The organism is Bacteroides sp. D22, from assembly GCF_000163675.1.
Lineage (GTDB): Bacteria > Bacteroidota > Bacteroidia > Bacteroidales > Bacteroidaceae > Bacteroides > Bacteroides xylanisolvens.
Map to the genome: position 1 here is coordinate 105,973 of NZ_GG774797.1, position 57,671 is coordinate 163,643.

Sequence of the window (57,671 nt, forward strand, 5' to 3'; positions counted from 1 at the left end):
ACGGAATATCTCCGTTGGGCATCGGAGCATTTTCAGACGGTGTCCCTTGAGACATTGTAGCTGTTCTTTCAGCCATCCGGCGTTCCCGTTCCGTCTGTTCAGCTCGTTTCTCTGCTTGAGTTTCCCGTCTTTTGGCAACTTCCGATACCAACAGCTTATCTTCTACATGAAGTAGCTGTGCACATTCTTTGATATAGACATCTCTGACAATTGCTTCCGGGATAACAGAAATACTTTGCACCAGGTTACCAATCAGTTCCGCACGTTTGATGGGATCTTTTCCTGCATCCTCCAGCAGTAAGTTTGTTTTGAAGCGGATAAAGTCCGTTTCATGTTCAGAGATGAAAGCCTGGAATTCCGTTGAGTTATGTTTGCGGGCAAAAGAGTCCGGGTCGTCCCCATCGGGAAGAAGACAGACTTTGATATTCATACCTTCCTCCAATAACATGTCAATTCCCCGGATAGAGGCCTTGATACCCGCTGCGTCACCGTCGTAAAGCACAGTCATATTGTTGGTGAACCGGTGAATCATACGGATTTGTCCCGGTGTAAGGGCGGTTCCCGAAGAAGCAACCACATTCTCTATACCGGATTGATGCATGGAGATTACATCCGTGTAACCTTCAACCAAAAAACAACGGTCTTGTTTTACAATAGCCTGTTTGGCAAAATATATACCGTATAACTCGTTACTTTTATGATAGATTTCCGATTCGGGCGAATTGACATATTTAACTTTAACCCCTTTCGTTGCACTGGCAAGTACACGTCCGCCAAAAGCTACCACTTTACCGGAAAGCGTATGGACAGGGAAAATCACACGTCCCCAAAAACGATCCCGCAATCGGTGGTCATCCGTTTCGTAGCAAAGTCCGGTCTTTACCAGATACTCCTTCTTATATCCTTTTTGGATTGCCTCTTTGGCGAATGCATCGTGGCTTTCAGTACAGTAGCCTAATTGGAATTTCTCAATAATGTCGTCGCGAAAGCCACGGTTGCGGAAATAAGCCATACCGATGCTACGCCCGTCTATATGATTTTTTAGTATGTTTTGGAAATAATCGCGCGCAAAGTTATTGACGATAAACAGACTTTCACGTTCGCTTTGCACAAACTTCTCTTCATCGCTTAATTCCCGCTCCTTGATTTCAATATTGTATTTCTTGGCAAGATACTTCAGCGCTTCCGGATAAGACATCTGCTCGTGCTCCATAATGAAATGCACTGCGTTTCCACCTTTTCCACAAGCAAAACATTTGCATAATCCTTTGGCGGGAGAGACATAAAAAGAAGGAGTTTTATCACTGTGGAACGGACACAAACCGACGTAATTGACACCACGTTTGCGCAGGGTGACAAAATCCGAAACGACATCCATAATTTGTGCCGCGTCCAATATCCGGTCTATGGTAACTTGATCTATCATTCTTTCTCCTGTGAATCCGTTTTTGCGGATACAAAGGTACACATAAAAAAATCCCCTGCAAACAAAAAAGTATGCAGAGGATCGTTAAATCTTGCCTATATAAGGGATGGTTCTGTAACCGGAGAGGCACACGGAAGATTATTATTTCCCTTGATCCCTCTCTATATAATAGATAATGGATTATTTAATCTTCTCCCGAATCTTAGTCAGATACTTTTTCATTCCTTCCGCATCTTTGTTCTCGATAATTTCGAGAAGATTCTTCAACTCCGTGCGGATATTGGCTACCTGTCCCGGAGTGCGTGGGTTGAACAGGATTTCCTGAAGCAGATAGTCGTCTTCGCTTAATAGGCCTTTGGCAATTGCCATGTGCTTCTTGAACGTAGTTCCCGGAGCTTCCTGATGTTTCATTACGGCAGCAAATACAAAAGTCGATACGAACGGAATAGAAAGCGAGTAAGCTACTGTTTCGTCGTGTTCGTCGAACGTATATTCGAAGATGTTCAAACGCAATGTCTGATAGAGATCTTTGAAGAATATTTTTCCCAGATGGTCTCCTTCACTGATGATGATGGCATTCTCGCTGCTTAGATTACTAAGACTAGCAAAAGTAGGGCCAAACATCGGGTGGCTGGAGACATAACGGAAACCGCTTTCTTCATAAAACTTCTTCAGTCCTGTTTTTACAGAGGCAATGTCACTAATGATACAGTCTTTCGGTAACACAGGCAATACTTTATGAAAGGCATCCAGCGTGTACTTCACTGTAACGGCGTTAATAACCAGTTCCGGTTCAAAGTCCTTAATCTCCTCCAATGTGGTGAAACGATACGTGTTATAGACAAAACGCAACTGGTGCGGGTTGACGTCGAACACGGCCGTCTCATGTTGAAAGCTTAATATATCAGTAAAGAAAGAGCCCATTTTGCCGGCTCCAAGGATTAATATTCTCATAATGTTTATTTAAAAATCCTTTCCCTAACCCTCTCCCAAGGAGAACAGACTGAAAGTTACTCTTATCAATATGAACAGGAGGTTACTTTCTTTCCTCTCTTTGGAAGAGGGTTAGTGGAGAGACTGCTTTTTATTTATTAATAATTTCCATCTGTTGACGAACCGATTCTTCGTGGATGGCTTCGAAAATTTTCTTCATAAACTCGCTGTCCATACCACACTGTTCGCCCTGCGCGCCACGTTTTTCCAAGATTTCATTGTAACGTCCGGCTTGAAGAACGGTGATTCCATGCTCTTTTTTGTAAGTACCGATTTCGCGGGCTACGCGCATTCTTTTTGATAGTTCCTGAATGATATTGTCGTCACATTCGTCAATTTGTTTACGGAGTTGTGCCAGACTTTCGGTAGATTGCGTTTCAGTACGGATCACCAGCAGATTGAGGATATAGTCGAGTACGTCCGGAGTAACTTGTTGGGAAGCATCGCTCCAAGCGCAGTCAGGGTTACAGTGGCTTTCTACGATCAGACCGTCGAAGTTCAAGTCCATCGCCTGTTGGCAAAGCGGAGCTACTAATTCACGTTTTCCACCGATATGGCTCGGATCACAGAAAATCGGAAGATTAGGGATACGGCGGCGCAGTTCGATAGGAATATGCCATTGGGGAAGATTACGGTAGATTTTCTTGTCATAGCTGCTGAAACCACGATGGATAGCACCCAGACGTTTCAAACCAGCGTTGTTGATACGTTCCAGTGCTCCGATCCATAATTCGAGATCCGGGTTCACCGGGTTCTTAACCAATACAGGGATATCAACACCTTTCAGCGCATCAGCGATTTCCTGTACGGCGAAAGGATTGGCAGTGGTACGTGCGCCTACCCAAAGAATATCGATTCCCGCTTTCAGACATTCGTAAACATGTTTGGCTGTTGCTACTTCCGTAGAAACATACATTCCTGTTTCTTTCTTTACCTCTTTCAACCAGGCAAGACCTTCTACGCCGATACCTTCGAAACCTCCCGGTTTGGTACGTGGTTTCCAGATGCCGGCACGGTATATTTTCTGTCCTTTTGCTGCCAGTTGTTTGGCTGTATCCATTACTTGTTCTTCAGTTTCTGCGCTACAAGGGCCAGCAATGACAATCGGTCTTTTAGCTTCAATGCCCGGTAATAAAATTGATTCGAGTTCCATATTCTTATTTGTTTTTATTCTTTTAATAACTTGTTTTTGTTGAAATTATTCTGTCTCATTATGCTGCTGTTTTCTTCTCTTTTTCTTTGAAGAGAGAACAACAGAAACCTATATTCTTTTTATTCTTTCCAGTGCTTCCGCCAGTTTATTGTCTTTGCAACAAAGAGAGATACGAATATATCTTGCTCCGTTACTGCCGAAAATAAATCCCGGAGTGATAAACACTCTTGCTTCATGCAATACCTTTTCCGTCAGTTCCTCTACATCCTTGCAGGAAGCGGGAATCTTTCCCCAAAGGAACATTCCTACTTGTTTTTCGTCGTAGGTGCATCCCAATGTTTTCATAATTTCACCGGCGAGGTGACGACGGTTGCGATAGTTTTCGTTATTGCCTTCATACCAGTCTGCTTCTGCTTCAAGAGCAGTTGCTGCAGCCAGTTGCATGGCACGGAACATACCGCTGTCGATATTACTTTTCACTTTCAATATCCATTGTACGAATTCTGCGTTCGATGCCAACATACCGATACGCCAGCCGGGCATATTGTGACTCTTGCTCATAGAGTTGAACTCGATGCAACAGTCTTTGGCTCCCGGCACACTTAGAATACTGATAGGCTTATCGTTCAGGATAAAGCTGTACGGATTGTCGTTCACAATCACGATATTCTTTCGGCGGGCAAAATCAACAAGACGCTCATAGATTTCCGGAGTAGCATTGGCTCCTGTCGGCATATTCGGGTAGTTGGTCCACATCAGTTTTACACGACTAAGATCCATCTTTTCCAGTGCCTCAAAGTCGGGCATCCAACCGTCTTCTTCTTTCAGGTCATAGTTGATAACTTCCGCGCCAAGTATTTTACTTAAAGAAGTATAGGTGGGGTATCCCGGATTTGGGACTAACACCTGCTCACCCGGATTGACAAATGCCAGCGTAACATGGAGGATTCCTTCTTTCGAACCGATCAATGGTTGTATTTCCGTATTCGGATTCAGTTCCACTCCGTACCAGCGTTGATACCAATTGGCGAAACCTTTGCGCAGTTCGGGGATACCTACATACGGTTGATAACCGTGTCCGTTAGGATCATGAGCATTGTTGCACAATGTTTCGATGGTTTCCCTTGAAGGAGGCATATCGGGGCTTCCGATACCGAGGCTGATGACATCTTTTCCTTCAGCATTCATCTGTGCTACCTCTTTAAGTTTCTTTGAGAAGTAGTATTCGCTAACACTTGCCAATCTGTCGGCAGGAGCGATTTTATACGTTTGACTTTCCTTCTGCATATTCGCCTAATAATTTAAGTTCTTTGGTTAATGGAGTGATTGCGGCAATAGATTGCTTGTATCTTAGATAATCGTTGAAAGCCACATCTACGTAAAATTGGTATTCCCATTCCCGTCCGATGATTGGCAACGATTGGATTTTTGTCAGATTGATATTATAGAACGATAGAATAGACAAAACCTGCGACAGACTGCCTTCCGTGTGCGGAAGAGTGAATACCATACTTGCCTTGTTGGTTGCGTTGACATGATGTTGGCGGAGTTCGTCCACTTGCCAGGGATCGGCAACTACCAGAAAACGGGTGAAGTTGTGTTTGTTTGTTTCAATGCCTTCCTGAAGGATTTTCATGCCATAACGTTCGGCTGCTGCTTTGGAGCAGATAGCGGCATGACCTTTCAGGTTTTCATTCTTGATGATTTCCGCGCTACGGGCGGTATCTTCACCTTCCACTACTTTCAACTGTGGATGTTGGTTCAGAAATTCGCGACACTGCATCAGGGCGATAGGGTGGGAGTTGACTTCAGTCAGATCTTCCCAACTCTCATCAGGGAGACAGACGAAGCTGTGCGAGATACGCAGTTTGTATTCACCAATGATCTGTGTGCCGCTTTGTCGCAGCAACTCATTGTTGTGCAGCAAGCTTCCTGCAATCGTATTCTCGATGGCTAGCATTCCGATAACCTGGCTGTCTTTTCGTATCGAAGTAAACACGTCTTCGAAGTTGGCACAACAGATTAACTCTATTTCTTCTCCCTCGAAGTACTTGTGTGCGGCGATATCATGATATGAGCCGAGTGTTCCTTGAATTGCTATCTTTTTCATTGTTCTAATGTATTATATAAAAAAATCCCGCGTCCATATTGGAGCGGGATTCATATGATTGATTTCTCTATTCAGTCCTTAAGCATCACTGTCACTTGATACATACAAACTCCCGCTCTACTTTGTTGCTAAAGTAAAAGTAAAAAAAGAAGTAATATGCATAAGTAAATGATTTCATTCGAATCTTTGTTTTTTGCTTTGGTTTCTAATTCTGGAGCAAAAGTAATAATTTTCTGTTAGATGCAAACAAAAAACGATATTTTTTTTGTTTTTTCATCAAAAACAAATGAAAAGGTTATTCTGTTTTGAGCTTTACATGTCGTCTTTCTCTGGTTTGCGTGTAGCCTTTTCTTTCATTAAGGCTGAAAGCCTTCTATTATATAGCGTAGGGCATCGCCCTACGTAAAAGCATATACCTAACATAAGCCCTGAAAAGGCGGAACTGCTTGGATGTTTACGTCTTTCATAGTATGATTCTATATAAACTCTTCATTATATTCAACCTGATATTCTTTTAGAAACATTTTCAGTTCATCTTGGAAGGTCATTTTTTTGTGATGCTCTTTTTGTCCCAGAATATATCGAGTTACAGTCTCAACTTTTGATTGACTGACTGAGAAAGCTCCATATCCTTCTTGCCAGGAGAAATCATGATATGAGGGTCCTAAACTTTTTATCCATTTTGACGAACTACGTTTTACTTCTTCTACCATTTTGGATAATGCGATGTTTTTGTTGAGAATACATAGGATATGTATATGATTGGTAAATCCGCCTACTATGATAGGTGGGCAGTCTATGTTTTTCAGAATGCCGGAGATGTATTTGGATATTTCTGATAATTTATCCTCGTTTATACTGTCCTTCCTGTATTTAGTGCTGAAAGTCAGATGAATATAGTTCTTTGATAGGGATTGTGGCATATAGTTAGTTCATGTTCCGCCCTTTCAGGGCTTGTATTTGGGTTTTATAAATACGTAGGGCGATGCCCTACGCTATATAATGGAAGGCTTTCAGCCTTATCAAGCTGATATCAATCCGTCTTGATAGTTTCTACGCTATATAATGGAAGGCTTTCGGTCTTATTTTAAAAGATTCCCGGTAGCGCTTCTGACTTTGGTCCTAGATTCTTGAATTCTCCATTCAGACCAGCTTCCTCCTTCGGATTCAGTTCCAAAGATTTCTTCATGTCCTCTACAGAACCATCCTTATCACCATTCAGCAATTTAGCACGTCCGCGTTCTTTGTAGGCCTCTGCAAAGTTCGGATTCAGTTCGATGGCTTCATCAAACAGTCCGATGGCTTCCGTCAGCTTCTTCTGATTGATATAAAGTTGTCCTAAGTAAAGGTAAGCCTGTTCGTTGAACGGGTTTATTTCCGTCACCAGTTTGTAATCCTCTTCCGCTTCTTCGCCCTGACCGTTGGATTCTTTCACTTTTCCACGCAGGAGCATGGCAGTTTCTTCCTCTGGATTTTGAGCAAGTACAGCGTCTATATCCTCCATCATTTCTTTATACTGTTTCAGGTTCAGCAAAGCTTCTGCACGTAGCAGGCGGGCTTCGATGAAATCGTCTTTCAAAGTGATCGCTTTGGTGAGATGGGCAATGGTCATTAGGTCGTCGTTTTGTCCCTTACGGGCTTTTCCTAGCAGATAATGAGCTACGGCATTTCCTTCCTCAATGGCAATTGCTTTATTGGCAGCCTCTTCCATGGCCTGATAATCTTCCTGGATAAAGCATACATTTGCCAGTGTCAGGAAAGTACTCGTGAGATGAGGTTCCATGGCAGCCATTTTTTCCAACAGTTCGCGGGCTTTTGCCGTTTCTCCCATTTGAATGTAGAGTTGGCTAAGATAGCCCATTGTTTCAAACTCTTCCTGGATGGCAAGAGCTTCTGTAAAACATTTTACTGCATAATCCGGACGTCCCATGCGTTGCGCACGTAAACCGTCGTATTTAAAAATCTCGAAATTTTTCTGATCGTTTTTCTGTTTTTCACTTTCCGGAGTTTCCGACTTTCCGGAGAAGAAAGATTTAAAAAAGTTCGGCATGACTGTGTTATTTTTGAGTTACCTTGCAAAGGTAGTAACTTATTTTGAAATATGTATCATTCCATCCTGCATCTTCCACTCACCTTCTTCCAATAAATACTGGATGACTTCACTGACTCTCTCTTTCTCCGCTTCTATTTTCTCGGCTATTTCTGCCGGCGTATGCGGTTTTTGGGCAAGTAATTCTGTTATTTTCTTTTTCAGCTCTTCAAGAGACTTCCCGGTCAGCGTATCTGTTGCACGGTGACTAAGGCAAACATCACATTGTCCGCAGTTATGCTCGTTTTTCTCTCCGAAGTAGCGGAGCAGCATCCGGCTTCGGCACACATTCTCCGAAATGACATATTTTTCCATCGCCTTGATGCGAGCTTCATACCGAGCTTTACGCTCTTCGTAGACAGCAGGGGGGATGTGCACAAAACGAAGTTCCTGCCGTTCGCGCGTATATATAATATAAGGAGTCCTTTTGTGCGGAATATAATCCACGATGCGACGTTTGGTAAGCGTGACCAATATGTTATAAATCTGTTCACGGGTCAGTCCGGTACGTACGGACAGGGTGGCTTCGCTGATATAGGCATAATCGGTGAACACTCCGGTGTACGAACGGAGAATCATCTGTATCAGAGCTTCCGCTTCCGTTCCCATTTCCCGCAGTTTGTACAGTTCGTCCCGGCGAATCGTAAAAAGGATGCGTGAGGCGTTGTCCTGTTCGTCCGTATATTCCAGATAACCGGCTTGAGTCAGTATCTTCAGCGCACTGTCTACCGGAACCGGGAAGTATTTGAACTTCCGGCAAAACTCTTCCAGGTTAAATTCACGTACACATTGGAAACCGTCGCCCATTGCCATCTGATAGTAATATTGCAGATGCTCGTACACATTGAGGATATATTCTTTATCGGGAAAAGTATCCACTACACGCCTGTGTAACGTCGTTCTGTCCGTTTTAGTATATAAGATTACGGCATACGCTTTCTTACCGTCTCTTCCTGCACGTCCGGCTTCCTGAAAATAGGCTTCAGGAGAATCGGGGAGGTCGAGATGCAATACGATACGCACATCGGGCTTATCGATCCCCATTCCAAAGGCATTGGTAGCTACCATCACACGAACTTCTCCGCTTTGCCAACGTTTTTGACGTAGGTCCTTTACGGCATTATCCAGTCCGGCGTGATAAAAGTCGGCGGTGATATCTTCATTTACCAGTAATTCGGTGATTTCTTTGGTCCGTCGTCTGTTGCGGACATAGATAATGGCGCTGCCCGGTACCTTTCGTAAGATATGCAACAGTTCTTGAGTCTTGTTATCTGTTTGCCGCACCATATACGCCAGGTTTTTCCGCTCGAAACTCATGCGGAAAACATTCTCTTCACGGAAATCCAAGCGTGCTTGAATATCTTTCACCACTTCCGGAGTAGCGGTGGCGGTAAGTGCCAGTACCGGAATTCCCGGTAACAGCGCCCGTATCTCGGCAATTTTCAGGTAAGCGGGGCGGAAGTCATATCCCCATTGTGAGATACAGTGACTTTCGTCAACCGTAATCATAGAGACTTTCATCGACCGCAGTTTGGTGCGGAATATTTCCGTGTCCAGACGTTCCGGAGAAATATAAAGGAATTTGTAATCACCGAAGATGCAGTTTTCAAGTGCAGTGAGAATTTCCTGCCGCGTCATGCCGGAATATACGGCAAGAGCTTTGATACCGCGTTTGCGGAGGTTCTGCACCTGGTCCTTCATCAGGGCGATGAGCGGAGTAATGACAATGCAAATCCCTTCCTGGGCGAGAGCAGGCACTTGAAAGGTGATGGACTTACCGCCTCCGGTAGGCATGAGCCCCAGTGTATCTTTGCCTTCGCCGATACTGGTGATGATCTCCTCCTGCAAGTCGCGGAAGGACTCATATCCCCAATATTGTTTTAATATCTCCTGATACTTATTCAATCGGCTTTATATCCTCGATTTGAAGTTGAACTTCGCCACGCTTATGCGTGTTTTCTTCAATGGTGTAACAGATGTCGAACGAACGTTTTGTTTTGATATAGCGCACGTGCGAACTCTGTCCGAACGCGATACCGTTCATTACATTATTCGATTTATTATCAACCAGTTCGAGCTTGATATGTTCCTGGTCGCGTCCCACTACTTTACTCGTTCCATAATCATAGACGTGATGAGTGCAGAAAATGGGTTTCGTGTTGTCGGGGCCGAAAGGATTAAATTTCTTCAGGTCGTTGAAGAACTTGGACGAAATATCCCTGAAGTCGATTTCAGCATCAATTTCGATGACGGCACTGGTTTGTTCCGGCAGGATATGCCGTGAAACGTAGTCTTCGAACCGTTTGGTAAAAGCATCCACATTCTCCACTTTCATTGATAGTCCGGCGGCGTATGTATGTCCTCCGAAGTTCTCCAACAGGTCGCGGCAATGCTCGATTGCTTTATATACGTCGAAGCCGGAAACAGAACGTGCGGAACCTGTCGCCATGTCATCCGTTCGTGTCAATACCACGGCAGGGCGGTAATACACTTCCGTCAGACGGGAAGCTACGATGCCGATCACTCCTTTGTGCCATTCTTCGTTGTAGAGCACAATAGAGCGGCGGTCGGCTAATCCTTCCAGATTGGCAACGATGTTGTTTGCTTCCTCCGTCATACTCTTGTCGAGGTCTTTCCGGGTTTCGTTGTACTGGTTGATTTGTCCGGCTTTCTCAAGTGCCACCGAGAAGTCTTTTTCCGTCAGCAGGTCTACTGCTTCTTTTCCGTTCTGGATACGTCCCGACGCATTGATGCGCGGTCCGATTTTAAACACAATATCGCTGACAGTGATTTCTTTTTCAGAAAGTCCGCATACATCGATAATGGCCTTCATACCGATACTCGGGTTACTGTTCAGTTGTTTCAGACCGTGGTAGGCGAGAATACGGTTTTCACCCATAATCGGAACGATGTCCGATGCGATACTCACGGCTACGATGTCGAGCAACGGAATCAGATGATGGAATTCGATACCGTTACTAATGGCGAACGCCTGCATAAACTTGAAACCGACTCCACAACCGGAAAGGTGGGTGTACGGGTACGTGTTGTCCAAGCGTTTGGCGTTCAATATAGCTACGGCAGGCGGGAGAATATCATCCGGTACGTGATGGTCGCAGATGATAAAGTCAATCCCTTTTTCTTTGGCATACGTGATTTCCTCTACTGCTTTTATTCCGCAATCGAGTACAATAATCAGTCCCACACCGGTTTCAGCGGCGTAGTCCACTCCTTTTTTAGAAATGCCATACCCTTCGTTGTAGCGGTCGGGTATGTAATAATCAAGGTTCGAATAGAACTGTTGAATAAACTTGTAGACCAATGCCACGGCAGTAGTACCGTCTACGTCATAATCTCCATAAATTAGAATACGTTCTTTCTTTCCCATCGCCCTGTTCAGACGTTCTACTGCAATATCCATATCCTTCATCAGGAACGGATCGTGCAGGTCGGGCAACTGCGGGCGGAAAAACTTCTTGGCATCTGCTGCCTTCGTAATTCCCCGCTGTACCAAAAGTTGTCCAAGAATCGGGCTAATCCCTAATTCCTGGGCCAATGTCTGGCTTGTCTCTGCCTGTTCGGGTGTAATGGGTCGATAATTCCATTTGTGATTCATTTTATATATTGTTTTTTCTTTTTCTGTTCTCAAGGGTTGGAAAGGAACTTCTTCCCAACAAGGGGTAAAAGTACGAAAAAAAGCGGAAGTGAAAGGCAGATATTACGAAAATATTTCAGTGAAGTATGGATGAGGACTTTTTTGCAATAGAAATGTAGTGGCATCCGGACTTTTTTTTCTTTATGGTTTTACTTTTCTATACTGCTTTTTGGCAGCTAACTTCTTTTGGTTATCTTTGCTTCACCAACCAATATAAAAACTAGAAGAGAAATCCACAAAAATGGGAAGACTGGATGATACTATAAACACTGGAATGACATTTGATAATATCTATATGGAGTATTATCAACGCTGCTTCTTATTTGCTAAGTCTTATCTTCATGACGAAATGTTATCCAAAGATATAGCTTCCGAAGCCATGATAACTTTATGGACTACGATGAAAACCGAAGATGTGAAAAATATCCATGCTTTCCTGATGACCGTAGTAAAGAACCAGGCATTGAATCATATGCGAAATGAACATCTGCGAATGGAAGCCCGTGAAAGTATATTGGCTGATGAACTCTACGAACTTGATTTCCGCATCGCTTCTTTGGACTCTTCCGACCCGAACCGACTTTTCTCTGAAGAAATAACCGATATTGTGAACCGTACTTTGAACGGATTACCGGAAAAGACAAGAAAAGCATTTATGATGAGCCGGTATGAGAACAAATCGGTGAAGGAGATTGCCGAAGCGCTGAATGTCACAGTGAAAGGAGCCGATTATCATATCAGTAAAGCGCTGCAACAATTGAGAAAGAACCTGAAAGATTATCTTTATACCTTATTATTTTTCTAATAAAGTTATCCACCGGTGAAGCACTCCTTCGGCACCGAGGAACACACCTTCCGGTACCGGGGAACAAATAAACGGTTAATAACGCACTTTTTTTATTTTTTCCACTAGTGAACTTTGCAAGTGGCGTGTCTTATATATGTAAGCCCACAAAGAGTTTATATATAAACCTAAGAAAAGGTATGGACGCGAAACTATTGAATAAATATATTGCAGGTGACGCACTTCCCGAAGAAAAAAAGGAAGTGATACGCTGGATGAAGGAGAGCGAAGAAAATCGGGAACAGTTGATGCAGTTGCACCGTGTTTACAATGCCACTATATGGAATGGAAACTTACAGGCAGAAAAAACAGAGAACAAGAAACCTGTGATGCGTTACCTTTGGGCGTCTATAAAGATAGCGGCGGTCGTTGCCATGGTTGCTTTTATTATCCATAAGGAATATCAGGAATACCGGATAGAACATTCTGCCGAAATGCAAATTATGACCGTCCCGGCAGGACAAAGGGCTAGTCTGGTCTTGGCTGACGGAACAATTGTTTGGCTGAACTCCAACTCTACCTTGAAATATCCGGCAACCGGATTTCATTCCAAAGAGAGGAAAGTGATTCTGGAAGGAGAGGGATATTTCGAAGTGGCACATAACGAGAAGCATCCTTTCATTGTAGAAACGGAGAAATACGATATCAGAGTATTGGGAACCACCTTCAATGTCTCTGCCTACCCAAACTCCGGTTTATTCGAGACATCTTTGATTGAAGGTAAAGTTACCGTGTATCAGCCCGATACACAACATGAAATGACCTTGAAACCTCATGAAAAGGTAGAAGTTAAAGATGGCAAACTCTATAAGGAGACTTTCTCATCGGACAATGATTTCTTGTGGAGAATGGGTATCTATTCTTTCAAGGATGAACCGCTGGAAACTGTCTTCAGGAAATTGGAGCAATATTATGAAGTGAAGATTATTAATAAGAACGAGGAAATCGCTTCCCGCCCGTGTACCGGTAAGTTCCGTCAGAAAGAAGGAATCGAGCACGTGATGAAGGTATTGCAGAAGTACGTCAAATTCAACTATATACAGGACGATGAGAAAAATCAGATAATTATCTATTAAATCAACCCTAGTATTTAATCTAAAAAAGAAACACCCGGAATGAGAGCAAGAGAACCAGCCCTTTCAAAACAGAAATATCGGTAAATGCTGCAACACTTACCGATATGTGAGAAGTCAATAAAAAAGACTCGACATCTGTTACAAATCTTTATGTATTAACTTAATAACTCTAGGCAAAGATATGAAAAATAATCTTTGGTGTGGGCGTATTGTCCATAGAAAAACACACTGTACTCAAATTTTAAGAATTATGAGGTTAACTGTCTTTTTCCTGTTATTCATTATTCTTGAGACATATGCCCTGAACGGCTATTCGCAAAATCAGAAAGTTTCGATGAATAAAGGAACCGCAACATTGGCTGAAATCATCAGGCAGATTGAAAAGCAAACAGACTATTTGTTTATTTACAATGAACGTGAGGTTAGTCTGAAACGGAAAGTATCTATTTTCACTCAGAATGGGACAGTGGCAAGTCTGCTGCTGGATGCACTGAAGGGTACGGAGTTCTCCTATACAATGGAAGGGAAACACATCATCCTTACGAAAAAACAAGCTGAAGCGCTAAGTCCTGTGCAACACAAGAAAAGAATAACCGGTCTGGTGAAGGAATATTCGGGCGAAGCCATCGTAGGATGCAATGTGTCGGTTAAGGGCACTACCATCGGTACAATCACTGATATAAATGGCAAGTATAGCCTTGAAGTTCCCGATAATGCAACCTTGGTCTTTTCATTCCTCGGATATAAGAGTATGGAATATCCGGTGAAAGCACAGCAGACTATCAATGTGACCTTGGGCGAAGATTCAAAAGCACTTAATGAAGTGGTGGTTGTAGGATACGGCACACAACGTAAGGCGTTGGTGACTAATGCAATCAGTTCTTTTAAGCCCAGCGAATCGAATATGCGTCCGGTGTTGACTCCGAGCGAATTACTACAAGGACGAGTGGCGGGTGTTACGGTATCGACCGGCTCCGGCAATTTGGGAAGTTCCGAACGAATGAGTATCCGCGGTGCGGCTTCTTTGAGTGCCAGTAACGAACCTCTGTACGTGGTGGACGGAATTCCCATCCTTAACAGTAACGCTTCCTTATTCAATATGGGGGAAGATTTGAGCTCGATGGCAGTATTGAATCTGACGGACATCGAATCTATTGAAGTATTGAAAGATGCCGCTTCGGCAGCTATCTACGGTTCGCGGGCAACGAATGGCGTGGTGGTGATTACAACCAAATCCGGTAAGGAAGGCCGTTCGGATATTCGTTTGAATGTCAGTACGGGAATCTCCAAATTCGCCAATAAAGGACGCATTAAATATGCGGATTCTGACTTGTATGTGGAAACTTATAACGACGGAGTCGAACGTTATAACCGTCAGAATGGCTATACCGTAGGTTCTGCAGGGTATGTAGTGCCTATCTCCAACCCATTCCAGGGATTACCCGATACGGATTGGCTGGATTTGATTACTCAAGTGGGACATTCTTACAATGTAGACCTCTCCTTCTCCGGCGGAAGCAAGAAAACAAAATTCTATGTGGGAGCCAACTACAATTATCAGGAAGGTATAATCAAGACCAATGACATAACCAAAATCAATCTGAAAGCCAAGATTAGCCACGAAATGACTTCCTGGTTGGAAGTCGGCGCCAATGTCAGCGGTAATTATCTGAAAAACAACCGTGTTCCGGGAGCCAATATCGGTTCTACCATCGTAGCCCGTGCCGTTGAACAACGTCCTTTCGACCGTCCGTACAAACCGAACGGTGACTATTATTTAGGTGGAACCGACGAGTTGGCACGTCATAATCCACTTCAGATTCTGAATGAAGAAGTATCCTATATTGATACCTACCGTTATTTAGGAACGTTCAATGCAGACTTAAAATACAAGAAGTTCAGTCTGAAAAACTCTGTCAGCACCGACATCGGATATACGTATGACTATGTGTACTACAATGAGAATCATCCTTATGGAGCAGGCGGCGGACGTATTGTGGAGTACAACCGCCTGGTGAAGAACTTATTGATAGAGAATGTATTCAACTATAATGATAAGTTCGGTGATTTTGAAGCGGGTTTGATGCTAGGACATTCTTTCCAGAAGATGTCCACCCGTACATCTTCTATCGACGGACGCGGTTTTCCGTCTCCGGTATTCGATACGGTCGGCACGGCTTCCGAAATTTATAATGCTTCGGGCGGCATCTCCGAGTTTGCCATGGAGTCCTACTTCGGACGTATCAACCTGTCTTATTTAGACCGTTACATTCTGAATGTGACTATGCGTTCGGACGGTTCATCCCGTTTTGCCCCTTCCGACCGCTACGGATATTTCCCCTCTGTCTCTTTAGGTTGGAATGTTTCGAAAGAATCTTTCTGGAAATTCCCTCAGACAGACTTGAAGTTCCGCCTGAGTTATGGTAAGACCGGAAATCAGGATGGAATCGGCAATTATGCCTGGCAACCGTTAATGTCCGGCGGCATTAACTACGGCAATAATAGCGGTATGGCTGTCACCAGCATGGGAAACAACAAACTGACATGGGAAACTGCCGACCAGTATGACTTCGGCTTCGACCTGGGCTTTTGGAACGGCAAACTGAATATGATAGCCGATATTTATCTGAAGAATACGAACAACCTGCTTTATTCAATGCCCTTGCATGGAACAAGTGGTTTCACCAGTATCACCAGCAACATCGGTTCCATGCGGAACTACGGTGTGGAATTCTCCATCAACGGCCATTTGAATATAGGGAAAGTCAACTGGACTTCCTCTTTCAACATCTCCCACAACAAAAACAAATTGACTAAACTGCTGGGAGACGACTTGCTTCCGATAGGTTCTAACCGCGCCTTGAAAGTAGGTGAGGAACTGGGAGCTTTCTACCTGTTCCAGATGGACGGGCTCTACCAATATGACGGTGAAGTGCCGCAACCATTGTACGACCTGGGTGTACGTGCCGGTGACGTGAAATATCATGACGCGGATAATAATGGCATTATCAATGATAACGACCGTGTACTGACCGGTTCTTCCAATCCCGATTTCTTCGGTGGATGGAACAATACTTTCAAATACAAAGGTTTCCAACTGGATGTGTTCTTTACGTATATGTACGGAAATGATGTGTATGCCGAATGGGCGGTGACCGCTACCCGTCCCGGATACCGCATGGCCATTACGGAAGATGTCGCCAAGAATCGTTGGACGGCTCCGGGAAGTTCTGATAAATATCCGCGTGCGGTCAATACGCTGTGTGGGCATAACAGCAAGAACTCCACCCGTTTCCTTGAAGACGGCTCTTTCATTCGCTTGCGTTCTCTTACATTCAGTTATACATTCCCGCAAGTAATGTTACAAAAGATTTGTTTGAAAGGTCTGCGTCTCTATGTGCAAGGGGACAACCTGTTGCTGTTCTCCAAATACTCCGGCTGGGACCCTGAAGTGAGTAAGAACATGGACCCGCAGTACTTTGGCGTCGATTTGTATGGAGTGCCGCCTTCCCGTTCGGTCAATTTCGGAATAAACCTTAGTTTCTAATCATAAACGCTCACAATGATGAAAAAGATTATTACTATATTTCTGGGATGCCTGTTGCTGGCTTCATGCAGTGGCATGCTTGATATCGAATCCCACTCCGCCGTATCGCCGGGAAGTGTGACGCCCAAAGACTTATCGGCTTTACGCATGGGAATGTACAATAAGGTACAGAACTCTCCGGCGCGTGAGTCATATATTACATTCGATATATTGGGCGGAGACTTGACTCAAAGTACAGGGAATGCAAGGGACTTGATAAACTCTGTACTTTCCTCACTGAATTCGATCGTAGCCAACAGTTGGAACGGCTATTACAATGCTTTATATCAAGTAAATAATGTTATCTCCATTGTAGAAGACCTTCCCGAATCCGACCTGCGGAATCTGATTATCGGAGAAGCGCATTATTTCAGGGCATATATCTATCATTCACTGGTGACACGCTGGGGTGGTGTGCCTATCCAAAGAGTGAATACGATGGACAAGCCTTTCCGTGATTCGGAAGAAGCAGTGTGGGCATTTATTGAGGAAGAACTCGAAACAGCCCTTGCTTTCTTGGGGACTTCTTCCAGTTGTTACTATGTATCCCGCGATGCCGCCCTTGCACTGAAAGCCCGTGTGATGCTCGAACGTGGCAAAAAGACGGAAGCGGCTGCACTGGCGGAAGGTCTGATAAAGGATGGAAAATACAAACTGGATAGCTTCGACAAGATATTCCGTGGAAAGACCAACACGGAAGTTATCTTTTCCTTCCAATGTCTGGCGGAAGAATCGAATATCACCATTTCCACCTTATTCTATACATATGCTCATCCCAATCACGGCAGCTATGTGTATCGTCCCACGAACGACGTGATGAATATGTATGACGACAAGGATAAACGGAAAGAAGTTTCCATTATCAATGTAGGTGCCGAACCTTGTATCAATAAATATCCGAGCGGACAAACCGGTACCGACCCGGTAGTGATGAGCCGTCTGGCTGAAATGTACCTGATAAGTGCGGAAGCGCAAGGACTCTCCAAAGGTCTGGGACGGCTGAACGACTTGCGGAAAGAACGCGGGCTGGATGCCGTAAATCCGAAGGATGAAGACGAATTTATAGAATATATCCTGGACGAACGCCGGAAGGAACTGCTCGCCGAAGGTTTCAGATATTATGACCTCATACGTACGAATAAGGCAAAGACAATGCTTGGACTGAAAGATTACCAGTTGGTATTGCCTATACCGGGCAAGGAAATGATTTCGAATCCGAACCTGGAGCCGAATCCCGGATATTGATAATGATTGTATTTATACTTATTAAAGAGACAAAATGATGAAAAAACTGATATATGATTCCGCTCTTCTTCTTTTAGGGTGTCTGCTATGGACGGGATGCAATAATGATGAAGACCTGACCGTCTATTCCACCGAGGGCGCGAAAACGGAGTTGGGACAGAAGATAATTGTCGGAAGTGACGGATACGTCGGACAATATTTCTCGGACACTACTTACACGTTGGCTCCGGGTGTAAAGGCTTTGGAGATGGAAATCCTTTCTGCCACAGGTATGGCGGTAAAGATGTTTGTCCTGGAAGTCGATTTGAAAGACACGCATCTGACGATGAAGGCTTCGTCTCCCAAAGACGAAGGCAAGCTCAAGACGAAACAACAAATGACGTTGCAGGCATTGGCACACGACAAACAGGGCAGCCGTGTTCTGGCTGCCGTGAATGGTGATTTCTTTGCTACGGACGGAACACCGCAAGGCATTTACTACCGGAACGGGGTATGCTTGAAGAATACGATGACCGATAATGTATGTACTTTCTTTGCCGTCACGAAGGGTAAGAAGGCGGTGATTGGCTCGTATGACGAATATGATACTTATAAGGATGAGATTCAGGAAGCGGTGGGCGGTCGCGTGCGTTTGATGACGAACGGGAATGTGCTTCCTCAGACATCGACAGCACTGGAACCCCGGACGGCTATCGGCGTGACGGACAATAATGTCGTTTATATTTTGGTTGCCGACGGACGTAACTTTTGGTACTCCAATGGCATGAGGTATGCTGAAATGGGAGCTGTCATGAAAGCGTTGGGAGCGAAGGATGCTATCAATCTGGATGGCGGTGGTTCGTCTACGTTCATTATCCGCTCGAAGGCGGGATTTGAAGAGAACCGTTTTGCTATCCGCAATTGGCCTTATGATAATGGCGGTGTCGAAAGAGCAGTTGCCAACGGACTGTTGGTGGTGACCGATAATTAATAGTTTGAATCTTAATAGTTGAATCATTATGATACGAAATAATAGAATGTATAGTTGCTGGCAAGGTCTATGGGGAATCATCTGTTGTCTGTCCTTGCTGCTGGGTATGGCAAGCTGTCAGGACTTTACGGATGATACGGGACGCACAATGCCCGAACCGGATTTGAAGTTTGCGGACGGAACGCTGAATCTTCCGTTGGAAGAAAAGGAATATACGGTGGATATCGAATCCAATCTGCCTTGGCGTGTGAAGACTTCCGCCACTTGGATTGACTTGCTTTCATCGAACGGGATGGGTACGGGAAGTTTCAGAATATCGGTATCCAAGAATGCGAATGTAGCTCCCCGCGAAGCGGAAATTGCAGGCTGGATTATCGAAGGTGCCGAAACAAAGCTGAAAGTGGTACAGGAAGGAGTGGGCATCGCTTTAAAAAAACGTGCGGTGAAAGTAGGTGCGGAAGGCAGTGCGGAAGAGGTGATACCTTTTTCGACAATGGTTACTTACACATACGAACTATCCGAAGGATGCGACTGGATACACGTTACCGACGGGGCGGCAATTACTCCGGGCGTCATCAATGAATCGGAACTGAAATTGGCGATTGACCCTTATACGGATATAGACGAGGGACGTACCGCCTCATTGTACCTGAAAGGTTCGAATGGGATTACCGACGTACTGACAATAACGCAGGATAAGAAACCTTTGGGAGACATCGATTACCTGAGAATGTTCTACGAAAGTGCGAACGGAGATAACTGGACGAAGAAATGGAACTTTGACGCTCCACTGGAAACTAACCCGACAAACTGGTTCGGATTGAAGTTTGAGAATAAGAGGGTGGTTGAGATTGATATTCAGTCCCCGAATAATATCGAAGGAGATATTATCCCCTTATGCAACTTGTCGGAACTGAGAAGCATAAAGTTCAAACATCAGAAGTTAGCAGGTATTCCCGAGGAAATAGGACAACTGTCCCAATTGACCACTTTATGGATAATAGAATCTGCTGCAAGCGGAAACTTGCCGGAATCTTTGGGAGAATGTGAATTATTGACTAGCTTTAACATCTCAAATCATCCAACTTCCACTCCGGCCGGATTTAACAACACGTTTACTGGTAATCTGGATATGTTGATAAATATCCCCGGTATGGTGACAATAAAGGCATATTGTAATAATTTGAGCGGGCCGCTTCCGGTTATTCCGTTAGACGGAAACAATAAACCGACCACTTGGAAGAGCCTGAAAGAGTTTATGATTTATACCAACGGATTCAGTGGAAGTATCCCTTACGGATATGGAACGGTAATCGAGAAGAGTGGTTCGAGTGGTATATTCAGAGTGAATGATAATCAGTTGAGTGGACAGATACCTGCGGATATCAAGGCATGGTCGCAATATGCAACCCGGAAAGCTGCGTGGATATTGCAAGGGAATAGTCTTACTGAATAAGATAACTTAATTAATTTATTAACTTAACACATTTATCTGTCTGTTTACAATGAGAAAATACTTCGTTATCCTTGTCTTAGCTCTCTGTTCCGTCGGAACATTGAAAGGGCAGACCGCATCAGATTCTTTGGCAATCGTTTCTGCACAATGGGAGATAATACATGCTCAAAAGGGAATTATCCACAAGAGTGCGTCTATACCTCAGCTTTATCAGTGCCCCCAAGTTATCAACCTGATAGAGATTGACCCCGGCAAAGGGATGAAAGCGGGTATTGCCATATCGGACGGTATGAAAAAGACAAGCCGGATAGCTTCCGAACATCATGCGCTTGCGGCAATCAATGGTTCTTATTTTGATATGAAGCATGGGAATTCTGTCTGTTTCCTGAAAACAGACAGGCAAGTGATTGATACGACAACGATAAACGAGTTTAAACTACGTGTCACGGGAGCCGTTTACGAACGGAAAGGAAAGATGAAGCTGATTCCCTGGAACAGACAGATAGAAAAAAAATATAAGCGAAAGGTGGGTACAATATTGGCATCCGGACCGTTATTATTAAAAGACGGTCGGGTATGCGACTGGAGCTTGTGTGGAAAGGACTTTGTCCAGAATAAGCATCCCCGTAGTGCTGTTTGCATGACGAAGGATGGAAAAATACTGCTTGTCACGGTGAACGGACGTTTTCCGGGGCGTGCCGAAGGGGTGAATATCCCCGAACTGGCACACTTGCTTCGGATATTAGGCGGTAAGGATGCGTTGAACCTGGACGGTGGCGGTTCCACAACATTATGGCTGTCGGGGGCACCGGAGAATGGTGTCGTCAATTATCCTTGTGATAATAAACGTTTCGACCATGCCGGAGAACGCGGAGTGCCCAACATCATTTATGTTTATGAATAACCTTATTGTTTATCAGCTATCGCACGACTTGAAGTTGCGAATAAAATGGAAAATGAAATGAAGAAACTTTTAAGATGCTCCCTGTTGGGGCTATTATTATTGTGCAGTGTCGTTGTAAACGGAGCGCAAGTCCCCAAATATATCTTCTTGTTTATCGGTGACGGCATGGGATTCAACCATGTGGAAGCAACCCAAATTTATGCGGAGAAAGTAGGAACAGATACGGGCGAATGTTCACTGTTATTCCCCACTTTCCCTGTGATGACTCAAGTATGCACGCGCTCGGCTTCTCACTTGATTACGTGTTCATCCGCCGCAGCTACCGCTTTGGCTACCGGAGAAAAAACGACGAACTATGTAATCGGAATGGATGCGGAAAAGAATCACGGGTTAAAATCCCTGGCACGCCAACTGAAAGATAAAGGTTATAAAATAGGAATAATCACTTCTGCTTCTATCGACCACGCTACCCCCGGTGGATTTTATGCTTCACAACCCGACCGTTCTATGTATTACGAAATAGGAGTGGATGCCGCCAATTCCGGTTTCGATTTCTTCGGTGGGGCGGGATTGCTCGAACCTCGCAGCAAGCGTAACCTTTCGGCGCCTTGCCTTTATGACCTGTTCAATCAGAAAGGCTATACGATGTTTCGTGGAATGGACGCTTATAACCGTGCTGCTGCAAAGGATAAAATTCTCCTCTTCCCAACCGATACAGTGAGCAAAAGCCTGAAATATGCGATGGACCGTTCCGCCAAAGACTTGAGTTTGCCTGACTTGACAAAAGCCTGCCTTGCTAATTTTCAGGAAACCGCGAAGAAGGGTTTCTTTATGATGGTAGAAGGCGGAAAAATAGATTGGGCGGCCCATGCCCACGACGGTGGCGCTGTTGTGAAAGAAACCATTGACTTCGACCAATGTATCCGCTTGGCTTATGATTTCTACAAAAAGCATCCGAACGAGACATTGATATTAGTGACTGCCGACCACGAAACGGGCGGTCTTGGACTGGGCAACTCCGATATGAACCTGAATATCGACTTGCTTCAATATCAGAAGTGTTCACAAGAAGCCTTGACTGCTGCTATGCGTGAAATGAAAAGCGGAAAGATGATTCCTTCGTGGGAAGACATGAAAGCGTTTCTGAAAAAGAACCTGGGCTTTTGGGAACAAATTAAGATTACTCCGCGTGAAGAACTTGAATTATTGGTTTGCTACGAAGAGTCTTTCTTGAAGAAGAAGTCGAAAGATGTGGTCAGCCTTTACGCGAAAGATGAACCTTTAGCGGTGGCTGCTATTGCCTTGTTGGATAAGAAGGCGTCATTGGGATGGACAACTAAAACGCATACGGGAGCACCCGTGCCATTGTATGCGATAGGCAAGCAGGCTGTTCTTTATTCGGGCAGGAGAGACAATACGGATATGGCTAATGTTTTGCGGAAATTATTCCTTATCAAATAGGGAGAGGTTTATCAATCAAGAATGTGAGTCAGTATTTGAGTTAGAGGAATCCCGTATGAAAATGAACTAAGCCAATACTGAACATAAATATATGGCTGGATACTACATAATGTCGGCTCTATATGGCGATTTTGACGTTGATTTATTAATCGACAACTGGAGTCGGCCACTTAGCTGACTGAAGTCGGCTGCTTAGTCAACTGGAGTCGGCTATATAGCCGACTTTAGTCGACTGATACGATGTCGGCTGTTTCAATCCGGTATCCGGTCATATTCTTCTTACGTTCTTCCACATAAGAAAACACCTGAGTTTTTGTTTGAACTAGAGCTTCTTTTCTTAAAAGTGTGAACAGTGTGAAGGATGTGAGGAGTTTAAAAATGGGGTTGTGAAATCACAGCAAACATCTGTTATTCTACAGTTTATGAGACTGTGAAAAGCGTGAAAGATAAAAGATGAACTTTTATTATAAAGGGTATCTAAATTTATACTTTTGTCAGCTATCATTTTCTGTACTAGATATTTTATGCCTTATTAATTAAGGTACAAAAATAGGCAATTTCTGTTATATAGCGGACATGAATCAGAATAAAACTTTTTCCGGAGAATTGGTTTTGCTTGTTTTGTTTCTCATTCGTGAGGGGGCTTTTTCAAAAAAAAACTATCTATGCTTTTTGCAAGTCCCGTTCTTCATATTTGCAGATCGCCTCTATCCATTCTTCTGTCAGTGGCATGGATTCATGTCTTTCAAGATCGAAAGTAACCATAACAGACTTGCAGATACATTTTACTTCATTCGTTTCTGTGTCGATAACCCGCTGGATCAGGTGAAAGCTTTTGGTGCCTATCTTAGAAACAGCAGTCTGTACGGCGATATGATCGGATGCGAATATCTGTTTGACGAAATCCGCTTCGATGTGGACAACGACAATCCCGATCTTTTCCCAATCTACTCCGGGGCATACTGAAGCGAAGTATTCAGTCTTTCCTAAGTCGTAAAAGGAGAAGTAAACTGTGTTGTTGACGTGACCAAATTTGTCTACATCATTGAATCGCAATTGGATAGGTAATGTGTGATGAAATACGATTTCTTCCATTGTTTTCTCTTAAACGTTTTAAATTCGACACAAAAATGGCACTTTTGCTTTCTTGCTTGAAATTGAGGCAAAGATAGAGATTTCTAATGATTCTGCTTTCGGAGATAAGGAAGATTTTCGTTAATAATCGTTTAAAACGAAGTTTTGGGATGTTTGTTCTGTTAGGGAAACACGCTTGTAATAATGTAATAGTTAAATTGTTGTCTGCCAATAGTTGATTTTAAAGGGTGATTTAAAAACGTCAGGATAGATTTCACTAAATGGAATAAATGTGTTATTTTTGCGTCTTGTTCTTAACGGAAATTAATCAAGAAATGATAGAAGATATTAAAAAAGCCTGTCAGGTGATGAATGAAGGAGGAGTGATCCTTTATCCCACTGATACCGTATGGGGTATAGGCTGTGACGCGACTAATGAGGAGGCTGTACGCCGGGTGTATGAGATTAAGAAACGTGCTGATAGCAAAGCTATGTTGGTGTTGGTGGACTCTCCGGTTAAAGTGGATTTTTATGTACAGGATGTACCTGATGTAGCATGGGATTTGATTGAAGTTGCCGACAAGCCGTTGACGATTATTTATTCCGGAGCACGAAATTTAGCACCTAATCTGCTGGCCGAAGATGGCAGTGTCGGGATTCGTGTGACGAATGAAGATTTTTCCAGAAGACTCTGTCAGCAGTTCCGTAAAGCAATTGTTTCTACTTCGGCTAATGTCAGCGGGCAGTCGGGTGCTGCTAATTTTAGTGAAATTAGTGATGAAATCAAATCGGCGGTAGATTATATCGTTGGCTTTCGTCAGGATGATATGAATAAGCCGAAACCCTCAAGTATTATTAAGTTGGAAAAAGGTGGAGTGATAAAGATAATTCGCGAATAAATGAAAGGGGAAAAACTTAGTTTATTGCAGCGTTGTATCAAATGGCGGGAAGCGAACATAAAGGAAAAGCAATTTATCCTGATATTAAGTTTCCTGGTCGGAATCTTCACTGCGTTTGCTGCGTTAATATTGAAATTCTTTATCCATCAGATACAGAATTTCCTGACTAATAATTTCAATGCAACAGAAGCTAACTACCTGTATTTGGTATATCCGGTAGTCGGTATTTTCCTTGCAGGTTGGTTTGTGCGTAATATTGTAAAGGATGATATCAGTCATGGGGTCACCAAAATTCTATATGCCATCTCCCGTAGGCAGGGACGTATCAAGCGACACAATATCTGGTCGTCTACTATCGCCAGTGCCATAACCATCGGATTTGGTGGATCGGTCGGAGCAGAGGCGCCGATTGTACTGACAGGTTCGGCAATCGGTTCCAATCTCGGGAGCGTGTTTAAGATGGAGCATCGCACGTTGATGCTGCTCGTAGGTTGTGGTGCGGCAGGTGCCATTGCCGGTATTTTTAAAGCTCCGATTGCGGGACTGGTATTTACCTTGGAAGTGCTGATGATTGACTTAACCATGTCTTCTTTGCTTCCCCTGCTGATTTCTGCCGTGACAGCAGCAACTGTTTCGTACATAGTCACTGGTACGGAGGCTATGTTTAAGTTCCACCTCGATCAGGCATTCGAACTGGAGCGTATTCCTTTCGTTATCTTGCTGGGAATTTTTTGTGGGCTGATTTCGTTGTACTTCACACGTGCCATGAATTCGGTAGAAGGTGTATTTGGCAAACTCAATAACCCTTACAAGAAACTGGCTTTTGGTGGTGTGATGTTGAGTGTATTGATTTTCCTTTTCCCACCTCTTTATGGTGAAGGATATGACACGATTAATCTTTTGTTGAATGGAACGTCTGCCGAAGAGTGGGATACGGTCATGAACAACTCTATGTTTTATGGCTATGGCAATTTGTTGCTGGTTTATCTGATGCTGATTATCTTGTTGAAAGTATTTGCTTCCAGTGCAACAAACGGTGGCGGTGGTTGTGGTGGTATCTTTGCTCCTTCGCTTTATTTGGGATGTATTGCCGGTTTTGTTTTCTCTCATTTTAGCAATGACTTTGCTTTCTCCGCTTATTTGCCGGAGAAGAATTTCGCATTGATGGGAATGGCGGGAGTAATGAGTGGTGTCATGCATGCTCCATTGACAGGGGTGTTCCTGATAGCCGAGCTGACAGGTGGATATGATTTATTTCTTCCGTTGATGATTGTATCTGTAAGTTCATATCTGACAATTATTGCTTTCGAACCTCATAGTATCTATTCGATGCGTTTGGCTAAGAAGGGACAATTGCTGACACATCACAAGGATAAAGCTGTGTTGACGCTGATGAAAATGGAAAACGTGGTGGAGAAAGATTTCGTTGTCGTACACCCGGAAATGGACTTGGGCGAACTGGTGAAAGCAATTGCAGCTTCCCATCGAAATGTCTTTCCGGTGACAGATAAGAAAACGGGTGAATTGTTGGGAATTGTATTGCTCGACGATATTCGCAACATCATGTTCCGGCAAGAACTTTATCATCGTTTCACTGTTAATAAATTGATGATATCTGCTCCTGCCAAAATCTTCGATACGGATGGAATGGAGCAGGTTATGCAAACATTTGACGATACGAAAGCCTGGAATCTTCCGGTTGTAGATGAGGAAGGCCGCTATCAGGGATTTGTCTCTAAATCAAAGATATTTAATTCGTATCGGCAAGTGCTGGTACATTTTTCAGAAGACTAATCTGTGCCTAAGTAATGATAACAGATTTAAAATATGAAGAAAGAAAATTTAAGAATAGTATATATGGGAACTCCCGATTTTGCGGTAGAGGCCCTGCGCCAATTGGTAGAAGGCGGTTATAATGTAGTGGGTGTGATTACAATGCCCGATAAACCTGCCGGACGCGGACATAAGATTCAATATTCTCCTGTCAAACAATATGCGCTCGAACAGAATTTACCGTTGCTTCAACCGGAAAAGTTGAAAGATGAAGCTTTTGTGGAAGCGTTGCGTGAGTGGAAAGCGGATTTGCAGATTGTAGTTGCTTTCCGTATGTTGCCGGAAGTGGTATGGAATATGCCGCGACTGGGTACATTTAATCTTCATGCTTCTTTACTTCCTCAATATCGTGGAGCTGCTCCTATCAACTGGGCGGTTATCAACGGTGATACGGAAACCGGGATTACGACTTTCTTTTTGAAGCATGAGATAGATACCGGAGAGGTCATTCAACAGGTACGTGTGCCTATTGCAGATACGGATAATGTAGAAGTGGTACATGATAATTTGATGATGTTGGGAGGAAAACTGGTTCTTGAAACAGTAGATGCTATACTGAATGGAACGGTCAAACCAATTCCTCAAGAAGAAATGGCAGTTGTCGGTGAACTCCGTCCTGCTCCGAAGATATTTAAAGAAACTTGCCGGATTGACTGGAACCAGCCGGTGAAGAAGATCTACGATTTTATCCGTGGACTATCACCTTACCCCGCTGCCTGGAGTGAACTGATTGCTTCCGAAAAAGCAGAAAGTGTGGTCGTGAAAATATTTGAAAGTGAGAAAGTTTATGAATCACATCAATTGGCTGCCGGAACAATCGTAACTGATGGCAAGAAATTTATGAAAGTAGCTGTACCGGATGGATTTGTATCTATTCTTTCTTTACAATTACCCGGTAAAAAACGACTGAAAACAGATGAGTTGCTTCGTGGTTATCACCTGGAAGATGGGTGTAAGATGGAGTGATCTGACAATAAGATAGAATAAAAACCGTCCCGAACACGAGACAATTAGAACCTAAAATAAAAGAATTATGAAACCGATTATCGCTCCTTCTATTCTTTCTGCCGATTTTGGATATTTGGCAAAGGATATTGAAATGGTAAACCGCAGTGAAGCGGAGTGGGTACATATTGATATTATGGACGGAGTATTTGTTCCGAATATTTCATTTGGCTTTCCGGTACTGAAATATGTAGCGAAGTTAAGTAAGAAGCCGTTGGATGTGCATTTGATGATTGTGAATCCGGAGAAATTCATTCCGGAAGTAAAAGCATTGGGTGCTCATACGATGAATGTGCATTATGAAGCTTGTCCACATCTGCATCGGGTGATTCAACAAATCAGAGAAGCCGGGATGCAGCCTGCTGTAACGATCAATCCTGCTACTCCTGTAGCTCTTCTGCAAGATATTATCCGGGACGTGTATATGGTGCTTATCATGAGCGTGAATCCAGGATTTGGCGGGCAGAAGTTTATCGAACATTCGGTAGAAAAAGTTCGTGAACTGCGTGCCCTGATTGAACGGACAGGTTCGAAAGCCCTGATTGAAGTAGACGGTGGCGTGAACCTGGAAACAGGAGCCCGTCTGGTTGAGGCGGGAGCCGATGCGCTGGTGGCTGGAAATGCTGTCTTTGGTGCACAGGATCCGGTAGAAATGATTCGTCAGTTGCACGAACTGTAACTAATCTATTGAATTCCTTTTATATCCATCGATATCCATTTATACGCCTGCTTATCCCTTGGATAGCAGGCATTTTTTGTGGAGATCATTTTTTTGACCGTTCATGGGATCCCCTTTGTGGTATTCTCTTCTTTGGCTTTTTTGCTGTATTGTCTTTTGCTCTTTATTTTCTGAAACGCTATTCGCTGCGATGGTGTTTTGGGATAGCTATCTCCGCTCTTTGTTTTACGGGAGGATGGCTTGGGATGACTGGACAATTGCAACAGGCTGTCTGCTCTTTTCCGAAAGAAGAAACTGTGTACCGGGTTTTGATAACGGATGCAGCTCAACCAAAAGAACATACTTACCTCTGTCAGGCATTATTAAAAGAACGTCGTGATACTGCGGGCATATATCCGATAGGACATACTGCGGTTCTTTATCTACAGCAAGATTCGTCTGCCTCCCGTTTGAAGAGTGGAGATGAACTGCTGATTTCTGCCCGCATTTCTCCTCCTCTTAACAATCGAAACTTTGATGAATTTGATTATGCCCGCTTCCTGATGCGGAAAGGTATTAGCGGAACAGGATATGTTGCATCCGGGAAATGGATAAAATGCGACGGAATGAATAACTTTGACCTCAAAAGTGTAGCCAGCTCTTGTAGAAGAAACGTGGTTTCACTTTATCAGGAACTGGGATTCAACGGGGATGAACTGGCAGTACTTTCAGCACTAACAATAGGAGATAAGACAGAATTAAGTGATTCGGTTCGTGAAAGTTATTCGGTAGCAGGTGCAAGCCATATTCTTGCTTTATCCGGTTTGCATATCGGACTTTTATATACAATGCTTTTTTTCATTCTGAAACCTATTGCCCGAAGAGGAAATATAGGTAGATGTGTGCGTTCTGTTTTTCTTCTTGTCTTATTGTGGACCTTTGCTTTTTTTACAGGGCTTTCTCCGTCGGTAGTACGTTCGGTCAGTATGTTTTCGATTTTAGCTATGGCGGATATGGTTGGTCGTGAACCTTTATCTTTAAATACATTGGCAGTAGCTGCGTGGTTGATGTTATTCTGCAATCCTGCATGGCTGTTCGATGTTGGTTTTCAGCTCTCTTTCCTTGCTGTTGCTTCTATTTTGCTTATCCAAAAGCCGATCTACCATTTGATTACCGTGAAAAGTAGAATAGGAAAGCATGTTTGGGGACTGATGAGTGTATCTGTTGCCGCACAAATAGGAACAGCTCCGCTTGTTCTGTTTTATTTCTCCCGATTTTCCGTGCATTTTCTGTTGACGAATTTAGTTGTTATTCCTTTGATTACGATTATCTTATATGCTGCTGTCGTAATGCTTCTTCTGACTCCTTTCTCCTGGCTTCAGATAGGAGTGGCCGGAGGTGTTAAGAAGCTGTTGGAAGGACTTAATTTCTTTGTCCGATGGGTAGAACGGCTTCCTTGCGCTTCTATAGATGGAATTTGGCTTTATCAGTCAGAAGTGCTAGGTATCTATATTGTTATCGCTCTGCTAACCTATTATTTCATGAATCGCCGATACCGGAATCTGCAAATCTGTCTTTTTTCTATCTTGTTGATGGGGACTTATCATGCAACACTGTATTGGCTGGATTGTCCTCAAACGAGTTTAGTCTTTTACAATGTGCGTGGTTGTCCGGCAGTACATTGCATAAAAAGTGACGGGCAATCCTGGATAAACTATATGGATACTCTCTCCAATGAAAAACGTCTGAAACACATGACAGCTAACTATTGGAAGCGTCATCACCTTCTTCCTCCCCAAGAAATAACGGCTGATTGCCGGCACGCTGAACTTAACCGTCAACAGCAGATTATATCCTATCATGGTTGTCGTGTATGTGTCATAAACGATAACCGTTGGCGAAACAAATCCACCGTTTCTCCGTTATATATTCAGTATCTTTACTTATGCAAAGGATATGACGGTCATCTGGAAGAACTCGCCCAGGTCTTTTCTTTCTCTTACGTCATATTGGACGCGTCCCTCTCGGAATACCGCAAACACCTACTTGAAAGCGAATGCAAGAAATCCGGTCTGCGATTTATCTCTTTGTCCGACGAAGGTTCTGTCCGCTTTTTGCTCTAAGTACAAAGATTTATCGTACATTTGCACCTTGATAAAGTTTAAGAGTATGTTGACGAAAGTAATTGAACAAGCCAAAATAGACCATTTTACCAAATGGTTTGAACGAGCTGACAAAATAGTAATTGTATCCCATGTTTCTCCTGACGGCGACGCTATTGGTTCATCATTGGGATTATATCATTTCCTGGATTCACAGGAAAAAACAGTAAACGTAATTGTGCCGAATGCCTTTCCCGATTTCCTGCGATGGATGCCGGGCAGTAAGGATATTCTTTTGTATGACCGTTACAAAGATTTTGCCGATAAGTTGATAGCCGAAGCTGACGTAATCTGTTGTCTCGACTTCAATGCATTGAAGCGTATTGACGATATGGCAGACGCTGTGGCTGCATCTCCTGCGCGTAAAATCATGATCGATCATCACCTGTATCCCGAAGATTTCTGTAAGATTGTAATGTCCTATCCTAAGATTTCTTCTACTTCCGAATTGATATTCCGGCTGATTTGTCGTATGGGATATTTCAGTGATATCACGAAGGAAGGTGCAGAATGTATCTACACAGGCATGATGACAGATACAGGAGGATTCACTTATAATTCAAATAACCGGGAAATTTATTTTATCATCAGCGAGCTGCTTTCCAAAGGAATCGATAAGGATGATATTTACCGTAAGGTGTACAATACCTATTCGGAGAGCCGTTTGCGTTTGATGGGCTATGTATTGTCGAACATGACTGTTTATCCGGATTGTAATTCGGCATTAATCACATTGACAAAAGCCGAGCAAAGTAAGTTTAACTATATAAAAGGTGATAGCGAAGGCTTCGTAAACATCCCCCTTTCCATCAAGAATGTTTGTTTCTCCTGCTTCTTGCGGGAAGATACAGAGAAGCCGATGATTAAAATCTCCCTTCGTTCGGTAGGAATCTTTCCATGTAATCAGTTAGCCGCTGAATTTTTCAACGGTGGCGGACATTTGAACGCTTCGGGCGGTGAGTTTTTCGGAACGATGGAAGAGGCAAAAGCGGTCTTTGAGAAAGCGCTTGAGAAGTATAAACCTTTGCTAACAGCGAAAAGCTAAAGATGGAAGGTTAAAAGTGAATATGGAAAGGTTAAAAGATACGAACTTTCAACTTCGCCCTTTCAACTTTTAATGATTTTGAGATACATTTGTGCGGAATATAGCTAAATAACAGATAATGAAGAAACTTGTATTTTTATTTCTCTCTTTGTTAACCGCCGGAAGTCTGTTCCAGGCATGCGACAATTCGAAGACTTATGCAGAAATGCTGGAAGACGAGAAAAATGCGGTGAATAAGTTCATCAAAGATAATGATATTCGTGTCATTTCACTGGAAGAGTTCGAACGAGACACTGTTACGGCTTCAAAAGAAGCTGGGGATGGATATGACGAATATGTTGCTTTTTCCAATGGCGTATATATGCAGATCGTAGATCGTGGCGGGAAAGATGAAGATAAAAGTGAATTTGAGAATGCGGTAGACACTTTTGCTAATAATAATGTCATTTGTACTCGTTATGTAGAAAAGGATATGATGACAGGAGAGGTTACTTGCTTCAATGTACCTTTAGAAGAATGGATGGATGCTCCTGATTATTATAAGTTTCCATTAACATTCCGTTATGTACAAAACGCGTCTACTGTTTATGGGATCGTTTTATCCGGTAGTTTGGAATATGATTTATTATGGGTTAATCAAGGTTATGGAACTGCAATTCCATCCGGATGGTTGATTGCCTTACCTTATTTGCGTAATAATGCACATGTACGCCTGATTGTACCTTCTAAGATGGGGCATACAACTGCACAACAATATGTCAATCCTTATTTCTATGATATCTGGAAATTTGAGAAAGCAAAAAGCTAAAGCACTAACATTAGATAAATCTTTTAGTTAAAAACCTATGACTCTAATCAAATCTATCTCTGGAATCCGCGGAACCATCGGCGGAGGAGCGGGAGAAGGACTGAACCCGCTTGACATTGTAAAATTCACCTCGGCTTATGCTACTTTAATTCGTAAGACCTGCAAAGCGAAGAGCAACAAGATTGTTGTGGGACGCGATGCCCGTATCTCAGGTGAAATGGTAAAAAACGTAGTAGTCGGTACATTAATGGGAATGGGCTGGGATGTAGTAGATATTGATCTTGCTTCTACTCCGACCACAGAACTTGCTGTGACAATGGAAGGTGCCTGTGGCGGTATCATCCTGACGGCTTCTCATAACCCGAAACAGTGGAATGCACTGAAGTTACTGAATGAACATGGTGAATTTCTGAATGCAGCCGAAGGCAACGAAGTACTTCGTATTGCTGAAGCAGAAGAATTTGACTATGCCGACGTAGATCACTTGGGTTCTTACCGCAAAGACCTGACTTATAATCAGAAACATATCGACAGTGTATTGGCTCTCGACTTGGTAGATGTAGAAGCTATCAAAAAAGCTGATTTCCGGGTAGCTATTGACTGTGTAAACTCGGTAGGCGGTATTATTCTTCCCGAACTTCTTGAACGTTTAGGTGTGAAACATGTAGAAAAACTCTACTGTGAACCTACCGGAAACTTCCAGCACAACCCCGAACCGCTTGAAAAGAACCTCGGTGACATCATGAACTTAATGAAAGGTGGAAAGGCCGATGTAGCTTTTGTTGTAGACCCCGATGTTGACCGTCTGGCAATGATCTGCGAGAATGGCGTAATGTACGGTGAAGAATATACATTGGTTACTGTTGCCGACTATGTACTGAAACATACCCCCGGTAACACTGTTTCTAATTTAAGCTCTACCCGTGCTTTGCGTGATGTAACTCGCAAGTATGGAATGGAATACAGCGCTTCTGCCGTAGGCGAAGTAAATGTGGTAACGAAGATGAAAGCAACCAATGCCGTTATCGGCGGTGAGGGAAATGGTGGAGTAATTTATCCTGCCAGTCACTACGGACGTGATGCATTGGTAGGCATCGCATTATTCCTTAGCCATCTGGCTCACGAAGGAAAGAAGGTTAGCGAGCTCCGTGCTACTTATCCTCCTTACTTCATTGCTAAAAACCGTGTAGACTTGACTCCGGAAATCGATGTAGATGCTATCCTTGCAAAAGTAAAGGAAATCTATAAGAACGAAGAAATCAACGATATCGACGGTGTGAAAATTGACTTTGCTGACAAATGGGTACATTTGCGCAAGAGTAATACAGAACCGATCATCCGTGTGTATAGTGAAGCTTCTACTATGGAAGCTGCCGAGGAAATCGGTCAGAAGATAATGGATGTGATTAATGAATTAGCAAAATAATATCCTGCAAAATAGGATTTTATTTATAACATTTGAGTCTCGTATATCATAAAGATAACTGAATAAGTTGTCTCATTGATATACGAGACTTTTTATTAGGATGATATCCACTGAATGATAATAGTTACTCTTCTCCTTGAGTATTAACAATAAAGTTTCTTTTGATTAAGTCTAAACTTCCTTTCGTCTAATAGTAAACTTCTCTTTTGTTATTTACAAACTTAAAATGAAAGCTTCATTTTTATAAATGCAAGCTTTGTTTTTAAAAACGGAACCTTTGTTTTTATAAATGAAGATTGCATTTATAGATTGGAAGGGATGAAAAGCAACTTTACTGTTAATAAAAAGAAAGTTTGGACTTAATCAAGAGCAACTTTTCTATTAATAGATTACATGAGAAGTAAGCAGTGTTGAGAGAGAAGTAATCAACAAAGCTTACTTCTCTGCGTCGTTAGCATAGATACACCACAAGAATATCAATTGGTATACAACTTTATAGGTCTTATATCAATGATAAACACATGGCTTAAATATGCATATTGATAAACGTACGGCATGAAAATAAAACTGATTGCATTATTTATAATGATGAGATCATTGAAAAATGGAAGAGGCAGACTCTTAGATTGTGTGAACTTAGTAGTGAAGTAATTGTTGAAAAATAGAGGTACTTGATAAAATAGAGTTGCATTTTCCGTATAAAAACGTATCTTTGTGTAAAGAGAATCAAAGACATCGATTATTAATGGCTATTTTTTTCGCACTGCGAAACAAAACATATAAGCGATTGCCTGATATTTAATAGATGATATTAATGATTAACACAATGAAAATGCGCTTGATTTTTCCTTTTGTTCTATTGATTTATTCATTGATCTGTCAGGCAGATGGCGGTAAAGATTCATATATCTTCCGGAAAGTAGATTATCAGCAAGGATTATCTAATAGCGCTGTGCTTTGTCTTTTTCAAGACAATACAGGGTTGATGTGGTTCGGTACTTACGATGGCGTCAATTGTTATGACGGCAGAAGCATGGAAGTTTTCCGTTCCGATTTTTCAGCTCCCAAGGCTTTGAGTAACAACGTAATCCATTCTATTCAGCAGGCGGATAATAATTGTTTGTGGATTTCTACCCATTTGGGGATCAATCGTCTTTCACAGGATTCACGGCAAGTTGTCGGATATTATGACTTTACAGATGATTATTATCTACATTCCAATTCTAAAGGAAACACATGGGTGGTGAGTCATGGTGGAATTTTCTACTATAATACATCTTATAAACGATTTATACAGATTAAGAATCTGAAAGTACCCGTAGAGGATATGGATAAACGGGCGTTCGTCACGGATGATGGTGTTTTGTGGATTTTCACTCAACAAACAGGGGAGCTGTTACAGGTTTCGCAGGATGCTTTTGATTGTGACACATTATCAATTCATTCAACTGTTTCATCTACTAGTTTTCATGCGAAACCTATTGAAGATGTCTTTTATCAGAATGGCGTTCTTTGTTTTATCGATAGTGAGCATGATCTTTATGTTTATGATATTTCCCGACAATCTAAAATTTATATTCGTAACCTTTCTTCATTAGTGCAGAAGAATGGAACTATTGCAGGAATAGCCCTTTTCTATGAAGATATTATTATTGGTTTTCGAACGAATGGGTTAGTCCGTCTCCGTACTTCACAAAAATATAAAGAAGAAGTGGTCGACCGGAATGTACGTATATATAGTATTTATCGAGATCCTCATCAGAATGTCTTATGGGTTGCTTCAGACGGACAAGGAACGATTATGTATGCTAAGAAATATTCTATTGCCACCAATTTGATGCTCAATCAACTGTCATCTAACTTAAGCAGGCAGGTACGTTCTGTTATGACAGACAATAGTGGTGGGCTATGGTTCGGGACGAAGGGGGATGGACTGTTGCATATACCGGATTATCGTGAGAATGAGGAGGCTTCTGCCGTTACAGTTTACTCTCCTGAAGGTAAGCAAAATGTTGTGTCTTATATACGATGGAATAAAGAATTTCCTGTTTATAAATTGGTTCAAAGCCGTTATATGGATGGCTTTTGGATAGGATCTGGAGATCCGGGACTATTTTACTATTCTTTTGAAGACAAAGCTTTGCATTCTGTGGAGAATCTGCCGGCACAACCCACCGAGATACATGGCATTTATGAGGAAAATGATAGTGTACTTTATGTGGTGACAGCCGGTTCCGGTTTTCATAAATTAATACTTGAGAAGCAGGCAGGTACCATTCGTTTCAAGTCGCAGAAAAGTTATCATTTTTTTCACGGTCAGCGAGAAATTACGATGTTCTATCCAATGCTGCCCGAGGGGGATTCTATTTTGTGGCTTGGCAGTCGGGAGAAAGGACTCGTACGGTTTGATAAGCGGACTGAAGAATATAAAGTGATTTCTTTGAAAGAAATGCTTCATAAGTCGGTAGACGATGTGCTTAGCCTGTATCGGACCAAAGAAGGGTTGTTATATGTAGGGACAACATCAGGATTGGTATGTTTGAATTCTAATGGCAAACAGATGAAAGCTACCTATATCGGACGGGAGCAAGGTTTGCTCAATGATATGATTCATGGTGTACTTGAAGATGAGAACGGACTCTTATGGCTTGGTACGAATCGGGGGCTGATTAAATATAATCCGATAAATGGCTCATCACATGCCTACTTTTACAGTGCAGGTGTTCAAATCGGTGAGTTTAGTGATGATGCTTATTACATGTGTCCATATACACAGGAGCTTTTTTTCGGTGGGATTGACGGGTTGCTTTATTTGGATAAAGAGGTGCAGGCTGCTCCGGAATTTTATCCGGATATTTTGTTACGTAAGTTGACTGTTGGACATACGCAAGTGGTTCAGGGGGATGGAGATTACTATACAGACGATGGTAAGGCATTACAGTTGAAGGGGACGGAGGTTTCATTTGCACTTTCTTTTGTTGTTCCGGATTTTTTATCAGGAGAAGATATAGAATATTCTTACCAGTTGGAAGGATATGATAAGGATTGGACCTCTTTTAGTAGTATTAATGAAGCCTCATATACAGGAGTGCCGGCAGGTGATTATATCTTTAAGGTACGCTATAAGAGGGATGTATTTGATACAGAATATCGGCATTTTTCTATTCCGGTATATATCCTTTCTCCCTGGTATCGATCGGTGGCGGCTTATTTTGTTTATTTGATCATTTTTTTGTTGTTGTTAGGGTACGTGATATATTTGCTACGTAAAAACTACCTTCAGGAACGGATGATGAAAACACTGATGGGGACAGAAAGTTGCCGGAAATCCGAGACTGTATATACAAACCGTAGGATGCTTGAAGATTTTACTCTTATTTATAATTATTGTGACCAATTGCGTGCAGAGAATCTTTCTTATGAGCAATGTCTTGAGAAAGTGTCACTGATACGCGAAACTGTGATGAGCGCACTTCTTAATCCTGACGCTCTGTTTTTGGAAGAACTTAAACAATTCTTTCCGGATCGGTTTATTGTTTCTGCGCGTATGAGTATACAGGGAGTTTCTCAAGAGGTGTTGCGTACGTTGGAAGAACAAGGGATTGATCATTCTTCTATATCGTCAATGATTCCGGAACACTTAACATTTCCAGTTTACAAGAATGCGTTATACAGTATTCTTTATTGCTGCTATCTCCGGATTACTGAAATGAAGGGTACTCATGGCGTAATAGTAGAAATGTCAGAACAGGATGGTAAGATGCAGCTACATTTTTCTTCTAAAGATGCTACTGCGAAAGCGTTGTATGAATATCTTTCAGATAAAGCTTCTTCAGTGACGGAGAAAGATTCCGATCATGTGTTTGTTGTGCATTTACTTTTAGGTTTTGTACGGTCAGCTTTGGAACGTATTCATGCCGTTCTTCGTTATGATGATGATGAGAGTGGTAGTCGGTTGACGATTATCTTTGAACCGGCGGTCTTGACAGTAGCAGGTGAACAAGGGAAAAAAACTGTGCTTTTGTTGGAAGACAGAGATGAAATGACTTGGTTGATTAGTAATTTCCTGGCTGATGAATACGTGGTTCATCAAGTAAAGAGTGTGCAGCTTGCTTTTGACGAAATTCGTCGGTCGGCTCCGGCTCTATTATTAGTGGATATGACAATGTATGCCAATGCTGAAAGTACTTTTATGGAGTATGTTAGCCGGAATCGTACTCTGCTTTCAAAGACAGCTTTTATTCCATTGTTAACCTGGAAAGTTGGTTCGGCCATTCAGCGGGAACTGATCTTGTGGTCTGATTCTTATATTGTACTTCCTTATGATATATTATTCTTGCGGGAAGTTGTCCATAATGCTATTTATGGAAAGCGGGAAGCGAAGCAGATATATATGGAGGAACTGGGAGATTTGGCGGGACAGATTGTCTGTACAACTACCGAACAAGCTGATTTTATTCGTAAATTGTTAAAGGTGATTGAAGAAAACCTGGACAAGGAAGAACTGGGCTCAACGTTGATCGCTGATCGTATGGCAATGAGTTCCCGTCAGTTCTATCGTAAATTCAAGGAAATTTCCAATACTGCTCCCGGTGATTTAATAAAGAGTTACCGTATGGAAAAGGCAGCCCGCCTGTTACTTGATGAAGAACTTTCTATTCAAGATGTTATTATGGAGGTCGGTATTTCCAGCCGGTCTTATTTTTATAAAGAGTTTACCCGTCGGTTCGGGATGACACCGAAAGATTATCGGGAACAGCGAAAGGTATGCTGATTGTCAGGTTAAATTCTTTCGTATAGGTGATTAGTTGGGAAACATTATTATTTATTTGTTTGTCACAACCTTGTGCTCTAAATTCCTTTTGTCGATTTTATTGTATTGATTATTAGTGTGTTAATCTGTGCTCTAATTTACCATTCTGTGCTTTAGATATGTGTCTTTATTTTGCCGTTTTTTTGGCAAGGTAGAGCATTGGACTTTTATTCGAATAGCCTTTATTTGCAACAATCTTTTTAAAGGGAATTAACCTTATTACTAATCAAATTTAAAGGAATTATGAATGAAAAACTAAAGTATCTTACCTTATTTGTAATAGGTATGATGTTGAGTTTGGGCATGAATGCTCAATCTGTAAAATCAATCTCCGGTACGGTAACCGATGATCAGGGAGAGGCGGTTATCAGTGGTACGGTGAAAGTTAAAAACGGTAGTACAGGAACAATCACTGACATTAACGGTAAATACACTCTCTCTGTTCCTTCCAATGCCACCTTGGTGTTTTCGTATATTGGTTATATCACACAAGAATTTAAAGTCTCGGAATTAAAGAGTAATGTTCTGAACGTAGTTCTGCAATCGGATACGAAAGCACTGGACGAAGTAGTCGTTGTAGGTTATGGTACCATGCGCAAATCAGACTTGACGGGTTCCATTTCCACAGCCAAAGGTAAAGACATGCTGAAAGCACAATCATTCAATGCGCTTGACGGATTGAAGGGTAAAGTGGCCGGTGTGAATATCTTCTCTAATACCGGTCAGCCGGGTGGAGAATCGCGTGTCATCATTCGTGGTATTTCTACTATCAACGCGTCGGCATCACCGCTGTACGTAGTAGATGGAGTGGTGATGTCAAACTTCGAATTGCTTAATCCGAATGATATCGAATCTATCGAAGTATTGAAAGATGCTTCCTCTGCTGCCATCTATGGTGCCCGTGGTGCGAATGGTGTTATCATGGTGACTACCAAGCGCGGTAATGCAGGAAAAGGAGTCCATGTTTCCTATGATGGTTCATTGTCTATCGGTAAGATGGCTAGAAAAATAGATGTAATGGATGCTAACGAATGGATGTCTACCTTCAAGCAGGGATTGGAAAATGCCAACGAATTTCAAGGCAAGAACTTCACAACTGATCTGTCACAGATATTCACAGACGAACGTTTGTTCAATGCAGACGGTTCTCCGAAATATAATACCAACTGGCAGGATGAAGCATCCCGCACTGCCATCTCTCATAACCATCAGATCAGTATCCAACGTACAGGAGAAGGATCTTCTATCGGAGCATTCATCAATTATACCGATCAACAGGGTATTTTGTTGAATTCTTACTTCAAACGTATCAATGCAAAATTGGCGTATGATGACAAACCGACTGATTGGCTGTCTACTTCCGCTAATTTATTAGTAAATCATACTTGGGGTAATAGAACTTCTGATAACCCTTACGGACAAGGCGCATTGCGTACGATGATCGAACAGTTGCCTTTCTTACCGGTTAAGCTGGATGGTGAATATACGCAGACGAACATTATTAATACAAGCTCTATTCTCAATAATCAGACTGATCCTAATAGCGGAAAACAAGGATTCAGCCCGGAAGGTGTAGGTAATCCCGTTGAGTTGCTCGAACGGATGCAGGCTATGCAATATCGTACGCAGATTTTTGGTAATGCTGCTTTGACTTTCCATCTCATGAAAGGATTGGATTTGAAGACCCAGTTCGGTATCGACTACCACAATAATCGTGATGCTAACTATACGCCGTTCACTCCGCGTCCGATGATTAATCAAAGTTCCGAGGGAGCAGCTTCTGCAAATAACTCCAACTCTTTGTATTGGCAGGAAGAAACCTATTTGACTTATGTGAAAGATATAAACAAACATCACATTAATGCAATGGCGGGTATGTCTTGGCAAGAGTATAATTATACCAAATTCGAAGCTTCCGACAGTAAGTATATTGATGACTTCTACGGATATTATAATTTAGGTTCCGGAACGAACCGTCCTTCTGTAGGCAATGATTACGACAAGTGGGCGATGAACTCTTATTTCTTGCGTCTGGCATATTCTTATGACAACAAGTATATGGCTACCGTAACCGGTCGTTATGATGGCTCTTCCAAATTCGGACAGAACAATAAATATGCATTTTTCCCGTCAGTCGGCTTGGGTTGGATGATTTCTAATGAAGACTTTTTGAAAGATAACTCATTGATCAGCAAGCTGAAATTACATACTTCTTACGGTCTGACAGGTAATTCGGAAATTGGTACATATAAATCATTGGCTACGGTGAGCCAGTCGAATACGATCATTGGTGATGCTCTGCACGTAGTGTCTTATCTGGACAATATGCCTAATCCGGACCTGAAATGGGAAAAGACAGGACAGTGGGACTTAGGATTCGAGTTGGGTTTATTCAATAACAGACTGAATTTCGATATTTCCTATTATTATAAATATACTTCAGATTTGTTGCTCGACCGTCCGGTTCCTGAATCAACAGGCTACTCTTCCATTATGGATAATATTGGAGCCGTTTCCAATCGTGGTGTAGATATTCTGGTTACAGCATATCCTATTCAGACACATGATTTCCAGTGGACTTCCACTCTTAATTTAGGTTTCAACAAAAATCGTGTAGAGAAACTGGATGAAAGTGCATCTGTTGATCCTGTCACCGGTAAGCGTCAGATTACAACCGATGGTTTTGTGGGTTACGATATGTTGATTCGTGAAGGTGAAGAGCTTTCTTCTTTCTATGGTTATAAGCGCGCCGGTATTTACGATGGTATTCCGTCTAACTGGGATCCGGAGACAATGAACATACCTTCCACTATCGGTGAAAAGGTAACTTATAAGAAACGCGAAATTATTGGTAACGGATTGCCTGACTGGATGGGCTCATTTATCAATACCTTCAATTATAAAGGTTTCGATTTGACTTTAGACTTCCAGTTTACATGGGGGGTAGATGTGATGCAAGAATATTATCACTCTACTGTAGCCCGTTTCCTGACTAACGGTATAGACCGTCTTTATAAGGAAGCATGGCATCCAACTCTCAATCCGTCGGGTAAAGAACAGGCAATTCGTCTGAATAACTTTGGTCAGGGAGCTAATAACCAGGCAGATGATGACTGGGTTTGCAATGGTTCTTATTTGCGTTGTAACATGATTCAGCTCGGATATACCTTCAATCCAACATTGATTAAGAAGATCGGTCTGTCTTCATTGCGTTTGTATGCGAATGTGAATAACGCGTTCCTGATTACTTCTAAGGACTATAACGGATACGATCCGGATAACTCATCTCGTTTAGGTGACAACAAATGGGGGGCTAACCGCCAATTCTTCACCTATCCGCGTCCGAGAACGTTTACGTTCGGTCTTAATGTAGCATTTTAATTCACCGTTATAAAAACCATAAGAATTATGAAACTATTAAAAGTATATATATCTGTATTTTGTATGTGTTCACTTTCTGTGTTGCTGAATTCATGCGACGATTTCCTGAAAGAAGAACCATTGGATATGAAATCATCTGACCAATTCTGGAAGACGAAAGCTGATGCGGAGTCGGGTGTGAACGCATTGTATTTCGGTGGTGTACCTTATTTACACAACACTGATGTAGGCGGTGGCTGGACTCCTAAAGCGACAATGTGGGGTGGTATTGTGTCCGGATTGTACGTTGATAAGCGTAAGGATAGAACATTTACTACGGCATCCGAAGGGTGTAACTTCAATATTGAATCTTTTGATGATATTGCAATGAAATACTGGCATGAGTTTTATAAAGGTATTTCACGTGCCAACTTTGTTATAGCCAATATTCCGACAATGACCGGGGTGCTGGATGAAGCTACTATTAATAATTATGTGGCTCAAGGTAAATTCTTCCGTGCATACGGATATTTTTGGCTGGTCAAAGAATTTGGTGGTGTTCCTTATATTTCAGAACCTTACACATCTACAGAAGGTATGTACAAAGAACGTCTTTCTGCTGAAGAGGTTTATAAGAAAATTGAAGCCGACTTGCTGGATATTGTCAACGGGGATGCATTGCCGAATAAAACGTTCTATGAAAATGGCTGTTATGTTACCAGAGCAATGGCGCAGACTTTGCTGGCACAAGTTTATCTACAATGGGCTGGTGCACCGTTAAACGGGGGGGCAGACTATTATGGAAAAGCTGCACAGATGGCATTGAAAGTGATCAATGATAGTCCTCACGAACTTATTCATCCGAATGGAACGACTGATGATTTGAACTCTGCGTATAATGTGATTAAGACAACGAAAGAATCTGCTGAAATCATTTATGCTAAAGAATACAATTATAGTGATTATAGTGTAGGTAACTCTTATGCTTGTCGTTCTATTGGTACAGATGCTTTTCAGTGGGGAGTGTTCCATCCGGGAGGAGACGTGCTGTATAATGCATACCTTCCCTGTGATATGTTGCTTAACAGCTATGCCTCTAATGATATTCGAGGACATGAGAAACAGTTCTTCTTTAAGCAATATACCGATGCTGAAGGAAATACTCATACTTTGAATAATGCAGGCAACTGGGCATGGTTTGATGAAAATGCTTTGATTAGTGGTCACGATGGTGATTATAATATGCCGGTATTCCGTTTTGCGGAAGTCTTGCTGATTGCGGCCGAAGGTCTGGCACGTACAAATCATGAAGATAATGCTGTCGGTGGAGCTAAATATTATCTCAATCAAGTGCGTAAACGTGCTGGATTGGCAGATGAGACGGCTACAGGAAACGATTTAATACAATCGATTTTGACTGAACGTTTGCATGAGTTACCGTTGGAATTTAAGATTTGGGATGACATTCGTCGTACTCGTTTGTATCCGGAAGCATCTACCGAATCAGGAAAATTGAAATGGACTGCTCTTGCATCGGCTCAAATTCAAAACAAGCCCGATGGAAGCACAAGAGCCGGTGCCATTCCTGAATATGCTTTGTTATGGCCTATCCCGTTAGATGAAATTCAGGCTAATCCTGCGTTGGAAGGACATCAGAACCCGGGATGGAATTAATTAGGTAATAATAAATATTTGTTTCTGATAGAATTGGAGAGAGGGTAAAGGCAAATTATCCTCTCTCTATTGCTTAAACAGTTAGTCCTCCGGTTGTACTCTCGTGGTATGCACATAAATATTACATCCTGATTCTCACTTATTTAACTTGTACTCTCGTTGACGCTCGTATCCTTTGGTTGACCAAATGCTATTTTTTTCTTATTTTGGCGTATCAGAGGACTGATAATTACAGAAAGATGCTTTAATTTGTAACGTAAATAAAAAAGACTTGATAATCTAATTAATAGCTTAATTCGTAGACCATGAATAAAAAGAAACTACTATCTTTCGCAATAGCCCTGCTATTGGGAGCTTCTTCTACCTTTGCGCAAAAGCAACCGGTAGACTATGTGAATCCTTTAATGGGAACTGATTCGAAAATATCACTATCTAATGGGAATACATATCCTGCCATCGCGTTGCCTTGGGGAATGAACTTCTGGATGCCACAAACCGGAAAGATGGGTGACGGTTGGGCTTACACTTATGCATCCGACAAAATCAGAGGTTTCAAGCAAACGCATCAGCCCAGTCCGTGGATCAATGACTACGGTCAGTTCTCAATCATGCCGATGACTAAACAGTTGAAGATCGATCAGGATAGTCGTGCTTCCTGGTTCTCTCATAAGGCAGAGAAAGCCACTCCTTATTATTACAGTGTTTATTTGTCAGAGTATGACATGACAACTGAAATAGCTCCGACGGAACGTTGCGCATATTTCCGTTTCACTTTCCCTGAAACCTCTGATGCCTATGTGGTGGTAGATGCTTTCGACCGCGGTTCGTATGTGAAGGTAATTCCCGAAGAAAATAAAATAGTTGGTTATACGACACGCAATAGTGGCGGTGTTCCTCAAAACTTTAAGAATTACTTTGTGATAGAGTTCGACAAGCCTTTTACTTTCAATAAAGTATGGGCAGACTATCATTTGGTTGAAACACATCTCGAACTACAATCCAATCACGTGGGTGCTGCTATCGGATTTTCAACGAAGAAAGGAGAACAGGTACATGCAAAGGTGGCATCCTCATTCATCAGTCCTGAACAGGCTGAACTGAACTTGAAAGAAATTGGTAATAAGACCTTTGAACAGACAAAAGAGGCCGGTCGTAAGGCATGGAACAATGTCTTGGGGCGTATCAAGGTTGAAGACAGCGATGAGAACCGTATGCGTACGTTCTACTCTTGTTTGTATCGTTCGGTGTTGTTTCCTCGTATGTTTTACGAAGTAAACGGTAAGGGGGAAACTGTGCATTACAGCCCCTATAATGGTGAAATCCGTCCAGGATATATGTTTACCGACACTGGATTCTGGGATACTTTCCGTTGCTTGTTTCCATTTGTTAATTTGATATATCCTTCAATGGGTGAGAAGATGCAGGCAGGTCTGTTGAATACCTATCTTGAAAGTGGATTCTTTCCTGAATGGGCAAGCCCGGGCCATCGTGGTTGCATGGTTGGGAATAATTCTGCTTCTGTAGTGGCGGATGCCTTCATGAAGAATGTAACCAAAGCGGATGCAGAAAAAATGTACGAAGGCCTACTGAAAGGGGCCAATAGCGTACATCCGAAAGTTTCTACTACCGGACGCCGTGGATATGAATATTATAACAAACTGGGCTATGTGCCATACGATGTGAAAATTAATGAGAATGCGGCACGTACATTGGAATATGCATACGATGACTGGTGCATTTACCGTATGGGTGAAAAATTAGGCCGTCCGGCAGAAGAACTGGATGTTTATAAGAAAAGGAGTCAGAACTACCGTAATCTGTTCGATCCGGAAACTAAGTTGATGCGGGGAAAGAATTCCGACGGAACTTTCCAGACTCCTTTCAATCCTTTTAAATGGGGAGATGCCTTTACGGAAGGAAATAGTTGGCATTATACATGGTCGGTATTTCACGATGTACAAGGGCTGGTTGACCTGATGGGCGGCAAGAAGATGTTTGTCAGTATGCTTGATTCTGTGTTCAATCTTCCTCCTGTATTTGATGATAGCTATTATGGAGGAGTGATTCACGAGATTCGTGAAATGGAAATTGCTAACATGGGTAACTATGCACATGGTAACCAACCTATCCAGCACATGATCTACTTGTATAACTATGCCGGCGAACCGTGGAAAGCCCAATATTGGTTGCGTGAGACGATGAACCGCCTCTATCTTCCTACTCCGGACGGTTATTGTGGAGATGAAGATAACGGTCAGACTTCGGCTTGGTATGTATTTACTGCATTGGGATTTTATCCGGTATGTCCCGGCAGCAATGAATATGTAATGGGAGCTCCTTACTTCAAGAAAGCAACGATTACACTGGAGAACGGTAAGAAACTGGAAATCTCCGCCCCGAAGAATAACGATGATAATCGTTATATTCGTTCATTGAATTATAATGGCAAGAATTATACAAAGAATTATCTGAACCATTTCGACCTGTTGAAAGGCGGGAGTCTGGTGTTTGATATGGATAACAAGCCGAATAAGGGAAGAGGTGTCAACGAATCTGACTTCCCGTATTCATTCTCTCGTGACGCAAAGTAAGCTGATATGAATAATTTGAGAAAGAAAGTATTGATGATGACTATGGCGGCAGTAACTTTGTCCGCCATAGCTCAACAGCCGGTAGACTATGTGAATCCGATTATCGGGACCAATGGGATGGGGCACACTTTTCCCGGTGCTTGTACTCCTTTCGGATGGGTACAGTTGAGTCCGGACACAGACACAATTCCGCATAATGTAAATGGAGCTTATCAGAAAAATGCCTACGAGTATTGTGCCGGTTACCAATATAGGGACAAGACCATTGTTGGCTTCAGTCACACTCATCTTAGTGGTACGGGACATTCTGACTTGGGAGATATCTTGTTGATGCCTGCTGTTGGCGATGTGAAGTTAAATCCCGGCCGGGCGGATTATCCGGAAGAGGGATACCGTTCACGTTTTGACCATGCTACAGAAAAAGCTGTTCCCGGATATTATGAAGTGATGCTGGATGATTATGGCATTAGAGCCCAACTGACAGCAACACAACGGACGGGTATACATAAATATACCTTCCCGAAAGGAAAAGATGGTCATTTGATTTTGGATCTGGTGCATGGTATTTATAATTATGACGGCAAAGTACTATGGGCTAATTTAAGGGTAGAAAACGATACTCTGTTGACCGGATACCGTATCACCAACGGATGGGCGCGCACGAATTATACCTATTTTGCTATCTCTTTGTCACAGCCGATTAAAGACTACGGATATAAGGATAAGGAAAAAGTACTGTACAATGGCTTCTGGCGTCGTTTCAAGATGGAAAAGAACTTCCCCGAAATCACAGGTCGAAAAATCGTGGCTTACTTTAACTTCGATACCGCTAACAATTCGGAACTGGTTGTAAAAGTGGCATTGTCGGCAGTCAGTACGGAAGGGGCCATTAAGAATCTGCGTGCCGAGGCTTCCGGAAAGAGTTTCGAACAGTTGGCGGAGGCTGCTCGTACAGATTGGAATAGTGAACTGGAGCATTTCGAGATCGAAGGTACGCCCGATCAGAAAGCAATGTTCTATACTTCTCTTTACCACACCATGATTAATCCGTCTGTGTATATGGATGTAGACGGTTCCTATCGTGGGCTGGATCATAACATACACCGGGCGGAAGGATTCACCAACTATACTATATTTTCCCTTTGGGATACCTATCGTGCGGAACATCCTTTCCTGAATCTGGTGAAACCGGGACGCAATGCGGATATGGTGGAATCCATGATTAAACATGAGCAACAAAGCGTGCACGGAATGTTGCCGATATGGAGTCTGATGGGAAATGAAAACTGGTGTATGAGCGGTTATCATGCTGTGTCTGTACTGGCGGATGCAATAACCAAAGGCGTCTTTTCGAATGTGGATGAGGCATTGGCGGCAATGGTCAGTACATCCACCGTTCCGTATTATGAAGGTATAGCTGATTATATGAAGCTGGGATATATTCCGCTTGACAAAAGTGGTACAGCAGCCTCTTCTACTTTGGAGTATGCATACGACGATTGGACTATCTATCAGACAGCTTTGAAGGCAGGTAACAAGGAAATAGCGGAGACTTACCGAAAGCGTGCCCTCAATTATCGTACTATCTATGATACAAGTATTGGTTTTGCACGTCCCCGTTATAGTGACGGTTCTTTCAAGAAAGAGTTTGATGTATTGCAAACCTATGGTGAAGGTTTTATCGAAGGCAATTCATGGAATTTCTCTTTTCATGTGCCACACGATGTATTTGGCATGATCGACTTGATGGGAGGAGAAGGGACGTTCGTGCAGAAACTGGATGAACTGTTCTCCATGCATCTGCCGGAGAAGTACTATGAGCATAATGAGGATATTACGGAAGAATGTTTGGTCGGCGGATATGTGCATGGTAATGAACCGAGCCACCATGTTCCTTATCTATATGCGTGGACTTCCCAGCCGTGGAAATCACAGTACTGGCTGCGTGAGATTCTGAATAAGATGTATAAGAATGATATTAACGGATTGGGTGGAAATGATGATTGCGGACAGATGTCAGCATGGTATCTTTTCTCCGTGATGGGCTTCTATCCGGTTTGTCCTGGTACAGACCAGTATGTATTGGGAGCGCCCTACCTGCCTTATCTGAAGATGACACTTCCTAATGGAAAGACATTGGAGATCAAAGCGCCGGGTGTCAGCGACAAGAAACGTTACGTGCAGTCGCTGAAATTGAACGGCAAGGTATACGACAAGATGTATATTACACATGAAGACATTTTGAAAGGAGGCGTGCTTGAATTCAAGATGGGGGCGTCACCTAACAAACGTCGCGGATTATCACCGGAGGATAAACCTTATTCATTAACTAACGGAATCAACAAATAATCAATAAAGGAGTATGAAAAAGATACATTTAATCTATGCAGCCTGCCTGCTGGTAGGTATGGGGGCTTGTGCTGCAAGTGTGCAAAAACAGGTGAAGGATAATTCTGATGTATGGAAAGAGTACAATACAGGTGCTGTATTGTTTGAGGATAAAGCACCGGAAACGCTGGGATCGGACATTTACCATCGGATCATTCCCGATGCTGAATCGTACATCAAGGAACAGGCACGTACTGTATTAGCTACTCTTTACAATTCTCCGGAAGATAGTATTCCTGCAGTGCACAAGATACATTATACATTGGAAGATATCAACGGTATTTCTGCGAAAGGTGGTGGTAATGGTGATGTGACGATTTTCTACAGTACACGTCACATTGAAAAATCTTTTGCAGCGAATGATACGGCGAAGTTGTTTTTTGAAACACGCGGGGTGCTCTTGCATGAATTGACGCACGCATATCAGCTGGAGCCGCAGGGAATCGGCTCTTATGGAACCAATCGTGTGTTCTGGGCATTTATCGAGGGAATGGCAGATGCTGTGCGGGTTGCCAATGGAGGATTTGACGGACCGAATGCCCGTCCGAAAGGTGGAAATTATATGGACGGATACCGTACGGCGGGTTATTTCTTCGTGTGGTTACGTGACAACAAAGATCCTGAATTCCTGCGTAAGTTTAACCGGAGTACATTGGAGGTTATCCCTTGGTCGTTTGATGGAGCTATCAAGCATGTTCTAGGAGACGAATATAATATTGATGAACTGTGGCATGAATATCAAGTTGCGGTAGGTGATATACAAGCATAATAATGTAAATATGGTGAGTGTAATGGGTAAAAGAGGATTGTTTTTAGTATGGCTGTGCCTGGTGAGTATTTTGCCAGGCATGGCTCAAACCGAGAAACTGATTGATTATGTGAATCCATTTGTGGGAACAGATGGTTATGGTAATGTGTATCCGGGTGCGCAGATTCCTTTCGGAGGAATTCAGATGAGTCCGGACACGGATAGTAAATACTATGATGCGGCTTCCGGTTATAAATATAATCATTCCACTTTGTTGGGGTTCAGTCTGACTCATTTAAGCGGGACTGGTATACCTGATTTGGGAGACTTCTTGTTTATTTCCGGAACAGGAGAGATGAAACTGGATCCGGGGACACGTGAGGAGCCGGAAAAGGGATACCGTTCACGTTATTCTCATGAAAAGGAATGGGCATCACCTAATTATTATGCGGTGGAACTGTCAGATTATGGAGTAAAGGCTGAAATGACGTCAGGGGTACGTAGTGGTATGTTCCGCTTCACCTATCCTCAATCGGATAAAGCTTTTATTATGATCGATATGAACCATACTTTATGGCAATCTTGTGAATGGGCGAATCTGCGCATGGAAAATGATTCTACCATCACCGGATATAAACTGGTGAAAGGCTGGGGACCGGAACGGCATATCTATTTCACGGCTACTTTCTCTAAAAAGTTGACCGGCTTGCGCTTTATGCAGAATAAGAAGCCGGTGATTTACAATACCTCCCGGTTTCGTAGCAGCTATGAAGCTTGGGGAAAGAATCTGATGGCTTGCATCTCTTTTGATACAAAAGCCGGAGAGGAGGTGATTGTAAAAACTGCTATTTCATCGGTCAGCACAAACGGGGCAAAAAACAATATGGCGGAACTTGCCGGACTCACTTTCGATGACCTGAAAGCTAAAGGAGAAGCACTATGGGAAAAAGAACTTGGAAAATATACCCTTACTGCCGACCGTAAAACGAAAAGAACATTCTATACGTCGGCTTATCATGCGGCTTTGCATCCGTTCATCTTTCAGGATGCAGACGGGCAGTTTCGAGGATTAGATAAAAATATAGAGAAAGCCGAAGGATTTACTAACTATACGGTATTCTCTCTTTGGGATACCTACCGGGCTTTGCATCCCTGGTTCAATCTGGTTCAACAGGAAGTGAATGCCGATATTGCCAATTCCATGCTGGCTCATTATGATAAAAGTGTGGAGAAAATGCTTCCTATCTGGTCGTTTTATGGAAATGAGACTTGGTGTATGATTGGTTATCATGCAGTTTCCGTATTGGCTGACATGATTGTGAAGGGAGTGAAAGGATTCGATTACGAACGTGCGTATGAGGCTATGAAGACCACGGCGATGAATCCGAATTATGACTGTTTGCCGGAATATCGTATGATGGGATATGTGCCTTTTGATAAAGAGGCGGAGTCAGTATCTAAAACATTGGAATATGCGTATGATGATTATTGCATGGCACAGGCTGCCAAGGCTTTGGGTAAAGAGGATGATTACCGTTATTTCTTGAATCGTGCACTCTCTTATCAGACTTTGATTGATCCGGAAACGAAGTATATGCGTGGCAAGGACAGTCAGGGAAACTGGCGTACACCGTTTACTCCGGTAGCTTATCAGGGACCCGGATCTGTAAATGGATGGGGGGATATTACGGAAGGATTTACTGTACAATATACCTGGTATGTACCACAAGATGTACAAGGATATATGAACGAAGCTGGCGAAGATTGGTTCCGCAACCGGTTGGATGAACTGTTCACGGTAGAGTTGCCGGATGACATTCCGGGAGCACATGATATTCAAGGCCGTATCGGAGCCTATTGGCATGGAAATGAACCTTGCCATCATGTAGCGTATCTTTATAATTACTTGAAAGAACCTTGGAAATGTCAGAAGTGGGTCCGTACGATTGTTGACCGTTTCTATGGCGATACTCCGGATGCATTAAGTGGCAATGACGATTGCGGGCAGATGTCGGCTTGGTATATGTTCAATTGCATTGGCTTTTACCCGGTGGCTCCTTCAAGCAATATGTATAACATTGGTTCTCCTTGCGTTGAGGCAATAACAGTTCGGATGAGTAACGGAAAAGTTATTGAAATGGTAGCAGATAATTGGTCGCCGAAGAATGTGTATGTAAAGGAATTGTATGTAAATGGCAAGAAGTATGACAAATCTTATTTGAAATATGAGGATATACGTGATGGCGTGAAACTACGTTTTGTCATGAGCAGTAAACCGAACTATAAGCGTGCGGTATCGGATGAAGCGGTAGCTCCTTCTTTGTCGTTGCCTGGAAAGACAATGAAATATCAGGTAAATTTGATGAAAACGGGTATATCAAACCAGTGAAAATAACTTTTGAAGGAGTATTACCCAGTCCGTTTGATAGTACGAAGTGATGTTTTTATTACATTTGCCAATGTAAAACGATTATTAATTAAATATCTAAATCATGAGAAGATATTTCCTGTTAGTTGTGTGTTTGTGCTTGGCATCACTACTTCGTGCACAGAATAAGTTAGAGTTAATTTCTCCCAATGGAGAGCTGAAAGTGTCCTTGAATCTCTCGGATAAAATCTATTATAGTATAGATTATAACGGAGATGTATTGTTGAAAGACAATACCCTTCAGTTGACATTGAAGAATCAGGTGTTGGGAGAAAATCCCAAACTGCGCCGTCAGAAACGTACGAGTGTCGACGAGCAATTAACTCCTATTGTTCCTTTGAAATATGCGAAAGTCAATAATCGTTATAATCAATTGCTACTGACCTTTAAAGATTATTCAGTAGAATTCCGTGCTTTTGACGATGGAGTTGCTTACCGGTTTATTACCTCACAAAAAGGTGATGTTGAAGTAATGAACGAAGAGTTTGCTATCAACTTCCCGTCGGATTATCTTCTTCACTTGCAACAACCGGGAGGCTTCCATACAGCTTATGAGGAACCTTACACACATGTTCAAAGTAATGCGTGGAAGCCTGAAGAACGGATAGCTGTTTTGCCGGTATTGATTGACACACAAAAAGACTATAAAATATTAATCAGCGAGTCGGATCTGGCTGATTATCCATGTATGTTTCTCAAAGGAACAGGCACGAACGGAGCAATTTCTGTTTTTCCTAAAGCTCCGCTTGCGTTTGCCGAAAACAGTGATCGAAGCGTGAAGATTACTCAAGAAGCTGATTACATTGCTAAAACAAAAGGTACGAGAAATTATCCTTGGCGTTACTTTGTGATAAGTAAAAATGATAAGCAGTTGATTGAGAATACAATGACTTATAAACTGGCTGAAAAGAATCAACTTCAGGATGTTTCATGGATTAAGCCGGGACAGGTGAGCTGGGAATGGTGGAATGACGCTTCTCCTTACGGACCGGATGTGAATTTTGTTTCCGGTTATAACTTGGAGACTTATAAGTATTACATTGATTTTGCTTCTAAATTTGGTATTCCATATATCATTATGGATGAAGGCTGGGCTAAAAGTACACGTGATCCTTATACGCCTAATCCCAAAGTAGACTTGCACGAGTTGATCCGTTATGGCAAAGAAAAAAATGTAGGGATTGTGCTTTGGTTGACGTGGTTGACGGTAGAAAACAATTTTGATCTCTTCAAGACTTTCAATGAATGGGGAGTAAAAGGACTTAAGATTGATTTTATGGACAGAAGCGATCAGTGGATGGTCAACTATTACGAACGGGTAGCCCGGGAAGCAGCCAAACATCATTTGTTTGTCGATTTTCATGGCTCTTTCAAACCTGCCGGACTGGAATATAAATATCCGAATGTATTGTCTTACGAAGGAGTGCGTGGCATGGAACAAATGGGCGGTTGTTATCCGGATAATAGTCTGTATTTACCGTTTATGCGTAATGCTGTCGGTCCGATGGATTATACTCCCGGAGCGATGATTAGTATGCAGCCTAATGTGTATCGCTCGGAACGTCCCAATGCTGCAAGTATCGGAACACGCGCTTATCAGTTGGCACTCTTTGTGGTTTTTGAAAGTGGTCTGCAGATGTTGGCGGATAATCCTACTCTTTATTATCGTAATGAAGATTGTACCCGTTTCATTACACAAGTTCCCGTAACGTGGGACGAGACTGTGGCACTCGAAGCTAAAGCGGGTGAATATGTCATTGTAGCAAAACGGAAAGGCGATAAGTGGTTTATAGGAGGAATGACTAACAATGGTGAAAAGGAACGTGAGTTTACCATAAAGTTAGATTTCTTGAATAAAGATCGCTCTTATCAAATGACATCTTTTGAGGATGGTATCAACGCAGGACGTCAGGCGATGGATTATCGTTGCAAGTCAGCCCAAGTGAAAGCCGGGGAGCAGCTAACTATAAAGATGGTTAGAAATGGTGGCTTTGCAGCTGTCATTGAATGATGGCACATATTCTAACTTTCCATACGTAAAAATGGAAATCATCTTTCAATCTATCACCATCCTTCTGAAACGCATTGTTCATCGAGCTTTCAGGGTGGTGATAGATTGTTCTCCACCTGTCACCTAATCATTCATCTATCACCGTTTGAAATGAACATGCCTGCATATAAATATAAGCTTGTATGTAAATAGAAGTTTCAACAGGGGATACCTTTAGTTTCAAGGCGGGAAACTTTAGTTTCCATTAGGGGAAACTGCAGTTTCAGAGGCTTGAAACTAAAGTTTCCTCGGTGAGAAACAAAGTGTTTTACTACATGAAACTGCTTGTTTCAAGCGTTGAAACCAATCGTTTCACGGCATGAAACACTTTGTTTTGCTATTTGTTCTAAGAAGGCAATGTCTCGGAATCAACGTTTTCTCTTAGAGAACCACTCTTTAAACTCTGCTACTCGGGCTTTGCTGACAAGTATTTTTTCTTTGATTCCTGAATAATACAAGTTGATGGACAGTCGGCTGTTGAACCATAAGTCAATATCTTTGATAGCTTCTCGCGAAATAAGATATTGGCGGTTAGCCCGAAAGAAAAGAGAAGGATTGAGACACTCCGTAAGTTCATCTAATGTTTGAGAAAAACAGTATTCGGTTTCATCGGTTAAGACTACCTTGACCTGACAGTCCTTAATATAAAACAATTGTATCATATCTACAGAAACGGGCAATAGTTTGTCTCCTTTGGTAGGAATAAGGAAATGACTTTTATAGTTTTCTTGCTTTTGGAGTGAATGTATTAGTTTCAGTAGCTCATTCTCCTGTTGTGGAAAAGGAAACTGGTGTTTGTCAGCAGCATCCTGTAAACCTTGGAGCTTATCGAAAGCGTGTTCTATGTCTTCCTTACCGATGGGTTTTAATAAGTAGTCGATGCTGTTTACTTTGAATGCACGTAACGCATATTCATCATAGGCAGTTGTAAAGATAATCGGACAAGTAATATTGATATGATTGAATATCTCGAAGGCGGAACCATCTGCCAGATGAATATCCATGAATACCAGTTCCGGCATCGGATGAGAACTGAACCATTCGATAGTGGAACTGATACTATCCAGTATGGTCACGATTTCTCCATTCGGTTTTATCTCATTAAGCAGTGAAGTCAGGTTTCGTACTGCTGCTTTTTCGTCTTCTATAATGACAATCTTCATGGTGATTATTGTTCTAGTTGTGATTTTTCAATCAAAGGAATACAAACTGTAAACTCTCTGTCCTCCGTTATTTGTATATCCCGTTTAAACAAGAGCCTGTATCGCTTGGCAAGGTTGGCAAGTCCGATGCCGGTTCCGGAAGTTGCAGTCCATTTGGGCTGAATGTCGTTGCTGATAGACAAATTGCCGTTATCGTCCGTCGTGATATGAATAGTCAACGGCTTCCGGTCGCTGATTTCGTTGTGCTTTACTGCATTCTCAATCAACACTTGCACCGCCATTGGAGGGAGGAGATATTCTTCGTATGCATTGCTTATCTGTATGTCGAATTGTAGATTGTTCTCAAAACGCATCTTTAATAGAAAAATATAAGCGGAAACAAATTCCATTTCTTCCCGGAGACTGACACATTGTGACTCATTACTTTGCAAAGTATACCTTAGTACCCGGGAGAGTTCCTGAATGTAATCCTGCGCTTTATCCTGATTTTCGCGTACCAGCGAACGCAGGGTATTCAGCGAGTTGAACAGCATGTGTGGGTTCAGCTGATTCTTCAGTACTTCATACTGATTGCGGAGATTCTCTGCCTGAAGCTGTTCGTTCTCAATAAGTACCAGTTGCTGCTTGAATATAAGATGAATGATACAGCAACTACTGGTGACGAGACATGCCACAATAAAATCCCGCAATGGATGCAAATAATGATGTACCATGGCATCGATGGCCGGAATATCAAACGTTCTGTGAAGGAAAACAAAAAACTGTCCTGACAAGTTACTCAATATCCATGTCACGATAAAGGAAAGCAAAATCTTTGTCCCTGTAATTTTAATGGAAGCCTGATTGAAATGAAACAAACGGGTATTGATGGCAAAAAGTAACAATAGCGACAGAAAGGTAAAAAGTATTTCGTTTGCCACATCTATAAACTTCATCCCCGGGAATAAGGAATGACTTTCGAAACGGTCGAAAAGAGATACTGATTCAGGAAAATGAATCAGTACAGCAACCGCTAAGGAGATGATGACTGTGGAAAGTATATATTTATCTTTTTTTATTGCTTTGGCTATCATACAACAAAGATAGTGGTAAATTATGAGTTACCGGTTATAAAATGTCAATGCTGTTGTCACAGTTGGTCAATTATTGTTTCTGAATGTGTGCCGTGACATACATACCGGGGCGGAATTGTACATTTTCCTCCTTGATGGAAGCATACACTTCGAGCGAACGATTGGTTTCGTCTACTTTTTGTCCGATGGAAATCACGATACCGTGAAAGGTTTGTGTCCCCATTCCGTTTACACGAAACTGTACCGGGCTGCCGACTTGTATGTCTGCAAGATCTTTCTCGTAAGTAGTCAGGCAAAGCATCGGGCTGCTTTTATCGATAAGTTCGCAAAGTGCTTCTCCCGGATTGATATATTTGCCGATATTCATCGCTACATTAGCGGCATAACCACTAATGGGGGCTTTGACTTCCAGTAGCGGTTGTATTCCGTTCTTAAGTAATGCCTCCGTTTGAACGCCTAAAAGAGAAAGTTGTGCAGCAGCGGCGTCCTGGCGACTCTTCATGGAGAGAAAGTCCGCTTTACTTTGCTGGAATTTCTTTTGAGAAGCTGCTTGTTCGGCAGACAGATTTTTTTGCCGTTCGTATTCAGCTAAGAGATATTCGGTTTGTGCGTGACTGTCCAGATAAGTTTGTTGCAGGGTGATGAACTCCGGATTCTCTAACGTGGCGATTACACTGTTTGCAGCCACCCATTGCCCTGGAAGCAGAGAAGCTTTTTTTACAATGCCTCCCATGGTTAAAGCAATGGTTGCCTGACGTTGGGGAGGAAGAACGATTCGTCCGTTGAACGAAACCTGATTAGGTTTTGAGGTAGCTGAAGTGATGGCATCCACTTCGGGTTGTGCGATGGTATCCGCTATTGTTTCGGCAACGGGAATTGCGGCGGATTCGTTATTTGTAGTTTGCTGGTTTCCTTTGCAAGCCGTTAGAACTAGTAGAAGGATGGGATAAACTATCTTTTTCATATCTTATGTTTTATAATAATTATTCTGGGTGATGTATGTCATTCAATGTCTCGATCTTCCACCTACTTGAAAAGTTCATATTCCAGTGCAGCAATATTGTATTGGTAGACTGTTTCAATATAGCCTCTGCGTATCTCTCTGGCGGTGGTAATCGACTGTATATATTCGGCAATGCCTGTTTCGCTCTGCTGCAATTGCAGGTTGGCTGCCTTTGTCAGTTCGTCCGCTTCTTTCAAGGCAGAAGAGGTATAATATCGTAAACTTTCGTTGTATCTGCGGAGGGATGCTTCCAGTTCGAGTGTTTTATTTCTTAACTCCCGGATGTTGGCATCTGCCTGTATTTGCGCTGAAGTGGCAGTTAGCCGTGCCTGCTTCACTTTGCTCTTTTGTGGCAGGAAGTAGATGGGGAAAGAAACCCCGATCATCCAGGCATTCAGATTCTTAAGTGGGAGAATGTCCTGACGGGTATACCCCACACTGATTTCAGGAAAGAAATGGCTCTGCTCTACACGGAGCATTGCTTTCGCTTCATCTGCCTGGC

The 57,671-nt window shown here is 42.5% G+C and carries 38 protein-coding genes (2 of these 38 only partly in view); 24 read left to right on the forward strand and 14 right to left on the reverse strand.

Going from position 1 to position 57,671, the window contains the following annotated elements; all coding sequences use genetic code 11:
• The 9 genes from dnaG to recJ form a co-directional block, all read right to left on the reverse strand.
• Positions 1-1,426, reverse strand: partial view of a DNA primase gene (gene dnaG / locus HMPREF0106_RS20940; RefSeq protein ID WP_032851002.1) — the 5' portion only. Its footprint begins 653 nt before the window's first position; 1,426 of the gene's 2,079 nt are visible here — the first part of the coding sequence; its start codon is at positions 1,424-1,426; its stop codon lies beyond the left edge, outside the window.
• Between the two features lie 180 nt (positions 1,427-1,606).
• Positions 1,607-2,380: a prephenate dehydrogenase gene (locus tag HMPREF0106_RS20935; RefSeq protein ID WP_004307851.1), complete on the reverse strand. Its 774-nt coding sequence runs from the start codon at positions 2,378-2,380 to the stop codon at positions 1,607-1,609.
• A gap of 130 nt (positions 2,381-2,510) precedes the next feature.
• Positions 2,511-3,572, reverse strand: coding sequence for a bifunctional 3-deoxy-7-phosphoheptulonate synthase/chorismate mutase type II (locus tag HMPREF0106_RS20930; protein ID WP_004307852.1), 1,062 nt, complete (start codon positions 3,570-3,572; stop codon positions 2,511-2,513).
• 108 nt (positions 3,573-3,680) lie between these two features.
• On the reverse strand, positions 3,681-4,859 hold the full coding sequence (locus HMPREF0106_RS20925; RefSeq protein ID WP_004307853.1) for a pyridoxal phosphate-dependent aminotransferase: 1,179 nt from the start codon (positions 4,857-4,859) through the stop codon (positions 3,681-3,683).
• Positions 4,834-5,682 (reverse strand): prephenate dehydratase, encoded by an 849-nt coding sequence (locus tag HMPREF0106_RS20920; protein WP_004315471.1) that lies wholly within the window; start codon positions 5,680-5,682, stop codon positions 4,834-4,836. The genes HMPREF0106_RS20925 and HMPREF0106_RS20920 overlap by 26 nt, the downstream gene beginning before the upstream one ends.
• Before the next feature lie 476 nt (positions 5,683-6,158).
• A complete protein-coding gene (locus HMPREF0106_RS20915) occupies positions 6,159-6,605 on the reverse strand; it encodes a transposase (protein WP_004307855.1) in 447 nt (148 codons plus the stop codon).
• Between the two features lie 164 nt (positions 6,606-6,769).
• On the reverse strand, positions 6,770-7,732 hold the full coding sequence (locus tag HMPREF0106_RS20910) for a tetratricopeptide repeat protein (protein ID WP_004311062.1): 963 nt from the start codon (positions 7,730-7,732) through the stop codon (positions 6,770-6,772).
• Positions 7,733-7,771: 39 nt separating this feature from the next.
• Entirely contained in the window at positions 7,772-9,676 is a 1,905-nt protein-coding gene (locus HMPREF0106_RS20905) for an ATP-dependent DNA helicase RecQ (RefSeq protein ID WP_009038995.1), read from the reverse strand.
• The gene (gene recJ, locus HMPREF0106_RS20900) at positions 9,669-11,387 is read right to left on the reverse strand and encodes a single-stranded-DNA-specific exonuclease RecJ (RefSeq protein ID WP_009038996.1); all 1,719 of its coding nucleotides are present in this window, start codon (positions 11,385-11,387) and stop codon (positions 9,669-9,671) included. Before recJ ends, HMPREF0106_RS20905 begins: the two co-directional genes overlap by 8 nt.
• A 313-nt stretch (positions 11,388-11,700) precedes the next feature.
• Between recJ and HMPREF0106_RS20895 the strand changes: the two genes are divergently transcribed.
• From HMPREF0106_RS20895 to HMPREF0106_RS20860, 8 genes are all read left to right on the forward strand, one after another.
• The gene (locus HMPREF0106_RS20895; protein WP_008016003.1) at positions 11,701-12,231 is read left to right on the forward strand and encodes an RNA polymerase sigma-70 factor; all 531 of its coding nucleotides are present in this window, start codon (positions 11,701-11,703) and stop codon (positions 12,229-12,231) included.
• A 179-nt stretch (positions 12,232-12,410) separates the two neighbouring features.
• The gene (locus HMPREF0106_RS20890) at positions 12,411-13,346 is read left to right on the forward strand and encodes a FecR family protein (RefSeq protein WP_004314615.1); all 936 of its coding nucleotides are present in this window, start codon (positions 12,411-12,413) and stop codon (positions 13,344-13,346) included.
• Positions 13,347-13,680: 334 nt separating this feature from the next.
• Entirely contained in the window at positions 13,681-16,893 is a 3,213-nt protein-coding gene (locus HMPREF0106_RS20885; protein ID WP_004314614.1) for a TonB-dependent receptor, read from the forward strand.
• Between the two features lie 15 nt (positions 16,894-16,908).
• Positions 16,909-18,177, forward strand: a complete 1,269-nt coding sequence (locus tag HMPREF0106_RS20880) for a RagB/SusD family nutrient uptake outer membrane protein (RefSeq protein WP_004314613.1) — start codon at positions 16,909-16,911, stop codon at positions 18,175-18,177.
• Positions 18,178-18,214: 37 nt separating this feature from the next.
• A complete protein-coding gene (locus tag HMPREF0106_RS20875; RefSeq protein WP_229097046.1) occupies positions 18,215-19,147 on the forward strand; it encodes a phosphodiester glycosidase family protein in 933 nt (310 codons plus the stop codon).
• 28 nt (positions 19,148-19,175) lie between these two features.
• Entirely contained in the window at positions 19,176-20,603 is a 1,428-nt protein-coding gene (locus HMPREF0106_RS20870) for a BACON domain-containing protein (protein ID WP_004314610.1), read from the forward strand.
• Positions 20,604-20,652: 49 nt separating this feature from the next.
• On the forward strand, positions 20,653-21,507 hold the full coding sequence (locus HMPREF0106_RS20865; protein ID WP_004314609.1) for a phosphodiester glycosidase family protein: 855 nt from the start codon (positions 20,653-20,655) through the stop codon (positions 21,505-21,507).
• 57 nt (positions 21,508-21,564) lie between these two features.
• Positions 21,565-22,968 (forward strand): alkaline phosphatase, encoded by a 1,404-nt coding sequence (locus tag HMPREF0106_RS20860; protein ID WP_009038999.1) that lies wholly within the window; start codon positions 21,565-21,567, stop codon positions 22,966-22,968.
• Positions 22,969-23,631: 663 nt separating this feature from the next.
• On the opposite strand, the gene HMPREF0106_RS20855 is transcribed toward HMPREF0106_RS20860, so the two are convergent.
• Entirely contained in the window at positions 23,632-24,063 is a 432-nt protein-coding gene (locus HMPREF0106_RS20855; RefSeq protein ID WP_004313074.1) for an acyl-CoA thioesterase, read from the reverse strand.
• 314 nt (positions 24,064-24,377) lie between these two features.
• Between HMPREF0106_RS20855 and HMPREF0106_RS20850 the strand changes: the two genes are divergently transcribed.
• The 16 genes from HMPREF0106_RS20850 to HMPREF0106_RS20775 all read left to right on the forward strand — a co-directional run bounded on the left by HMPREF0106_RS20850 (position 24,378) and on the right by HMPREF0106_RS20775 (position 53,891).
• Positions 24,378-24,941 (forward strand): L-threonylcarbamoyladenylate synthase, encoded by a 564-nt coding sequence (locus tag HMPREF0106_RS20850; protein WP_009039000.1) that lies wholly within the window; start codon positions 24,378-24,380, stop codon positions 24,939-24,941.
• Positions 24,942-26,735 (forward strand): chloride channel protein, encoded by a 1,794-nt coding sequence (locus tag HMPREF0106_RS20845; RefSeq protein ID WP_004313072.1) that lies wholly within the window; start codon positions 24,942-24,944, stop codon positions 26,733-26,735.
• Between the two features lie 33 nt (positions 26,736-26,768).
• Positions 26,769-27,740, forward strand: coding sequence for a methionyl-tRNA formyltransferase (fmt, locus tag HMPREF0106_RS20840; RefSeq protein ID WP_009039001.1), 972 nt, complete (start codon positions 26,769-26,771; stop codon positions 27,738-27,740).
• Between the two features lie 67 nt (positions 27,741-27,807).
• Positions 27,808-28,458, forward strand: a complete 651-nt coding sequence (gene rpe, locus HMPREF0106_RS20835) for a ribulose-phosphate 3-epimerase (protein ID WP_004313068.1) — start codon at positions 27,808-27,810, stop codon at positions 28,456-28,458.
• Positions 28,459-28,466: 8 nt separating this feature from the next.
• Positions 28,467-30,560, forward strand: a complete 2,094-nt coding sequence (locus tag HMPREF0106_RS20830) for a ComEC/Rec2 family competence protein (protein WP_004313066.1) — start codon at positions 28,467-28,469, stop codon at positions 30,558-30,560.
• Between the two features lie 46 nt (positions 30,561-30,606).
• Positions 30,607-31,644 carry a DHH family phosphoesterase gene (locus HMPREF0106_RS20825; RefSeq protein WP_009039002.1) on the forward strand — a complete coding sequence of 346 codons (1,038 nt, stop codon included), beginning with the start codon at positions 30,607-30,609 and terminating at the stop codon, positions 31,642-31,644.
• A 118-nt stretch (positions 31,645-31,762) separates the two neighbouring features.
• Positions 31,763-32,452: a DUF4827 domain-containing protein gene (locus tag HMPREF0106_RS20820; RefSeq protein WP_009039003.1), complete on the forward strand. Its 690-nt coding sequence runs from the start codon at positions 31,763-31,765 to the stop codon at positions 32,450-32,452.
• Between the two features lie 37 nt (positions 32,453-32,489).
• Positions 32,490-33,878, forward strand: a complete 1,389-nt coding sequence (glmM, locus tag HMPREF0106_RS20815) for a phosphoglucosamine mutase (RefSeq protein WP_004313060.1) — start codon at positions 32,490-32,492, stop codon at positions 33,876-33,878.
• Between the two features lie 814 nt (positions 33,879-34,692).
• On the forward strand, positions 34,693-38,652 hold the full coding sequence (locus tag HMPREF0106_RS20810) for a helix-turn-helix domain-containing protein (protein WP_009039004.1): 3,960 nt from the start codon (positions 34,693-34,695) through the stop codon (positions 38,650-38,652).
• Positions 38,653-38,934: 282 nt separating this feature from the next.
• Positions 38,935-42,072, forward strand: coding sequence for a SusC/RagA family TonB-linked outer membrane protein (locus tag HMPREF0106_RS20805; protein WP_004311032.1), 3,138 nt, complete (start codon positions 38,935-38,937; stop codon positions 42,070-42,072).
• A 27-nt stretch (positions 42,073-42,099) separates the two neighbouring features.
• A complete protein-coding gene (locus tag HMPREF0106_RS20800; protein ID WP_009039005.1) occupies positions 42,100-43,725 on the forward strand; it encodes a RagB/SusD family nutrient uptake outer membrane protein in 1,626 nt (541 codons plus the stop codon).
• Positions 43,726-44,030: 305 nt separating this feature from the next.
• Positions 44,031-46,316 (forward strand): GH92 family glycosyl hydrolase, encoded by a 2,286-nt coding sequence (locus HMPREF0106_RS20795; protein WP_009039006.1) that lies wholly within the window; start codon positions 44,031-44,033, stop codon positions 46,314-46,316.
• A gap of 6 nt (positions 46,317-46,322) precedes the next feature.
• Positions 46,323-48,665, forward strand: coding sequence for a GH92 family glycosyl hydrolase (locus HMPREF0106_RS20790; RefSeq protein WP_009039007.1), 2,343 nt, complete (start codon positions 46,323-46,325; stop codon positions 48,663-48,665).
• Between the two features lie 13 nt (positions 48,666-48,678).
• On the forward strand, positions 48,679-49,473 hold the full coding sequence (locus HMPREF0106_RS20785) for a basic secretory family protein (RefSeq protein ID WP_008020566.1): 795 nt from the start codon (positions 48,679-48,681) through the stop codon (positions 49,471-49,473).
• Positions 49,474-49,483: 10 nt separating this feature from the next.
• Positions 49,484-51,841 (forward strand): GH92 family glycosyl hydrolase, encoded by a 2,358-nt coding sequence (locus HMPREF0106_RS20780; protein WP_032851004.1) that lies wholly within the window; start codon positions 49,484-49,486, stop codon positions 51,839-51,841.
• 103 nt (positions 51,842-51,944) lie between these two features.
• Complete coding sequence (locus tag HMPREF0106_RS20775) at positions 51,945-53,891, forward strand: glycoside hydrolase family 97 protein (protein WP_009039009.1); 1,947 nt, start codon at positions 51,945-51,947, stop codon at positions 53,889-53,891.
• A 407-nt stretch (positions 53,892-54,298) separates the two neighbouring features.
• On the opposite strand, the gene HMPREF0106_RS20770 is transcribed toward HMPREF0106_RS20775, so the two are convergent.
• From HMPREF0106_RS20770 to HMPREF0106_RS20755, 4 genes are all read right to left on the reverse strand, one after another.
• A complete protein-coding gene (locus HMPREF0106_RS20770) occupies positions 54,299-55,093 on the reverse strand; it encodes a LytR/AlgR family response regulator transcription factor (protein ID WP_004311025.1) in 795 nt (264 codons plus the stop codon).
• 5 nt (positions 55,094-55,098) lie between these two features.
• A complete protein-coding gene (locus HMPREF0106_RS20765) occupies positions 55,099-56,166 on the reverse strand; it encodes a sensor histidine kinase (protein WP_008642005.1) in 1,068 nt (355 codons plus the stop codon).
• 70 nt (positions 56,167-56,236) lie between these two features.
• Complete coding sequence (locus HMPREF0106_RS20760; RefSeq protein WP_004301142.1) at positions 56,237-57,130, reverse strand: efflux RND transporter periplasmic adaptor subunit; 894 nt, start codon at positions 57,128-57,130, stop codon at positions 56,237-56,239.
• A gap of 62 nt (positions 57,131-57,192) precedes the next feature.
• Positions 57,193-57,671: the 3' end of a CusA/CzcA family heavy metal efflux RND transporter gene (locus HMPREF0106_RS20755; protein ID WP_009039010.1), read on the reverse strand. It continues 3,847 nt past the right edge of the window; only the last 479 of its 4,326 coding nucleotides appear in the window; its start codon lies off the right edge, out of view — the gene reads right to left on this strand; the stop codon is at positions 57,193-57,195.

Bases quoted from the DNA above. Each gene is read 5' to 3' on its own strand.
- HMPREF0106_RS20935 (WP_004307851.1), bottom strand. From the start codon at position 2,380: ATGAGAATATTAATCCTTGGAGCCGGCAAAATGGGCTCTTTCTTTACT.
- HMPREF0106_RS20930 (WP_004307852.1), bottom strand. From the start codon at position 3,572: ATGGAACTCGAATCAATTTTATTACCGGGCATTGAAGCTAAAAGACCG.
- HMPREF0106_RS20925 (WP_004307853.1), bottom strand. From the start codon at position 4,859: ATGCAGAAGGAAAGTCAAACGTATAAAATCGCTCCTGCCGACAGATTG.
- HMPREF0106_RS20920 (WP_004315471.1), bottom strand. From the start codon at position 5,682: ATGAAAAAGATAGCAATTCAAGGAACACTCGGCTCATATCATGATATC.
- HMPREF0106_RS20915 (WP_004307855.1), bottom strand. From the start codon at position 6,605: ATGCCACAATCCCTATCAAAGAACTATATTCATCTGACTTTCAGCACT.
- HMPREF0106_RS20910 (WP_004311062.1), bottom strand. From the start codon at position 7,732: ATGCCGAACTTTTTTAAATCTTTCTTCTCCGGAAAGTCGGAAACTCCG.
- recJ (WP_009038996.1), bottom strand. From the start codon at position 11,387: ATGAATCACAAATGGAATTATCGACCCATTACACCCGAACAGGCAGAG.
- HMPREF0106_RS20895 (WP_008016003.1), top strand. From the start codon at position 11,701: ATGACATTTGATAATATCTATATGGAGTATTATCAACGCTGCTTCTTA.
- HMPREF0106_RS20890 (WP_004314615.1), top strand. From the start codon at position 12,411: ATGGACGCGAAACTATTGAATAAATATATTGCAGGTGACGCACTTCCC.
- HMPREF0106_RS20885 (WP_004314614.1), top strand. From the start codon at position 13,681: ATGAATAAAGGAACCGCAACATTGGCTGAAATCATCAGGCAGATTGAA.
- HMPREF0106_RS20880 (WP_004314613.1), top strand. From the start codon at position 16,909: ATGATGAAAAAGATTATTACTATATTTCTGGGATGCCTGTTGCTGGCT.
- HMPREF0106_RS20875 (WP_229097046.1), top strand. From the start codon at position 18,215: ATGAAAAAACTGATATATGATTCCGCTCTTCTTCTTTTAGGGTGTCTG.
- HMPREF0106_RS20870 (WP_004314610.1), top strand. From the start codon at position 19,176: ATGATACGAAATAATAGAATGTATAGTTGCTGGCAAGGTCTATGGGGA.
- HMPREF0106_RS20865 (WP_004314609.1), top strand. From the start codon at position 20,653: ATGAGAAAATACTTCGTTATCCTTGTCTTAGCTCTCTGTTCCGTCGGA.
- HMPREF0106_RS20860 (WP_009038999.1), top strand. From the start codon at position 21,565: ATGAAGAAACTTTTAAGATGCTCCCTGTTGGGGCTATTATTATTGTGC.
- HMPREF0106_RS20855 (WP_004313074.1), bottom strand. From the start codon at position 24,063: ATGGAAGAAATCGTATTTCATCACACATTACCTATCCAATTGCGATTC.
- HMPREF0106_RS20850 (WP_009039000.1), top strand. From the start codon at position 24,378: ATGATAGAAGATATTAAAAAAGCCTGTCAGGTGATGAATGAAGGAGGA.
- HMPREF0106_RS20845 (WP_004313072.1), top strand. From the start codon at position 24,942: ATGAAAGGGGAAAAACTTAGTTTATTGCAGCGTTGTATCAAATGGCGG.
- fmt (WP_009039001.1), top strand. From the start codon at position 26,769: ATGAAGAAAGAAAATTTAAGAATAGTATATATGGGAACTCCCGATTTT.
- rpe (WP_004313068.1), top strand. From the start codon at position 27,808: ATGAAACCGATTATCGCTCCTTCTATTCTTTCTGCCGATTTTGGATAT.
- HMPREF0106_RS20825 (WP_009039002.1), top strand. From the start codon at position 30,607: ATGTTGACGAAAGTAATTGAACAAGCCAAAATAGACCATTTTACCAAA.
- HMPREF0106_RS20820 (WP_009039003.1), top strand. From the start codon at position 31,763: ATGAAGAAACTTGTATTTTTATTTCTCTCTTTGTTAACCGCCGGAAGT.
- glmM (WP_004313060.1), top strand. From the start codon at position 32,490: ATGACTCTAATCAAATCTATCTCTGGAATCCGCGGAACCATCGGCGGA.
- HMPREF0106_RS20810 (WP_009039004.1), top strand. From the start codon at position 34,693: ATGATTAACACAATGAAAATGCGCTTGATTTTTCCTTTTGTTCTATTG.
- HMPREF0106_RS20805 (WP_004311032.1), top strand. From the start codon at position 38,935: ATGAATGAAAAACTAAAGTATCTTACCTTATTTGTAATAGGTATGATG.
- HMPREF0106_RS20800 (WP_009039005.1), top strand. From the start codon at position 42,100: ATGAAACTATTAAAAGTATATATATCTGTATTTTGTATGTGTTCACTT.
- HMPREF0106_RS20795 (WP_009039006.1), top strand. From the start codon at position 44,031: ATGAATAAAAAGAAACTACTATCTTTCGCAATAGCCCTGCTATTGGGA.
- HMPREF0106_RS20790 (WP_009039007.1), top strand. From the start codon at position 46,323: ATGAATAATTTGAGAAAGAAAGTATTGATGATGACTATGGCGGCAGTA.
- HMPREF0106_RS20785 (WP_008020566.1), top strand. From the start codon at position 48,679: ATGAAAAAGATACATTTAATCTATGCAGCCTGCCTGCTGGTAGGTATG.
- HMPREF0106_RS20780 (WP_032851004.1), top strand. From the start codon at position 49,484: ATGGTGAGTGTAATGGGTAAAAGAGGATTGTTTTTAGTATGGCTGTGC.
- HMPREF0106_RS20775 (WP_009039009.1), top strand. From the start codon at position 51,945: ATGAGAAGATATTTCCTGTTAGTTGTGTGTTTGTGCTTGGCATCACTA.
- HMPREF0106_RS20770 (WP_004311025.1), bottom strand. From the start codon at position 55,093: ATGAAGATTGTCATTATAGAAGACGAAAAAGCAGCAGTACGAAACCTG.
- HMPREF0106_RS20765 (WP_008642005.1), bottom strand. From the start codon at position 56,166: ATGATAGCCAAAGCAATAAAAAAAGATAAATATATACTTTCCACAGTC.
- HMPREF0106_RS20760 (WP_004301142.1), bottom strand. From the start codon at position 57,130: ATGAAAAAGATAGTTTATCCCATCCTTCTACTAGTTCTAACGGCTTGC.